We start from the raw sequence: 55001 nt of genomic DNA, 5'->3' as shown, positions 1-55001 counted from the left end.
CGCCGCTGGCCCTCGACTGGTTCGACTTCACCGACCGCGAGGCGGCGGTCCGGCTGCTGCGGACCGCGCCGCTGCGGGCCGAGTACTCGCTCTCGCTGCCACCCGGCTGGCGGGACGACCCGGCCGTCCGCGCGCAGGCCGAGGCCCGGATCGACGCCGCGACGGCAGCCGGCATGTCCGTGCTCGTCGAGCGGTACCGCTACCGCTGGAGGCCGGAGTGCGGCCTGCCCGCCCGCCCCGGGCGGCTGGAGTTCCGGCCGGAGCCGGACGACGCCGTGATCCTCGACGTGCTGCGCCGGGTGGGCGAGGAGAGCCTCGACGCACACACCCGGCACACCGCCGCCAAGCACGGGCCGGACGCGGCGGCGCAGGAGGAACTCGACCTGTTGCGCTGGCTGCCGAGCCCGCGCGACTGGTGGCGGCTGGCCTGGACGCCCGAGGGCGAACTGGTCGGCGTCACCGTGCCGGCCCGCAACCACACCGACCCGATCGTCGGTTTCATCGGCGTGGTGCCCGAGCAGCGCGGGCACGGGTACGCGTACGACCTGCTGGTCGAGGCCACCCACCTGCTGGTCGAGACGGGGGCGGAAGAGATCGTGGCGGCCACCGACCAGACGAACCACCCGATGGCCGCCAACTTCGCCCGCGCGGGCTACCCGATCGAGCGGGAACGCATCGACCTGGTGTGACCGCCCGACTCCCGGCGTCGGTGTCCGGCGCCGGGAGTCACCGGGTCAGTCCGTCAGCCGTACGCGGACCCGGCGGTTGGCGCGGCCCTTGCTCTGCCGATCTGGGCGGTGGAGGCCACGTGCGTGCCGCCGGCCTGGCCGTCCAGGGAGGTGTGTGACGCCCAGGTCAGGGCACGTTACTCGTTGAGGAAGGCGGATATCCGGCTGCGCAGGTCGGCGCGTTCGGTCCAGAGGACGCCGGGCCGGTCGTACACGTGCAAAGTGGCCCGGGGCAGCGCGGCCGCGAGCTGCTCGGCGACCTCGGCCGGGTGCAGGTCGTCGCCGGCACACCCGATCACCAGGGCGGGCGCGGTGACCGCTGCCAACGACCCGGCGTCGCGCAGCGGCGCCTGTTCGGGAAGGCTGGCGAGCCCCGGGGCGAGCCCGTCGCGGAGGAGCTGGTCGAGCCGCTGGCGCAGGTAGGCCCAGCCGGCGGGGGTGTTGCGTACCGCCGGCGGCAGCTCGGCCTGGACCACGTCGGCGACGGCGGAGGCGTCCCCGCTCTCCACGGCGTCGAACAGGGCGGTCAGCCGGTCCCGGGCGGCCTCGCCGCGCGGCCGGTCCAGCGCCGCGGGCAGGAAGAAGACCAGCCGCTCGAAGCGCTCGGGGCTCTCGGCGAGCAGCCGGCAGAGCGCGCCCGCGCCGAGGCTGGCGCCGAAGGCCCGGGTGGCGCCGCCGAGGTCGGCGACCGCGCGCAGGTCGCGGGCCAGGTCCAGGTAGCTCCACGGGCCGGGCGGCGTGTCGGAGCGGCCGTGCCCGCGGAACTGGAAGAAGAGCTTGCGGCCGGTCACCCCGCTGCCGAACGGCCGGGTGGTGGCGATGCCGTTGCCCAGCCCGTGCGCGAACACGGTGGTCGGCTCACCCGCCCCGGTGACGAGCTGCTCCAGGTGTACGCCGTGCGGCGTGGCGACCAGCTCGGTCTCCGGCTCGGGCAGGGCCGGCCTGCCGGTGCGCGGGGCGCCGGGGCCGGGCCCCCAGGTGCGGGGCCCGCCGTCCGGCGGGGGCGGCCAGCGGAAACCTCTCACCAGGACCCTCTGCCGTCGCTCAGGTCGCGTAGGCCGACCCGGACGTCGAGCAGGTAGATGAGGCCGGCCGCGATGCCGATCAGGCCGAAGATGCTGATCGGGCCGAAGCGGAGCAGGGTCATCAGCACCAGGCAGACGGCCAGGATGGCGATCCAGGCGCCCTTGGGCAGGGTGCCGATGGCGGTGAAGGCGTCGGAGCGCTGGGTGATGGCGTGCACCAGGGCGACGCCCTGCACGATCAACGCGAACACGAGCAGGATCAGCTCGATCACGTAGCGGACGTCGAAGGCGAAGAGCGGCGCGGCGTGGGCCATGACGGCAAGCTTATGCCGGCGACCCCGGAAACGTCCGACAGGACGCCTCCGGGGTCACCGGCGCAGGGGGTCTACTCGGCGGCCGGGCGGGTCCGCTTGGTGGCCCGGGGCAGCTTCGCCGACGGCGTGTCGGCCGGCTTGGCGGCGGCCTTGGTGGCCCGGGGCGCCCGGGTCGCCTTCTTGGCGGCGGCCGGCTTGGCCTCCACGACCTCGGCCACGTCGGCCGGCGTCGGCACCTCGGCGGTGGCCGGGGCCGGGGCCTCGGCGGTCGGCTGGGCCGGCACCGTCGCGGCGGCCCTGGCCGGCTCGGCCTCGGCCTCGGTGGCCTCGATGTCGGCGTTCACGGTCTCGGCGGCCCCCAGCACGCCGGCGCCGACGACCCGCTCGCCCCGGGCGACCAGCGCGACGTACGCGGCCTGCGCCCGCTCCTGCGCGGCCTGCGCGCCGGCGACCACCACGGCGGCGTTACGGGTCGCCACCTCGCGCAGCTTGTCCAGGTCGGCGACCTCGCGCAGCTTGTTGAGGTCGGCGACCTCGCGCAGCTTCTCCAGGTCCGCGACCTCGCGCAGCTTGTTCAGGTCGGCCGCCTCGCGGAGGCGCTTCAGGTCGAGGTCGGCCGAGACGGCCTTCTCCCGCAGACCGCTGGCGGTCAGGTTCGCCGTACGCAGCGTGTCGTTGGCCTTCTGCCGCAGCTCGAAGCCGGTGACGACGGCCTTGCCGCCCAGGTCGGCGACGACCCTGGTGCCGAGGTCGGTCACCACGGCGGGCAGCTTGCGGAGCTGCTGGAGGGCCAACTCGCCCGCGCCGGCGGCGGCGTAGATCGGGGCCGGGATTCGGTGGGTCTTCGGCTGGGTGGTCATCACTTCTCCTCTTCGGCCGCGTCGGCGGCCTTCCGGACCGCCCTGCGGGCGGCCTTCTTCGCGGGCGTGTCGGTCGGAGCGGGGGCGGGGCCGGCCTCGGTGACGGCGACCGACTCGAGGACGGCCTCGGTCGGCGTACCCTCCGGTGTGGTGGGTCCGGTGGCGGCGAGGTTGGCCAGGTCCGGCGCCTCGGGCGCGCCCGGGGCGACGCCGGGCTCGGTGCCGCCCGGCGTGGCGCCGGTGGCCGCCGCGGTCGCCTCGGCGAGCCGGGCGTTCTCCCGCCGGAACGTCTCGTAGATCTGGGTGAGCGACTGCTTCTGCGCCATCGTCAGGTCGGGGTCGACCGCGATGGCCGCGAGGACGCCCTGGCCCTCCTTGTCGTCGAGCAGCCCGGCACGCAGGTACATCGCCGGGGTGGAGACCCGCAGCGCGCTGGCGAGCTGCTGGAGCACCTCCGCGCTCGGCTTGCGCAGGCCGCGCTCGATCTGACTGAGGTACGGGTTGCTGACCCCCGCCTGCTCGGCGAGCTGCCGGAGCGAGATCTTCGCGTTGCGACGCAGGTCGCGAATGAACCCGCCGACGTCGGGAAGGTCTTTACCAGTGGCCATACCCCGACGTTAGCCCGCCCTGCTAACTCCTGCAAGCAAAACGCTAACCAGAGTTAGCGAGGTCTCATTGGCAGCTTGCGTGCCCGATCGTCACCTGCGTACCTTCCTGCGATGACCAAGATCGAAGTGAACGGGGCGCTGCTCGCGTACGACGACACCGGCAGCGGCACCCCCGTCGTCCTGCTGCACGCCGGTATCGCGGACCGCCGGATGTGGCGGGAACAGGTCGGCCCACTGGCCGAGCGGCACCGGGTGATCGCCCTGGACCTGCGCGGCTACGGCGACTCGGAGCTGCCGCCGGCCCCGTTCGCCCACCACGACGACGTGGCGGGGCTGCTCGACGCGCTCGACCTCCCCCGGGCCGCCCTGGTCGGCTGCTCGTTCGGCGGCGCGGTCGCGATCGACACCGCGCTGGCCCACCCGGACCGGGTGACCGCGCTCGCCCTGCTCGGCACCGCCGTCTCCGGGCACGAGTGGTCCGAGGAGGCGAACGACCTCTGGGAGACGCTGGTGGGCGAGGTCGACCCGGAGGACTTCGCCGCCAGCGCCGCCGGTGAGGTGCGGTTCTGGGTGGTCGGTCCCGGACGCCGCCCGGAGGACGTCGACCCTGGGCTGGTCGCGTTCGCCGTCGAGATGGACCAGCGGGCGCTCGCCGCCGAGCTGGCCCTCAGCGCGGTGGACGTCGTCGAACTCGACCCGCCCGCGATCGGACGCCTCGGCGAGCTGCGGATGCCGGTCCTGGTCACCGCCGGAGCCGCGGACGTGCCCGACATCAGCCGGCTCGCCGACCGGATCGCGGCCGAGGCGCCGGGCGCGACCCGCCTGCCCGACGTGCCGGACGGGGCCCACCTGCTGCCGCTGGAGCGTCCCGCCCCGGTCAACGCCGCCCTGCTCGACTTTCTCCCCTGACGCCCGACCCGGCCCGGCGCCCCACCGTCGCCGGGCCGGCCGGCGCGGCGTGGCGGGCTACCAGACGGGGCGTACGGCGCCGACCGGGAGGCCGCCGCCGAAGAGCGGCACCTCGGCGTACTCGGCCAGTACCGGGGCGTCCAGGCCGAGGCGGCGCAGGGCGGAGACCAGCACCGGCATCCGGGCCCGACCCGCACCGTCGTCGATCTTGAGGGCCACCGCGCCGATCCCGGGCACCGCGGCGGCGATGACGCCCTCGGCACCCACCTTGGCGAGCAGCCCGGGGACGCCGCGCATCAGCCGGGTGTCGTCCGCCTGCGTGCCGCCGACGATCTCCGGGTGGGCGCGCATCGCGTCGGCCACCGTCCGGGGCACGGAGCCGGGCTCCGCCGAGACCAGCCGGAGGTACGCGCCGGCCAGGCCGGTCAGCGACACCGCGAGCACCGGAGCGCCGCAGCCGTCCACCCCGACCGCCGCCGCCCGCTCGCCGGCGAACTCCTCAACGGCGTCACGGAGCCGCTGCTGCAACGGGTGCTCCGGGCGCCAGTACCCGTCAAGCGGCCAGCCGGCCGCCAGGCAGGTCAGCAGCATCCCGCTGTGCTTGCCGGAGCAGTTCATCTGCGTACGGGTGGGACCGCCGCCGGCGCGCAGCACGGCGGCCCGCGCGTCCTCGCCCACCGGCAGGTCCGGCGGGCAGTGCAGGGCCGACTCGTCCAGCCCCGCGCCGGCCAGCAGCGCGCCCACCCGGGCCAGGTGGAAGTCCTCCCCGGCGTGGCTGGCCGCGACCAGCGCCACGTCCGCCGGGTCGGTCAGCGACAGCCCGGCGCGGAGCATCCCGACCGCCTGCATCGGCTTGTTGGACGAGCGCGGGAAGACCGGGGAGGTCACGTCCCCGGCACCGGCCACCGGCGCGCCGTCGGCGTCGAGGACCACCACCGAACCCCGGTGCACGCCCTCGACGAACCCGGACCGGACCACCTCGGCGAGCGGCACGCCGCCCTCGTACGTCTTTCCCACGGTGTGGACGGTACCGACCACCCGGCCGCCCCGGACGGGCGGGTGACCAGGCAGTCGACGCCCGGGCGTACAGGAGTGCCGGCGGGGCCGCCGCTTACCGCGCGGCGGCCGGTACGCCGAGCAGCCCACGCGCCTCGGCGGTGGTCAGCGGCGGCCGCTGGGCGAGCTGGGCGAAGCCGACCGCCCGGGCGACGAGCTGCATGTTGGACTCCACCGGGCGGCCCTTGGCGTAGGTCACCGTGTCCTCCATGCCGACGCGCAGGTGCCCGCCGGCCGAGAGCGACGCCAGCATGACCGGGATGGTGCTGCGGCCGATGCCGGTGGCCGAGAAGGTCGTGCCCTCGGGCAGGTCGCGCAGCGCCTGGTGGGCGGCGACCAGCGCCGAGGTGGTGCCCGGCATGCCGCCCGGCACACCCATCACGAAGTCGACGTGCACGTGCCCGCCGGCCGGCAGGCCGTACTTGCCGAGCAGGCGCTGGAGGGCCGTCAGGTGGCCGAGGTCGAAGATCTCGTACTCCGGCACGATGCCGCGCTCCTGCATCCGGGTGTGCAGGTCGACGATGAACTCCCAGCGGTTGAGGAAGACGTCGTCGCCAAAGTTGAGCGTGCCCATCGTGCAGGAGGCCATGTCGGGCCCCGCGTCGAGCACGGCGAGCCGGTCGGCCTCCGGGTCGGTCACCGCGCCGCCGGAGGAGAGCTGCACGATCAGGTCGGTGCTCTCCCGCAGCGCCGCCACGGTCTCCCGCAGCCGCCCCTGGTCCAGGGTCGGCTTCGCCTCGTCGTCGCGGATGTGGACGTGGATCACGGCGGCGCCGAGCGCCTCGCACTCCTTGGCGGTGAGCAGCAGCTCGTCGAGCGTCACCGGCAGCGCCGGCACCTCCGCCTTGGCCGACTCCGCGCCGGTGGGGGCAACCGTGATCAACGTCCCTGTCGTCATGCCCGGATCCTAGACCGAGGCCGGGGAACCAGTCGACCGTAACTTTTCCGGCCTCAGCGCCGCGAAGGAGAGATTCTTTCGCCGTCCGACGACTAGGCCGGATCGATCGCGGCAGCGGTCTCGCCGACGAGCAGGCGGGCGTCGTCGGCGACGTTGCGCTTGACCACGGCCAGGGCGACCTGGCCCAGCTCGTGGTGGTGCACGGCGGTGCCGACGAAACCGACCGCCCGGCCGTCGAGGGTCACCGGCGTGCCGGCGGTCGGCGGCTGGTCGGTGGTGACCCCGTCCAGGTGCAGCAGGACGAGCCGACGTGGTGGCCGGCCCATGTTGTGCACCCGGGCCACGGTCTCCTGACCCCGGTAGCAGCCCTTGTCGAGATGCACGGCGGGGGCGACCAGGTCCACCTCGGCCGGGATCGTCCGGTGGTCGGTGTCCACCCCGACGCGGGCCCGCCGGGCGGCCACCCGCACCGCCTCGTACGCCCACAGCCCGGCCACCGGCACCCCGTCGCCGCGCAGCTGGGTGACCACCTGTTCCATCGCGGCCCGGGGCACCAGCAGGTCCACGCCCAGCGGGCCGCGTCGCGCCCACCCGCCGACCGGGAGCGGCTTGACGTCGTACAGCGCGGTCGGCCGGGGCGGCACCTCGCCGGCGCGGAACTTCGGGCCGGGCACCGCGACCACGTCGGGTACGGCCAGCCCGGTCACGCCGAGCGTCTCGGCCGCGGCCGGGGCCTCCGGCCCGACCAGCGAGAGCAACGCGTGCTCGCCGGTCGCGTCGCGCGGCTCGACCCTGCTGAAGAACCGCATCTTCTCCAGGTAGGACAGCAGGTCCGTGGTGGCGCCCGGCTCGGTGTCGAGCCAGGTGGTGACGCCGTCCTCGGCCACCATGGCGTGCTGCTCGACGTGCCCGTGCGGCGAGAGCACCAGCAGCTCGGTGCCCTGACCGGGGGCGAGCTGCGCCAGGTGCTGGGTGGTGAGGGTGTGCAGCCAGCCGATCCGCTCCTCGCCGGGCACCGCGACGACGCCCCGGTGCGAGCGGTCGACCAGGCCGACCGTGGTCTCGAGGGTGCGCTGCTCGCGCATCGGGTCGCCGTAGTGCGCGGCCACCCCCCGGACGCCGGCCGCCACGTGCGCCGGCTCGGGCTGGTCCCGGCTGGCCTCGTCGATGCTCTCGACGCTCACCGCGCCCGCGATGTCGATCATTTATCGTCCCCGTTCTCGCAGCGGTCGCAGACGCCGAAGAGGGAGACGTGGCCGATGTCCACCCGGAACCCGCGCTGCTGTGCCAACCGGTCGGCCAGCGGGCTCAGCAGCTCCGGATCGATCTCGTCGATCGCGCCGCACTCCCGGCAGACGAGGTGGACGTGCTGGTCCTCGCCGGCCGCGTGGTAGGTCGGCGAGCCGTGCGAGAGGTGGGTGTGGGTGACCAGGCCGAGCCGTTCCAGCAGCTCCAGCGTCCGGTAGATGGTGGTGATGTTGACCCCCGCGGCCACCTCCCGGACGGCCGTGTGCACCTGCTCCGGGGTGGCGTGCCCCAGGTCGAGCACGGCCTGGAGGACCAGCTGCCGCTGCGCCGTCAGCCGCAGCCCACGGGCGCGGAGCATTTCCGCGAGGGAGGATTCGGACACCGTCCGATCATAGTTCGCCCGACCGCCCCGGCCGCCGGGTCGAACGGCCCGACGAGTTTCCCGCGCCACCCGACGGCGCCGGGCGGGCGGTGACCTGCCCGCACCGGGCGGCAGCGGTGCGCACGCCCGCCGCTACGCTCGGCGGTCATGGTGGCGTCGAGGATCGCCGTGCTGGGGCGCGGGCTGGTGCCGCCCGGGGAGCCGGTGCTGCGCGGCGACGACCGGGGTGTGCTGCACGGCGACGGGCTCTTCGAGACCATGCACCTGCGGGGTGGGCGGCCGTGGCTGCGCGACGCCCACCTGGCCCGGCTGGCCCGGGCGGCGACGGCCCTCGAACTCCCCCTGCCCCCCACCGACGTGCTGGTCGACCTGCTGGAGACCGTGAGCGCCGGCTGGCCGGCCGAGGTCGAGGGCGCGCTGCGGCTGGTCTGCACCCGGGGCCCGGAGGGCGGCGGCCCGCCGAGCGTCCACGCCACGCTGGGCGAGGTGCCGGCGGCGACCCGGGCGGCCCGCCGGGACGGGATCACCGTCGCCACCCTGCCGCTCGGCGTCGCGGCGCGGGCCCGCGCCGCACTCGACTGGCTGCCCGCCGGCGTCAAGTCCACCTCGTACGCGGTGAACACCGCCGCCCGTCGCTGGGCGGCCCGCAGCGGGGTGGACGACGCGCTCTGGGTCTCCTCGGACGGGTACGCCCTGGAGGGCCCGACGGCGAACCTGGTCTGGCTGGCCGGCGACACCCTCCACACCGTGCCCGCCGCCGAGACGGGCGTCCTGCCGGGCGTGACCGCCGCCTGGCTCCTCGCCCACGCCCACGAACTGGGCCTGCGCGCCGACGAGCGCCTCGTGACGCCGGCCGGCCTACGCGCCGCCGACGGCGTCTGGCTCACCTCGTCCGTACGTGGCCTGGCGGAGGTCCGCACCCTGGACGCCGTCCCGCTGCGCCGCTCCCCGCACACGCCCGCCCTCCAGGCCCTGCTGGGCTTCCCCCTCCCCTGACCGGGGAGGGGGAGAGATGGCGGGAAGCGGAAGGGACGGTCGGACGGGTCAGCCGCCCACGCGGACGAGGCGGGCGGAGAGGTGCGGCGAGAGGCCGTGGCCGACGGCGGCCATCTCCTGGGCGTAGAGCAGCGCGCCCTCGACGATGCCGAAGAGGCGGTGACCGGCGGTGACCTCCTTGGCGGTCGCCGTACGGACCACCGCGTCGGTCACGAACTCGAGCTGGGTGCCCTTGCGCTTGCCGATGTGCAGCTCCATGACCCCGGTCGGGGTCGTCATCAGCGCTTCCAGCTCGTCGGTGACCCGCTCGCCGTCCATCACCGGTCGCCACCAGCCGACCTCGCGGCCCGCCGGGCGGACCGGCCTGCTCTGCTCGTCCAGGATCCAGGCGCGCGACTCGTAGAACAGGAACGGCCGGCCGTCGTGGCTGATCCGGATCTCCTGGGCGTAGTCGAAGTCCTCGATCGTGGGGTAGCCGCCCCGGCCACGGCCGCGCCACACACCGACGTACGGCAGCAGGCCGTCCAGCGACGGGTGCAGCTTCGGGCCCACCCGCAGGTCGTGACTCTCCTCGTAGGGATACGGGTCGACCGGCGGCGCGTTCAGCCACGGCGGCGGCTGCAGGGGGTTCTCGTCGCTCACCGGTTCACTCCGCCTCTCCTCGTCCGCGACCGCGAGACGAACACTCGCGCTCACCAACGTCCTCTCGATATGCGTACGGCAAGGTAGACCAGGCCACCGGCGAGCGCGCCCAGGCCGGCGACCAGCAGGCTGACGAACCCGATCTCGGTAACCATCGCGACCATCCTATGCTGGGCCCCATGGCCCGCACTCTCGTCGTCAAGGCCACCGCCGGCGCGGACGCCCCCGAGCGGTGCGCCCAGGCCTTCACCGTCGCCGCCACCGCGGCCGCCGCCGGGGTGGACGTGTCGCTCTGGCTGACCGGGGAGTCGACCTGGTTCGCGCTGCCGGGCCGGGCGCAGGAGTTCGAGCTGCCGCACTCGGCCCCGCTGGCCGAGCTGCTGCACGTGATCCTGACGACCGGCACGGTGACCGCCTGCACCCAGTGCGCCGCCCGACGGGACATCGGCCCGGACGACGTGCTGCCGGGCGTCCGCATCGCCGGCGCGGCGGTCTTCGTCGAGGAGGCGATGGCCGAGGGGGCGCAGGCCCTGGTCTACTGACCCTCGCCCCCTCGATACCGGCCCGGCAGGTCGGGCCAGTCCCTACGCTTCGAGATGTGACCGAGGCGACGGAGCGGTTCTTCGAATCACTGCCGGCGCGCGCCCCGCAGGTGTTGCGCAGTCCGGTCAGCGGGACGATGCAGATCGACCTCGCCCGGGGCAACCAGACGACGCACTGGTTGGTCCGGCTCCAGCCGGGCGCGATCGACGTCAGCCGCAACCGAGGGCCGGCCGACGCGATCTGGTACACGAGCGAGGACCTGTTCGAGCGGCTCGTCACCGGCCGGGCCCAGGCCATCTCGAGCGTGCTGCGCAACGAGAGCAGCTTCAGCGGCGAGGTCGTGCTCTTCCTGATGTTCCGCCGGTTCTTTCCCGACCCGCCGGGCACCCGGGACCCGAGGCAGGTCGCCCGCGAGCAGGCCGGACGGCTGCGGTGAGGCAGTCGGTCAGCATCCTGGACGGCAACACCTTCCTGGTCAGCGACCGGCACGGCGACATCGAGCCGTCCCTCGACTTCCCGACGGGGCTCTTCTCCTTCGACACCCGGTTCCTCTCCACCTGGGTGCTCAGCCTCGACGGCGAGCGGCTGCACGCGCTCTCCGTCGACGACGCCGAGTCCTTCCGCACCCGCTTCTTCCTCGTTCCCGGCGAGCCGACCCACTACCTGGACGCGAAGGTGTCGATGATCCGGCGCCGGTCCATCGGCGGCAGCTTCGAGGAGGAGCTCACGGTGCTCAACCACGCCGGGAGGGAGACGGAGTTCACCGTCCGGTTGGACATGGGCGCCGACTTCGCGGACCTGTTCGAGATCAAGCACGTCCGGCAGAAGCACGGCCACACCACCGCCACCGTCGGCGACGGCGAGCTGCGCCTCACCTACCGCCGGGAGAACTTCCGCCGCGAGACGGTGATCAGCTCCAGCGCGCCCGCGGACGTCGAGGTCTCCGGCATGACCTTCCGGATCCGCCTCGCCCCGCACGGCGAGTGGCGCACCCGGCTGCACGTGACCACCATCGTCTACGGGGCGCGCGGCGAGGACGTCCGCGCCAACCTGCCGCTGTACGGGGGCAGCCGCACCCCGGCCGCGATCCGTGCCGAGCAGGACGAGCTGATCGCCGACGCGCCGAAGCTCGGCTGCGACTGCCAGCCGCTGGCCGGGGCGTACCGGCAGAGCCTGGTGGACCTGTCGGCGCTGCGCTACGAGTCGATCGCCCTCGGCGTACGGCTGATGGCCGCCGGGCTCCCGTGGTTCATGACCCTGTTCGGTCGGGACAGCATCATCACCTCGCTCCAGGTGGTGCCCTTCCTGCCGGAGCTGATCCCGGCGACCATCGTGATGCTGGCCGGCCTCCAGGGGTGCCGGCTCGACGACTTCCGGGACGAGGAGCCGGGCAAGATCCTGCACGAGCTGCGCTACGGCGAGACGGCGGGCTTCGAGGAGCAGCCCCACTCGCCGTACTACGGGTCGGCGGACTCCACGCCGCTGTTCGTCATCCTGCTCGACGAGTACGAGCGGTGGACCGGCGACGCCGGGCTGGTACGGCAGTTGGAGGCCCAGACCCGCGCCGCGCTCGCCTGGATCGACACGTACGGCGACCTGCTCGGGACCGGATACCTGTGGTACCAGACGCGCAACCCGCAGACGGGCTTGCAGAACCAGTGCTGGAAGGACTCCTGGGACTCGATCTCCTACCACGACGGCCGGCTGCCCGGCTTCCCCCGCGCCACCTGCGAACTCCAGGGGTACGCGTACGACGCGAAGATCCGCGGCGCGCGACTGGCCCGGACGTTCTGGGGCGACCCCGCGTACGCCGACCGACTGGAGCGGGAGGCGGCCGAGCTGAAGATGCGGTTCAACCGGGACTTCTGGATCCCGGAGCGGGAGTTCTACGCGCTCGCCCTCGACGCCGACGGCCGGCACGTGGACGCGCTCAGCTCCAACATGGGGCACCTGCTGTGGAGCGGCATCGTGGACGAGTCGCGGGCCGGCCGGGTCGCCGAGCACCTGCTGGGCCCGCGGCTCTTCTCGGGCTGGGGCGTGCGGACCCTCGCCGACGACCAGGGGCGGTACAACCCCGTCGGCTACCACGTGGGGACGGTGTGGCCGTTCGACAACTCGATCATCGCCTGGGGCCTGTGGCGGTACGGGTTCCGCCGGGAGGCCAGCCAGATCTGCGACGCGATGGTGGCCGCGTCCCGGTTCTTCGGGGGGCGGCTGCCGGAGGCCTTCGCCGGCTACGAGCGGAGGCTCACCGAGTACCCGGTGGAGTACCCGACCGCGTGCAGCCCGCAGGCCTGGTCGGCGGGGACCCCGCTGCTGCTGCTACGGGTGATCCTCGGGCTGGAGCCGCAGGGCGAGCACCTGATCATCGACCCCGCCGTGCCCGAGGGGATGGGACGGGTCGAGCTGCTCGACATTCCCGGCCGCTGGGGTCACGTCGACGCCCTCGGGCGCAGCCGCGCCCCGCACGACCCCGCCCACGACCAGGGCCGCTGACCGTCGGCCTCAGGCCGGGCAGCCGGTGGTGGCGGAGAGGACGACCCGGTCGTCCGGGAGGTCGGCGACGACGGTGACGGCGCCGTGCCGGTAGGCGTACGCCTGGGGGGTGTCCAGCAGCGGGACGCGGGCGACGGGGGCCAGCGCGGCGGCCGGGGACGGCGGGGCCGGGACGGCTGCGGCCCGCGCGGTGCGGGCGGCGCCGCCGGCGGGGCAGGGCGCGACGACCACCTCGGGGGCCGCCGCGGCCGGGCCGCCGAGGGCCCGCAGCGCGGCCGCCAGGGCCTCGGTCTCCGCGCCGGTGGCGTCGGCCGTCGGCGCGGCGTAGTCGTCGCCGACCGGCCGGCAGCCCGTGTCGGCGACCAGCCGGACCCGGCCGTCCCCGACGACGGTGCCCTCGACGGTGACGAACTCGCCCGCGTCGGCGCGCAGCAGGGGCCCGTCCGAGGTCACCCGGACCCCGGCCCGCCAGTGCCCCGGGAGCCGGTCCGCGACCTGTTCCAGCAGCGCCCGCTCCTCGCCCGCGGGCACGAACGCCTCGACGGCGCGGACCAGGGTGGCGCCGTCGGCGAACGGGGTGACCCGGCAGCCCCGCTCGACCTCGGGCGGGGTCAGCACGGCGGTGTCGCCGGCCGCCGCGGCCAGCTCGCCGGCCGCGCGGTCGACGACCGGGCCGGCCTCGGCCAGGCTGCGCTGTTCCCGGACGGTCGGCGGGTCGTCCCGCACCGACGTCCAGGTGAGCACCGTCAGCAGCACCGCCCAGGCCACGGTGGCGGCGAGCAGCCAGGGCAGCCACCGCCGGGACGCCGGCCGGTCGGGACCGGTCGGCGGGGCCTGCCCCGCCTCTACGACACCGTTCACGAGGTCATCGTGTCACGCCGGTGGAACGCGCCCGGAAACGGTCGTGGCCCGCCACCCTCGGCGAGGAGGGGCGGGCCACGGGCCGATCAGAGCGTGGGTCAGGAGGCGACGGTGACGGCGACCTCGTTGATGCCCCGGCCGGCGGTCACGGCGGTGTCGCCGTTGCCGTGCCGGGAGAGCGCCCGCAGGGTCCAGGTGCCCGGCGCGGCGAAGAACCGGAACTGGCCGGCCGGAGAGGTCACCACCTCGGCGGTGAACTCACCGGTCGAGTCGAGCAGCCGGACGTACGCGCCCGGCACGGCCTCGCCCGCGTCGGACCGGACGACGCCGGTGATCACGGTCTCCTTCTCCAGGTCCAGGCTCGCGGGCAGCGGGGCGGCCTGGTCGGGTGCGGCGCAGCCGGCGGCGGTGGGTGCGGTCATGGCTCAGGCCTCCCCGGGCTCGTCGCCGAGCGCCACCGGCACGCCGACCAGCGAGCCGTACTCGGTCCAGGATCCGTCGTAGTTCTTCACGTTGCGGTGCCCGAGCAGCTCCTGGAGCACGAACCAGGTGTGCGAGGAGCGCTCGCCGATCCGGCAGTAGGCGATGGTCTCCTTGCTGTCGTCCAGCCCGGCGTCGGCGTAGATCTTGCGCAGCTCGTCGTCGGACTTGAAGGTGCCGTCCTCGTTGGCCGCCTTCGACCACGGCACGCTGATCGCGGTGGGGATGTGCCCGGCCCGCTGCGCCTGCTCCTGCGGCAGGTGGGCGGGGGCGAGCAGCCGGCCCGCGAACTCGTCGGGGCTGCGCACGTCGACCAGGTTCTTGGTGCCGATCGCGGCCACGACCTCGTCGCGGAAGGCCCGGATGGAGGTGTCCGGCTCCTGCGCCACGTACTGGGTCGCCGGGCGGGTCACCACGTCGGTCACCAGCGGGCGGGCGTCCAGCTCCCACTTCTTGCGGCCGCCGTCGAGCAGCTTCACGTCGCGGTGGCCGTAGAGCTTGAAGTACCAGTACGCGTACGCGGCGAACCAGTTGTTGTTGCCGCCGTAGAGGATGACGGTGTCGTCGTTGCCGATGCCGCGCGCGGAGAGCAGCGCCTCGAACTGGCTCTTGTTGACGAAGTCCCGGCGCACCGGGTCCTGCAGGTCGGTCTTCCAGTCCAGCTTGATCGCGCCGGCGATGTGGCCGGTGTCGTAGGCCGAGGTGTCCTCGTCGACCTCGACGAAGACGACGCCCGGGGCGTCGATGTTCTTCTCGGCCCACTCGGCCGAGACGAGTGCGGTGTCGCGACTCATCAGATCACTCCCTGGTGAGGATGGACGGTGAGCCAGCGCGCGGAAATCGATAAATATGACTGTCGCACCACGCGCGGGACCCATAGCTAGGAAACGGATCACGGGTTCGTGCGACGGCGCCGCTGCCGGGCGTTCGGTGGGAGAGCACCGGGGGTACGCGGACCCTGAGTGCCACTGGCTGCGTCAGGCAGCCGAGGACAGCCCCGCCGTCAGATGACGGGGCGACACAGGCAGGTGGCCACGCGGCACAGGTCGACCGCGCGCCGTTTGGTGAGGAGCGTCCCCATGAGCAGGGAGCCTACCAGCCACGCCCGGAGAGGCCATCGGACCGACCAGCATCCGGGACGCGCCGCCGGGCCACGAGGGCTCAGCCGGTGGCGGAGTTGATCGGCACGTTCCGCGCGTCCGCGGTAACCGCCAGTCCCTCGGGCAGCGGCCGGACCTCCCGGACGGTGAGCTGGAACGGCAGGTCAGGCAGGGGCACGTCGATCGAGATGCTCTTGGCGTAGTTGTTGAGCATCGTCCGGGCCAGCGGCACGTTCGGCAGCCCTGCGGCGTTCAGGTCGTTGAAGCGCAGCGCCACCTGCCCCTCCTCGCCGACGGTGATGTCGGCGGTGCCGGTCACGGTGAGCCGCTGGCCGAGGATGTCGACCGGGGCGGTGACGGCGAGCCGGCCGCCCTGCTCCGCGAGCTTCAGCCCCGGCCGGTCGAGCAGCGCGGCGAGGCTGTCGTAGCTGATCGTGCCGGTGCCGTCGACCGTCTCGGCGACCACGTCGCCCTGGCCGGAACGGATCGTGTCCAGCGACGCGCGGACGTTGCGGGCGTCCACGTCGAGCTTCGGCAGCGCGACCACGTCGCCCTGCACGGAGCCCCGCACGTCGCGCATCCCGATGGAGATGCGCTCGTACCGGCCGTCGAGCACCTGGGTCAGGAACGGGAACCCGCCGACCTCGACCTCCGGCGCCGAGGACTGCGCCCCCTGGTTGGCGACCTCCTGCCGGATCTGGTCGGCGATGGCGCGCTCGGCCACCCCGGCCGCGACCCGGTCGGCCACGACGATCAGGCCACCGAGGAGCAGGAGCAGGACGACGAGGGTGACGAGCACCTTGCGCCCGCGTCGCCGGGGTCGCTCCTCGTACGTGTGATCCTGCGCCACGCCGCCTCCTGTCGTGAGTGCCCTGGGTGCCGCGTCGCGGCCCCTCCGTGGTACCCGAACGGGGAAATCCTCAACCGCGCCTCAGAGGACGAGCTTGCACATGGCGTACGCGGCCGGCGCGGCGAGGGCGAAGCCGCCCAGCGGCCCCTGCATGTGCCGGGCGACCCACATGGTCGGCGGCTCCCCCGCCATCAGCCGGCCCGCCTCCGCGTACCCCACGGCGAGGTCGGCCAGCACGGCGGCGACCGCCGCGACCAGCCCGATGATCGCGGCCTTGGTCGGGGTGAAGGGCGTCACCAGGTAGCTGCCGAGGACGGCGCTGACCAGCGTGCCGACCATGGCGCCGCCGACCACGCCGGCCGCGCCCCGGGGCACCTGCGGCGCCAGCCGCGGCCAGGGCGCCACCGCGTCGGTGAGCCGGGCGACGGTGAGCGCGACCCCGCTGGCGGTGAGGCAGACGGTGATGGCCTGGGTGCCGGCCGGGATCCGGCTGAGCGTGATCAGGGTGGCGAAGGCGACGACGCCCACCACGATCAGCAGGGTGCCGCCCAGGGAGTCGGTCACCCGCACCCGGTCGACCCGCCGGACGAGTTGACCGAGCACCCCGAGCAGGAAGGCGCCCACCGCGACGTAGCCCAGCGGCGCCAGGCCGGCGACGTCCGTCTGCACGGCGGCGGCGTCGGCCGCGACCGCGGCCACCACGCTGACCAGGGCGACCAGCAGCAGCGCCGGCGGCCGCATGGCCATCGTCCAGGCCAGCACGAAGAGCAGTTGTACGCCGAAGACGATGCCCGCGAACGGCAGCCGGTGGCCCGGGCCGGAGGTCTGCGCCCCGAGCACCAGGCCGATGCCCAGCAGGAGCGCGAACCCGGCGACGGCCAGCGCGAGCGGGCGGTGCACCTCGACCGGCTCCACCGCCTCCTCGTCGGGCTCGGCGTCCGCCTCGTCGTCGGGCCGGCGCGGCGGCTCGCCATCGCGGCGGGCGCGACGCGGCCCGCCGCGCTCGCGGCGGTCGCCGTCGTCGTCAGGGGCCGGCCCGGTGCGCGGCGCCGGCGGCTGGCCACGGGACGGGCCCGAGGGCCCCGGGCGGGGCCCGTCGGACCACGGGTCGCGGCCGGTCTCGGGCGAGCTGGAGGGAAACACGCCACGATCGTGCCAGACCGGCCGGCCGGCGCGGAGGTCACGGTTTCGGCAACGTTAAAACCTGAGGCGCGATCATGGGCAAGCCGGGCAAACAGGAAAGGACGCGGAGGTGACGCCGAGGCCATCGGTTACGCTCAAGCCGCTACCCGCCCGTCAGCGACGCCGGGACCCACGCAAGTTCATCAGCGCCACACCCTGGGGAAAGGCGCTGGTCGCGCGCGGCCGACGGCCGCCGGGACGGAGGTGATCGTGGAGATCCTGCTGCTGGTGACCGCACGCGCAGGCGAACCATCCGCTGTGCTGCCGGCGCTCGACCTGCTGCCGCACTCGGTCCGCACCGCGCCGCGCGACGTCCGCACCCTGGTGGCCGGCCCCAGCCCGGACGCGGTGCTGGTCGACGCCCGGTCCGAGCTGAGCGAGGCCCGGGCCACCTGCCGGATGCTGCACGCCACCGGGCTCGGCGTGCCGCTCGTCGCGGTGGTCACCGAGGCCGGGCTGATCGCGCTCAACGCCGACTGGGGCGTCGACGACGTCATCCTCGCCTCGGCGGGCCCGGCCGAGGTGGAGGCCCGGCTGCGGCTGGTGGTCGGCCGGCTGAGCAGCGCGACGTCCGGCGCCGGCGGCTCGATCCGCGCCGGCGAACTCACCATCGACCCGGACACCTACGCCGCGAAGCTGAAGGGCCGGCCGCTCGACCTGACCTACAAGGAGTTCGAGCTGCTGAAGTTCCTGGCGCAGCACCCCGGCCGGGTGTTCACCCGGGACCAGCTCCTGCGGGAGGTCTGGGGCTACGACTACTTCGGCGGCACCCGCACGGTCGACGTGCACGTCCGGCGGCTGCGGGCGAAGCTCGGCTCCGAGTACGAGTCGATGATCGGCACGGTGCGGCAGGTGGGCTACAAGTTCGTCGTGCCGCCGTCCCGATCGCTGCCGGAGTCGGAGCACGCCCCGCTGCCCGTCTGACTCTCTTCCCCTTTCGGGGACGTGTTCGTATATGCCCTTTTTGCGCAACTCGCCGGCTCTATTCTGACTGCCGGGTTTGCTGGCAAAGGGGGCGGCGGCGTGCGCATCGACCACGGGGAAGACGGTTCGGCACGGACGGGCAGGACGGCCTGGGATCCCTCCGCCGCGCGCGCCGTCGGCATCGTCGCGCTGGTCGTGACCGCCCTGCTCGGCACGGCGTACGCGCTCGGCCGCAGCCTGATCCCCGACCGGCCCACCGCCGGCGTGACAGCCGGCCAGCACTACGCCGACCAGCCGCCGACGAATGACTCCACGCCCGGCGACGACCCGAGCACCGGGCCCTCGACCGCCGCGCAGGACGGCGACACCGACCCGACCCGCGCACCGACCGGGGCCGACGGGCCGTTCGGCACACAGACCACCAGCGGCACCTCGCTGGTCGCCCTGACGTTCGACGACGGGCCGGACCCGCTCTACACCCCGCAGGTACTCGCCGTGCTGCGCGAGCACCGCGTCCGGGCCACCTTCTGTGTGGTGGGCGAGAACGCGCAGAGCCACCCCGACCTGATCCGGGCGATCGTGGCCGACGGGCACACCCTGTGCAACCACAGCTGGAACCACGACGTCACCCTCGGCGAGCAGTCGCCGAAGTCCATCCGGGCGGACCTGCTGCGCACCAGCGAGGCGATCCGGGCGGCGGTGCCGGGGGCCCCGATCGCGTACTACCGCCAACCCGGCGGCGCCTGGACCACCTCGGTGGTGTCCGTCGCCCGGGAACTGGGGATGACCCCGCTGCACTGGACGGTCGACACGGTCGACTGGAAGGTGCCGGGAGCCGGTCGGATCGCCGCGAGCGTCCGCACGCAGGTCGAACCCGGCTCGGTCGTGCTGCTGCACGACGCCGGCGGCGACCGGCAGGGCACGGTGGACGCGCTGTACGAGATCCTGCCGGACCTGACCAGCCGGTTCCGGGTGGAGGCGCTGCCCAACGGCGCGACGTGAGACGCGGCGACCCGCCCAGCGCGGCCACCCACCCGACCGGACTCGGCGCGCCTGCCCGCCCGACCGCCGGCGTGACGCCCGCTACACGGCCCGGCGGGGCGGGTCGAGGTCGGCGGGATCGGCGGCCGGCGGGACTACCGTGACGGCATGAGCAGCGCCGCACCGACCAACCAGCAGGTGACCCGGACCGACCGCCTCAGCCCCACGGAGATCACCGAGGTACTGGCCCTCGCGGGGGCAGCCGGCGACGCCGACGGGGCGGACCCGTTCGACGAGCACGTGCTGCTCCGGCTGCGGGACCCGGACGCGGCCGCGGTGCACCTGACCGCCCGGGCCGCCGACGGGGCGCTGGCCGGGTACGCCCACCTGGACACCACCGACGGCGAGGCCGGGACCGGCGTGGAGTTGGCGGTGCATCCGGCGTACCGGCGGCGCGGGACGGGACGCGCGCTGGCCCGGGGCGTGCTGGCGGCGGCCGGTGGCCCGGTGCGGATCTGGGCACACGGCGACCACCCGTCCGCCGCCGCGCTCGGCGTCGACCTGGGCCTGCGCCGGGCACGGGTGCTCTGGCAACTGCGCCGGCCGCTGACCGCGCCGATCCCCGACCCCCGGCTGCCGGACGGGGTGACGCTGCGCGCGTTCCGGCCGGGCGACGACGACGACGCCTGGCTCGCGCTCAACGCGCGGGCCTTCGCCGACCACCCCGAGCAGGGCCGCTGGTCCGCCGCCGACCTGCGGGTACGCCTCGCCGAGCCGTGGTTCGACCCGGAGGGCTTCCTGCTCGCCGTCGAGGAGGCCACCGGCCGGCTGGTGGGCTTCCACTGGACGAAGGTCCACGAGCGCCCCGGCTCGGCCCGGATCGGCGAGGTCTACGTCCTCGGGGTGGACCCGGCGACACACCGGGGCGGGCTGGGCCGGGCGTTGACCGCGGCCGGCCTGGCGTACCTGCGGGACCGGCGGGACCTGGACCGGGTCATGCTCTACGTCGACGAGTCGAACACCGCCGCAGTGGCCCTCTACGAGCGGCTCGGCTTCGCCCGCTGGTCCGCGCACGTGAACTACCAGTCGGCCTGACCCCGACACCGGCTCCGGGCCGCCACCCCCGCGCGGCGGCTCCGGACCGGCGGCCCCGCGCGGCGGCTCCGGACCGGCGGTGCTGGCGCGGGCTCGCGGGCCCGGGCGCGTCGGTCACCGGCGGATAACGGCGGCGCGTCGGCGAGATAACGCCGTACCAGAAAAATGCCCATACTTCCGACAGTGGCATCCGAGTTCACTTAACGGACAACTCACCCTCAGCGAGCGGTCACCTGCGCTGCCGCACCTGTTCACCTCGCGTTCATGTGCGACCGGCGAACCGGCTACCTGGCACTCCTAACTTTTGGACCAGCCGGTCAGCGCCGGCGCCCCGGGCCCCCAATCCGGGTGCGAAGTCAGACGTTAAGGGAAACCCCTCAGGTGAAGCTCCAGCGGCACGGCACTCTCGCCTGCCTCGCTCTTACCGCGACGCTCGCTCTCAGCGCATGCGGCTCGGACAACAACGAGCCCGCGAGCAGCGCCTCCGCCTCCGGGTCGGCCGCCGCCGCCGACTGCGCCACCGGCACGCTGAACGCCCAGGGCTCGTCGGCGCAGAAGAACGCCATGGACGAGTGGATCAAGGCGTACCAGCAGAAGTGCTCCGGCGCGAAGATCAACTACGAGCCGTCCGGCTCGGGCGCCGGCATCCAGGCCCTCCTCGCGGGCACCGCCGACTTCGCCGGCTCGGACTCCGCCCTCAAGGAGGAGGAGCAGCCGAAGGCCGACGCCAAGTGCGCCACCGGCCCGGCCGTCCACCTGCCGATGGTGATCGGCCCGGTGGCCATCGCCTACAACGTGAACGGCGTGGACAACCTCCAGCTCAAGCCGGCCACCCTGGCGAAGATCTTCGCTGGCAAGGTCACCAAGTGGGACGACCCGGCCATCAAGGCCGACAACCCGGGCGCCACGCTGCCGTCGACCGCCATCAACGCGGTGCACCGCTCGGACTCCTCCGGCACCACCGACAACTTCACCGACTTCCTCTCCAAGACCGCCGCGTCCGACTGGACCTTCGGCAAGGCCAAGGAGTGGAAGGCCCCGGGCGGCACCGGCGCGGCGAAGTCCGACGGCGTCGCGAGCGCCATCAAGGGCCAGGACGGCACCATCGGCTACGTCGAGTGGTCGTACGCCGAGAACGGCGGCCTGAAGACCGCCAAGATCGGCAACGGTGCGGGCGAGTTCGCCGAGCTGACCGCCGAGTCGGCCGGTAAGACCATCGCCGGCGCCACGGTCGAGGGCCAGGGCGACGACCTCAAGATGAAGATCGACTACAACACCAAGGAGGCCGGGGCCTACCCGATCGTCCTGGTGACCTACGAGATCGTCTGCTCGAAGGGCATCCCGGCCGACAAGCTGCCGCTGGTCAAGGGCTTCCTCGGCCACGCCACCAGCACCGCGGGCCAGGCCGACCTCACCGAGCTGGGCTACGCCCCGCTGCCCGAGTCGGTCCGCACCAAGGTCGAGGCCGCGGTCAAGAACCTCGCCTGACCCGCCCTCACCGACACCACCACCACCTCAACTCGAAGCGAGCGAGCAGATGGGTGAAACCCCTCAGCGCTCGGCCGACGCCGGCACCGGCGGGACCCGCGTGACCCAAGGTCACGAGCGGCCCGCCGGTGCCTCGGCGCGTCTGGCCGAGCCACCAGTCAGCACCCGTACCCCGGGCGGAGCCGGGCTGGGCGGCGGTGGCGCGCTGCCCCGGGCCCGGGCGTTCGGCGCAGAGCGGGCCTTCCGGGGCCTCACCCTGGCCGCCGGCGTCGCCGTCCTGGTCATCATCGCCGCGATCGCGGTCTTCCTGATCGCCAAGGCCGTGCCGGCGCTGCGGGCCAACACCGAGGGCTTCTGGACGTTCGAAGGCTGGTTCCCGAACGACGCGGAGCCGAAGTTCGGCATCGGGGCGCTCGCCTTCGGCACCGTGCTCAGCTCCGCCCTGGCCCTGCTGATGGCGGTGCCGGTGGCCCTGGGGATCGCGCTCTACCTGTCCCACTACGCGCCGCGCCGGCTCGGCACCACGCTGGGCTTCCTGATCGACCTGCTGGCCGCAGTGCCGAGCGTGGTCTTCGGCCTCTGGGGCCGGGACGTCTTCATCAACCCGGTCCGGGACTTCTCCGCCTGGCTGAACACGTACTTCGGGTGGATCCCGATCTTCGGCGGCGACGGCCCGTTCGGGAAGTCCATCATGCTGGGCGCGCTGGTCCTGGCGATCATGGTGCTGCCGATCATCACGTCGCTGTCCCGCGAGGTGTTCCTGCAGACCCCGAACGCCAACGAGGAGGCCGCCCTCGCCCTCGGCGCGACCCGCTGGGAGATGATCCGCACCGCGGTGCTGCCCTACGGCCGCCCCGGCATCGTCGCCGCCGTCATGCTCGGCCTGGGCCGGGCGCTCGGCGAGACCATCGCCCTGGCGATGACCCTCGGCATCACCTTCAACATCTCGTTCAACCTCATCGAGAGCGGCGGCAACACCATCGCCGCCAACATCGCCAACACGTTCGGCGAGGCGAACGACACGGGTCGGGGCGCGCTGATCGCCTCCGGTCTGGTGCTCTTCGCCATCACGCTGATCGTCAACATCACGGCGCGGGCGATCATCCACCGTCGCCGGGAGTTCACGGAGTCGGCCGCATGACCACCACCGTCACGTCGCACCGCACCCGCCCGCCGGCCCAGCCGCCCACCCTGAAGGCCCGGCGGCTGCCGAAGTACGCCGCACCGGCCATCGCGGCGGCCGCCCTGCTGGCCGCCGCCGCGGTCGTGTACGGCGCCGGCATCGGCGGCCCGGTGCTGGTCGTGGTGCTCGGCGCGCTGCTCTACCTGGTCGGCCTCTTCGTCGCGGCGAACGCGGTCGAGGGGGGCCGGTCGGCACGCAACCGCACCTGGAGCGCGCTGATCCACTCCGCGTTCGTGCTGGCCGTCCTGCCGCTGGCCTCGGTGGTCTGGACGCTGGTCAGCAAGGGCGCCGAGCGGCTGGACGGCGACTTCTTCCTCACCTCGATGAACAACATCGGCGCCCGCGACCCGAACGGCGGGGCGTACCACGCGATCGTCGGCACGTTGCAGCAGGTGGGCATCGCCGCCCTGATCACCGTCCCGCTCGGCATCCTCTGCGCCATCTACGTCGTCGAGTACGGCCGGGGCCGGTTCGCCTTCGCGATCCGGTTCTTCGTGGACGTCATGACGGGCATCCCGTCCATCGTCGCCGGCCTGTTCGTGCTGGCGTTCTGGGTGCTGATCGTCTCGCCGTGGTTCAACGACGGCCGGCCGAGCTTCTCCGGCTTCGCCGCCGCGCTCGCGCTGGGCGTGCTGATGCTGCCCACCGTGGTCCGCTCCACCGAGGAGATGCTGCGTCTCGTCCCGGCGCCGCTGCGCGAGGGCGCGTACGCCCTCGGCGTGCCGAAGTGGAAGACCATCCTGCGGGTCGTGCTGCCCACCGCGCTGCCGGGCATCGTCACCGGCGTCATGCTCGCCATCGCCCGCGCGGCCGGCGAGACCGCCCCGGTGCTGCTCGTCGCCGGCGGTGGCGCGGCGATCAACTTCAACCCGTTCGAGAACAACCAGTCGTCGCTGGCCCTCTTCGTCTACCAGCAGGCCGGCGACGCGTCCCGGTACGCGCCGGCGCGGGCGTGGACCGCCGCACTCACCCTGGTCGCCCTCGTGCTGATCCTGACCGTCGCGGCGAAGCTGCTGGCCCGCCGCAACCGGCTCGGCCGATGAACCCCGGAGGTACCACCGCCATGGCCAAGCGCATCGAAGCCTCGAACGTCACCGCCTACTACGGCGCCTTCAAGGCGATCGAGAACATCAACCTGACGGTCGAGCCGAAGACGGTGACCGCCCTGATCGGCCCGTCCGGCTGCGGCAAGTCCACCTTCCTCCGGTCGATCAACCGGATGCACGAGGTGCTTCCCGGCGCCCGGGTCGAGGGCAGCCTCACCATCGACGACCAGGACATCTACGACCGGGACGTCGACGTCACCGCCGTCCGGCGCATGATCGGCATGGTCTTCCAGCGGCCGAACCCGTTCCCCACCATGAGCATCTTCGAGAACGTGGTGGCCGGCCTGCGGCTCAACGGGGTCCGCAAGAAGTCGATCCTGGACGAGGCGGCCGAGAAGGCGCTCCGCTCGGCCAACCTCTGGGACGAGGTGAAGGACCGGCTCGGCAAGCCCGGCGCCGGCCTCTCCGGCGGTCAGCAGCAGCGGCTCTGCATCGCCCGGACCATCGCGGTCGAGCCGCAGGTGGTGCTGATGGACGAGCCCTGCTCGGCGCTCGACCCGATCTCCACGCTGGCGATCGAGGACCTGATGTTCCAGCTCAAGGACAAGTTCACGATCATCATCGTCACGCACAACATGCAGCAGGCGGCCCGCGTCTCGGACCGGACCGCCTTCTTCTCCATCGAGAAGACCGGCGACCCGGGCCGCCTGATCGAGTACGACAACACGCAGAAGATCTTCAGCAACCCCGGTGTGAAGAAGACCGAGGACTACATCACCGGCCGCTTCGGCTGAGCCGACCCGCCCAGCGCCGGCGCCCCGCCCCGTCCCGGGCGGGGCGTCTGCGTCTGCGTCGGGGGCATCCCGGCCGCACCGCCGCCGGCCCGGCGGGGCCCGGAGCGCTCGGGATCAGGCCAGCACGAACCGGGCCTCGCCGTCGTCGGGCAGGTCGAGGCGGGGGGTGACCGGCGTGGCCGCGTCCCGGGTCGCCGCCGCCCCGGCGACGCCGGCCAGGTCGCCGCCGGCCGCCACCTGGGCCAGGTTCACCAGGGTCGGCGGCAGCATGGTCAGCTCGCCCGCCTCCGCCCGGGCCAGGGCGTCCGCCGGGCGGATCCACAGGGTGTGGTCGGCCTCGCCGGAAACGTCCCGGGTCCGCTGCCCCTCTGGCAGGAGGGCCACGAAGAAGTACGTGTCGAAGCGGCGCGGCTCGAACTCCGGCGTGATCCACCGGCTCCACGGCAGCAGCAGGTCCGACCGGAGGGTGAGCCCGCGCCGGGCGAGCAGGTCCGCGAAGCCGCCCCGGCGCTGCTCCAGCGCCACCCGGTCGGCCTCCCAGTCGTCGCCGCTCACGTCGCCCACCACGGTCCCGGCGTCGGGGCCGGCGAGCAGGACCCCGGCCTCCTCGAACACCTCCCGGGCCGCGGCGCAGACCACCGCCTGGGCGGCCGCCGGAGTCAGCCCCAGCCGCCCGGCCCAGCCGGCCGGCGTCGGGCCGGCCCAGTCCAGGTGCGCCTGCGAGTCCGAGGGGTCGACCCCGCCGCCGGGGAAGGCGTACATCCCGCCGAAGGCCATCGCGGCGACCCGGCGGATCAGGTAGACCTCGAAGTCGTCGCCGGCCGGGCGGAGCAGCAGCACGGTGGCCGCGACCCGGGGCGCCGCCGGGGTGCCGCCCTCGGCGCGGAACCGGCGGGCGTGCTCCACCAGCGCCGGGGGTGCGGGGAAGCCGTCGGCGCGGATCGTCATGCGCCGAGCCTAGTTCCCGACCGGTGGATCGCCCGCTCCGCCGCCCGGTGATCTTCGTTAGCGTCACGGCCATGACTCGTTGGGGCATCCTCGCCACCGGCCACATCGCCGCCCGCTTCGCCGAGGACCTCCGGCTGGTGCCGGGGGCGGAGCTGACGGCGGTCGGCTCGCGGACCGCCGAGAGCGCGGAGCGGTTCGCACGCCGCCACGGCGTGCCGCGGGCGTACGCCTCCTGGGCGGAACTCGCCGCGGACGACGACTTGGACGTCGTCTACGTCGCCACCCCGCACGCCGCGCACCACGAGGCGGCCCTGACCTGTCTCGCGGCCGGCCGGGCGGTGCTGCTGGAGAAGCCGTTCACGCTCGACCTGGCGACCAGCACCGAGCTGGTCGAGACCGCGCGGGCCGCCGGGGTCTTCCTGATGGAGGCCATGTGGATGCGGACCAACCCGCTCGTACGCCGCCTCTGCGAGCTGGTGGCGGACGGCGCGATCGGCACGGTGACCGGCGTGCGGGCCGACTTCGGGGTGGCCGGGCCGTTCCCGCCGGAGCACCGGATGCGCGCCCGCACCCTCGGCGGCGGCGCCCTGCTCGACCTCGGGGTCTACCCGGTCAGCCTGGCGCATCTGCTGCTCGGGGTGCCCGACCACGTCCGGGCCTGGGCGAAGCTGAGCCCCGAGGGGGTCGACGAGAACACCGGCATCGTCCTCGGCTACGACTCGGGGGCCGTCGCCACGCTGAGCTGCGGCATGGTCGGGGCGACCCCGCTGGTCGCCTCGGTCACCGGCAGCACCGGCCGGATCGACCTGCCGGAGCCGTTCTTCCGGCCGGGCTCGGTGACCCTGCACCGGGCCGGCGCGGAGCCGGAGACGATCACCGGCGAGCTGGCCGGCGGCGGCTACCAGTACGAGGCCGCGGAGGTCCAGCGCTGCCTGGCCGAGGGCCTGCCGGAGAGCCCCCTGGTCCCGCACGCCGCCACCCTGGAGGTGATGGCCCTGCTGGACGGGATCCGCGCCCGGATCGGCGTCGACTACTCCTGACGACCTCGGATGCGCGAAGGGTCCCCGCCGGTCGGCGGGGACCCTTCGCGTCGGCCGTCAGCTGAAGAGCGGGCGGGCCAGGAAGTACATCAGGGCGCCGATCGAGCCGGCGGCCGGGAACGTGAGGATCCACGCGCCGACGATGTTGCCGGCCACGCCCCACCGCACGGCGGAGAGCCGCTTGGTGGCGCCGACACCCATGATCGCCGAGGTGATCGTGTGGGTGGTCGAGATCGGGGCGCCGAGCACCAGCGCGTTGAAGTAGAGCACCGAGCTGGCGACGGTCTCGGCCGCGAAACCCTCCGGCGGCTTCAGGTCGATGATCTTCCGGCCCAGCGTCCGGATGATCCGCCACCCGCCGGCGTACGTGCCGGCGGCCAGCACGGCGGCCGAGGTCCAGAACGCCCACTCCGGGATGAAGCTCGGGTCGTTCTGGTAGCCGCCGACGTAGAGGGCGAGCACCACGATGCCGATGGTCTTGGCGGCGTCCTGCATGCCGTGCCCGACCGACATGGCGGCGGCCGACGCGGTCTGCGCCCAGCGGAAGCCCCGGTTGAGCTTGCCGGGGTGACCCTTCCGGAAGATCCACTGCACGGCGATCATGACGATGTAACCGAGCAGGAAGCCGACCATCGGCGAGAGGATCATCGGGATGATCACGCTCTCCCCGATGCCGGCCCACAGCACGGTGCCGGACGCGGCGACGGTCGAGCCGACCAGGCCGCCGATCAGCGCGTGCGACGAGGACGACGGCAGGCCGAAGTACCAGGTGATCAGATTCCACACGATCGCGCCGATCACGCCGGCGAAGACGATGCCGAGGCTGGCCTGCCCGGTGGGTAGTTTCACCAGGCCGCTACCGACGGTCTTGGCCACCTCGGCGCCGAAGTGGGCGCCGATGAAGTTGCCGACCGCCGCCATGGCCAGGGCCACCCGGGGTGTGAGCGCCCGGGTGGAGATGCTGGTCGCGATCGCGTTGGCGGCGTCGTGGAAGCCGTTGGTGTAGTCGAACGCCAACGCCACCGCGATCACCGCCAGCACGGCGATGAGTTCGGGGCTCACAGGATCAGGACTCCTTGACCGCGATGGTCTCGACGGTGTTCGCCACGTGCTCGAAGGCGTCGCAGGCGGCCTCCAGCTCGTCGGCGACCTCCTTCATCTTCAGCACGGTCAGTGCGTCGTACTCGCCGGAGAAGAGCCGCACCAGCAGCATCCGGTACGCCTGGTCGCCGTCGTTCTCGAGCCGGTTGCACTCGATCCAGTAGTCCTCGAGGTCCTTCATCGACCTCAGCCGCGGCATCGCCTCGGCGGTCAGCTTCGCCTGGGCGTCGAGGACGTTGATCAGCTCGTGCATCTCCCGGGGCAGCGACGGGATCTTGGTGAGCCCGTAGAGGTAGAGCAGGTTGCCGACCGCCTCGAGGTGGTCCATCACGTCGTCCAGCAGCGAGCCGAGCCGGTAGATGTCCTCCCGGTCGAACGGCGTGATGAAGGTGGAGTTGATCTTCTTGTAGAGCTCGTGGGTGATCTGGTCGCTGTCGTGCTCCACCTCGGTGAGCCGCTCGCTGACCGACTGCACCTCGACACCCGGCAGGGCCAGCTCGTTGAGCAGTTCGGTGCCCTTCACCAGGTTCTGCGCGGCCCTGGTGAAGAGCTCGTAGAAGGCGCCCTCGTTCGGGCGGAAGGAAAACTTCACAGCACGGACCTCGTCGTGTCGGTGGGAAGGGTGCGGCCGCCCGGAGGGATGCCCGACTGGGAATGCTAGGAAACGACGGAAGCGGGAATTCCGCGGCCTCCCCCTGGTCGGGCCACATTCATCGGCCGTTTACCTGTCGTTCACCTACGACGTTCTCCTCAGGTCCCAGCAGCCGCTCCCGTTCCCGCCGGACGTCGAAACCGGCAGGCGGATACCCCAGATTGAGGGTGTCGAACGTCTCCCTGAGCAGGTGCGCGACGGCCCAGTCGCGGTACCACTTGCCTGCGGTACGCGCCGGTCACCTCCGGCCCGGCAGCCCCGGCGTCGACCGGGGGTCCACGGCCCCGAGGTCCACCGTCCCGCCCGGTGCGACCCGCAGCAGGTCCCGCATGGTCCCGCCGGTCGGCCCGACAACGTCCGCTTCCTCAGCCGCTCCCATCCCCGGATCATCACCCACCTCCCGCCCCGCCCGCCCGTCGAGGCGGGGCGGAGGGGCGGGTCGGGGTGGCGGGAGAATGTGAGGGACGGCGGGTGCTGGGAGGTTCGGGTGCGGGATCTGGCGACGGAGTTCGAGGCCGAGCGGGGGCGATTGCTGGCCGTCGCGTACCGGATGCTCGGCAGCCGCGGCGAGGCCGAGGACGCCGTGCAGGAGACCTGGCTGCGGTACGCCGCCGCGCTCGCCGACCCGGCGGCCCGCGCCGAGATCCGGCACCTCGGCGCCTGGCTGACCACCGCCTGCGCCCGGATCTGCCTGGACGTGCTGCGCTCGGCGCGGGTGCGGCGGGAGGCGTACCCCGGCCAGTGGCTGCCGGAGCCCGTGGTGGCCCCGCTCGACCAGGGCCCGCGCACCGACGGCTTCGCGCCCGACCCGGCGGAGCGGGCGGTCCGCACCGACCAGGTCGGCACGGCGCTCATGGTGGTACTGGAACGGCTCACGCCGGAGCAGCGGGTCGCCTTCGTGCTGCACGACGTCTTCGCCGTGCCCTTCCCCCGGATCGCCGAGGCGCTCGGCACGACCGACGCCGCCGCCCGCCAGCTCGCCTCCCGGGCCCGCCGGGCGGTGCAGGCGCCCGACGCGCCCCGAGACAACGCCGACCCGGCCGAGCAGCGCCGGGTCCTCGCCGCGTTCGTCGCCGCCGTCGAGTCGGGCGACCTGGACGCGCTGGTGCGGGTGCTCGCCCCGGGCGTGGTGCTCATCGGCGACAGCGGCGGCCACTTCCCGGCGGCCCGCCGCCCGGTGCTCGGCGCCGACGCGGTGGCCCGGTTCGTCCTGGGCCTCTTCGGCCGGGCCGGCCGCTACGGCGCCACGGTGCGCGCCCGCCCGGTGCTGGTCGACGGCGTGCTGGGCATGCAGATGGAGACGGTGCACTCCGACGGCCGGCCGCTGCGGGTGGTCGCCGCCCTGGCGGTGGACGGCGGCCGGGTGACCGGCATCTTCCACCAGCTCAACCCGGAGAAGCTGCGCGACGTGGCGCCGCTGGGGGACGAGGACGTCTGGCCGCCACGCTGGTGACCCCGGGCGCCGGCTCAGACCACCAGGGCGAGCCACTTCCGGTACGACGTGGCGAACGGCTCGGTGCCGTCGCCGAGCGCGCCGAGGAGCCACCGGGCCGCCGCCTCGGCCTCGGCCACCACGTCGTCCGGGTAGCCGAAGCGGGCCCGGTGCTCGGCGAACTCGTCCTCGTCGCGCAGCTCGACCGCGCCGGTGGCCCGGCGGCGCACCACGTCCAGGTCCAGGTCGATCAGGTGGACGGTGTCGTCGTGCTCCCAGCGGGCCGGGCTGGCGATGTCGCAGTAGACCTCGCTGGTGCGCGGCGGCGGGTTGAACATGCCCGTCCACCAGCCCTGGTGCGGCACCAGGAGCACGAACGGGATCTGCTCGACCGACGGCCGGCCGTGGTAGACCGACTTCGTGCCCTCGGTCACGCCGAGCCAGACGCCCAGGTCGTCCTCGGCCAGGCGGCGGGCCGGGTAGTCGCGGTGGGCGCTGCCGTCGTACTTGCGGTAGATCACGCGGACCACGTCGCTCGGCATGAGTCGCACCCTAACCGATACCGCCCACCGGTCGCCGCACGGAAGTAACCGGACTCGGCCCGTCGGATTCCGTACCGTGACGACGCCACGCCCGGATCGGCGCGGCCGGTGTCGGCAGCGGCGGGTACCGTCGCACGGTGACTCCGCGCCTCGCCACCGGTTCCGCCACCCCCTCGCCCCGCACCGGAGGCCGCCGGCGGGGCGCCCGGCCGAGCGGGGCCGAGCTGCTCGCCGCCGCGGTCGGCGCGGTGCCCGGCGGCGCCGCACGGCCCGGCCAGCAGCAGATGGCCACCGCCATCGAGGAGTGCGTGCAGGCGCGCGAGCACCTGCTCGTGCAGGCCGGCACGGGCACCGGCAAGTCGCTGGCCTACCTCGCCCCGGCGCTGACCGTGGACGGCCCGGTGGTGGTCTCCACGGCCACCCTGGCGTTGCAGTCCCAACTGGTCGACCACGACCTGCCCCGGCTCGCCGACGCCGTGGAGCCGGTGCTCGGCCGCCGGCCCACCTTCGCCGTGCTCAAGGGGCGGCACCACTACCTCTGCCTGGCCCGGCTGGACAACTCCACCGAGGACGAGCCGGAGGACACGCTCTTCGACGCCCCGGCGGCGCGCCCCGGCGGCGGCACGAAGTGGCTCGGCGAGGCGGGGCGGCTCGGCAAGCAGATCCAGCGGCTGCGCGACTGGGCGGAGAAGACCGACACCGGCGACCGGGACGAGCTGGACCCGGGCGTCGACGACCAGGCGTGGCGGCTCGTCTCCATGCCGGCCCGGGAGTGCGTCGGCGCGGCCCGCTGCCCGTTCGGCGCGGAGTGCTTCGCCGAGGCGTCCCGCGCCCGGGCCCGCGAGGCCGACATCGTCGTCACCAACCACAGCCTGCTGGCCGTGGACATGCTCGCCGGCCGGCACATCGTGCCGCCGCACAAGCTGCTCATCGTGGACGAGGCGCACGAGCTGGCCGACCGCGTCTCCTCGGCCGCCCAGGCCGAGCTGGTGCCGGAGCTGATCGACCGCTCCGCGAAGCGGGCCCGCCCGCTGCTGCGCCCGGAGACTGCCGAGTCGCTCACCGCGGCCGGCGACGCCCTGGCGGTCGGGCTGGCGGAGGCGCCGGCCGGGCGGATCACGTCCGGGTTGCCGGCCGCGCTGCGCGAGGCGTGCACCCTGCTCGACGCGGCCACCCGGGCGGCGCTCGACGGCATCGGCGAGATCAAGGCCGACGACCCCGATCCGGTGCGCAAGCAGCAGGCCAAGGCGGTGCTCGACGAGCTCTCCACCACCGCCCAGCGGCTGCTGGAGGAGGCCGACCACGACGTGGCCTGGGTGGAGAAGAACGACAACACCGGCCGCCGGGCGTTGGTGGTCGCGCCGCTGTCGGTCGCCGGCACCCTCGCCACCCACCTGTACGACGAGCGCACGGTGGTCGCCGCCTCGGCGACCCTGACGCTCGGCGGCCGGTTCGACACGGTGGCCCGGGCGCTCGGTCTGGAGGCGGCCCCGGCCGACCCGCCGTCACCGGCCGCCGCGGCCCTGGCCGCACGCGCCGCCGGCCGCACCGACCCGGCGGGGCGCGCCGGGGCCACGTCGGCCGCCGGGGCCCCGGGCGGCGGTGGGGCGACCGGACGCGCCGGGTCGGCGGGGGGCGAGCCGCCTCGACCGGCGACCGGCACGCCGGGGCTGCCGGCGACGTCGGGCCCCGGGTGGCGCTCGCTCGACGTCGGCTCGCCGTTCGACTACGCACGGCAGGGCATCCTCTACGTCGCCGCGCACCTGCCGCGGCCCAGCGTCTCCGGGCTGCCCGACGCGGCCGGCGAGGAGCTGCTCGCGCTGGTCACCGCGCTCGGCGGGCGTACGCTCGGCCTCTTCTCCTCGCGGCGGGCCGCGCAGCAGGCGGCGGAGCTGCTGCGCGCGCGGACCGACCTGCCCGTCCTGCTCCAGGGCGAGGAGGCGCTGCCGCTGCTGGTGCGCCGGTTCCGGGAGGAGAAGGCGAGCTGCCTGTTCGGGGTGATGTCGCTGTGGCAGGGCGTCGACGTGCCCGGCGACTCCTGCCAACTGGTGGTCATCGACCGGCTGCCCTTCCCCCGGCCGGACGAGCCGCTCGCGGCGGCCCGGGCCGCCGCGGTCGACGCCAGCGGCGGGTCCGGTTTCGCCGCGGTCAGCGTGCCGATCGCCGCGGTCCGGCTGGCGCAGGGGGTGGGGCGGCTGATCCGGTCGACCGGCGACAAGGGCGTCGTCGCGGTGCTTGACTCGCGGCTGGAGACCGCGCGGGGCTACGGCGCCTTCCTGCGCCGGTCGCTGCCGCCGTTCTGGTACACCACCCGGCCGGAGGTCGCCCGCGGCGCCCTCGAACGCCTCGCCAAGGTCTGACCGCCCCGGATCCGCCGGGGCGGTCAGGGCGCTCCGGATCCGCCGGGGCGGGTCAGGGCGCCTGCGAGGCGACGACGACGGCGTCGGGCGGGGTGTCCGGAACGGTGCGGGCGGCGAGCCGGCGGACGGCCGTGTTCAGCACGGCGATCAGCGGCACCGAGACGAGCGCGCCGGTGATCCCGGCGAGGACCACGCCGGCCGCGATCCCGATGATCACCGCGAGCGGGTGGATGGCCACCGCGCGCCCCATGATCAGCGGCTGGAGCACGTGCCCCTCCACCTGCTGAACGCCGATCACCGCGCCGAGGATGATCAACGCGGTCACCAGGCCGCTGTCGACCAACGCGACCAGGACCGCGACGACGCCCGACAGGGTCGCCCCGACGATCGGGATGAACGCCCCGAGGAAGACCAGCGCGGCGAGCGGGAAGGCGAACGGGATGTCGAAGACGACCAGGAAGATGCCGATGCCGACCGCGTCGATGAAGGCGACCAGCACGGTCGCGCGTACGTAGGCGACCAGCGTCGCCCAGGACGCCCGGCCGGCGTCGTCCACCTTCCAGCGGGCGGCCACCGGCAGCAGCCGGACCAGGAAGCGCCAGATCCGGTTGCCGTCACGCAGGAAGAAGAAGGTGGCGAAGAGCACCAGCAGCGTGCCGGTCAGCACCTCGGCCAGCGTCGCGGCCGTGGAGAGGGCGCCGCTGGTGAGCTTCTCGGTGTTGTCGTCGACCCACTTCTGGCCCTCTTCGATGTAGCGGTCGAGCTGCCCGTCGGAGAGGTGCAGCGGGCCCGTCTTGAGCCAGTCCTGGATCTGCCGGACGCCCTCCGACGACTTCTTGCTCAGCTCCGGCACGCCCTGGATGAACTCGTTGACCACCAGGGTCAGCGTGCCGATCACCGCGGCGAGGCCGCCGACCAGCACCACCGCGGTCGCCAGCGAGCGGGGGAAGCGGGCCCGCAGCAGCCAGCCGACCGCCGGCGCGAGCAGCGCCGAGAGCAGCAGCGCGACGGCCAGCGGGATGACCACGATCTCGATCGTGCCGACGATCTTCATCAGCGCCCAGACGACGATGCCGATCGCGATCAGCCGCCAGGACCAGGCGGCGGCGATCCGCAGCCCGTGCGGCACGTCCGCGTCGTCCCGGCTGGAGGTGGAGGTGTGCATCGCCGCGGGCGGCTCCGCGCCGACCACGGTCGCCGACGGCGCCGCCGCCGGCCCGGGGGACGCCGGCGAGGCCACTCCGGCCGGCCCGGGGGCGTCGGTCGGGTCCGTACGACGGAGGCGCACCGACTCCCGGCCCGACTCGTACGCGCGACGGAGCCGTCCGCGTACCCGCTCGAAGCGGCTCAAGCGCACCTCCTGGCTGCAGAACCCGGCCGTGCCCGCCCGGTGGGCGGACAGGATACGTCCGACCACGCCACCGTAGGGCAGTTCCGCCACACAGTGCCCCCCGCCCCCGGCGCGTAACCGCTCACGGCCGCCCGACCGGGACACGGTAGCGTTTCCGGCGTGACCGCCGACAAGAATCTCGACTCCGGCCTGCCGATCCGCCTGCTGCACGACCGCGTGCTGGTGCGGATGGAGGGGAGCGAGGGTGAGCGCCGCTCCACCGCCGGCATCGTGATCCCGGCGACCGCCGCCGTGGGCAAGCGGCTCGCCTGGGCCACCGCCGTCGGGGTGGGGCCGAACGTCCGCGCCATCGTCTCGGGCGACCGCGTCCTGTTCGACCCGGACGACCGCTCGGAGGTCGAACTGCACGGCCGCGGGTACGTGCTGCTGCGCGAGCGCGACGTGCACGCCGTGGCGGCCGAGCGCGTGGAGAACGACTCCACCGGCCTCTACCTCTGACACCTCTGAGCCCGCCCCACCCGTCCCGCCCCGCGCGGCTGCGGGCGCCGGTGCCGTTTGCGGCGCTCCCGGCCGGGAAGCCAGCCGCACCACCGGCCCTGGGGAGGGACGATGCCGGAATTCGTGAAGAAGCTGCTGATCTGGGGAAGCGTCGCGTTCCTGATCTACTTCATCGCGTTCCGGCCGGAGGGCGCGGCCGAGATGTTCAAGGCGATCGGGGCGGGGCTGATGGCGATGTTCCAGGGCCTCGGCGACTTCCTCACCAGCCTGATGACCTGACGGCCCGGAGCACCACGGGGCCCCGGGACGCCGCTGCGGTGTTGACCGGGCGACCCGGGGACCAGGTCAGCGGTGACCGGGCGACCCGGAGACCGGGTCAGCGGTGACCGGGCGGCCAGGGGGCCGCGGGTCGCGGGCCGGGCCAGCCGGGCGCGCCGTAGCCGGCGGGGAAGGCCGGGGGCGGCGGCGGGGCGAGCACCACCGGGATCGGCACCACCGGCTCGTCCGGCGCCTCGACCGGCCGCTGCGAACCGTCCGGGAACCGCAGGTGGTAGCGGTGCCCGTCCCAGATCCCGGCCGGCGCCTGCGGATCCCTCCCCACGAAGAACGACCGGTACGCGGCGATCGCCTCCAGCAGCTCCCGCTCCTCCCGCGCGGTCCGTTCCCGGTCCACCGGCCTGCGGTCCAGGCCGCGCAGCGCGCCGTCGCGCAGCAGCGCCAGCCGGGTCGCCGCGAACTGGTAGCCGCGCATCGCCCGCACCCCGGCGTCCCCGGCCACCCGCTTGGCCCACACCCGGGCCGCGTGCCGTCGCCCCAGGCTGCTCAGCGCCGCCACCTCCGGCGGGGTCAGCCAGCCGGCCCGGACGTAGTCCGGCAGGGTGCGCTCGGTGAGCCGCCCCTCCCAGGCGCGCAGCCACACGGCCAGCCCGACCATGCCGAAGAAGATCGGCACCATCACGCCGATGAAGCCGTACAGCATGATCAGCGCCTCGCCGGTGGCCTGGGTGAGCGTGGGCAGCAGGTTCCACAGGCCGTGCAGCATCATCGCCAGCAGCAGGCCGGCGATCGGGGCGAGCACCCGGACGCGCCGGTCGGCGGTGCGGGCGGCGATGCCCAGCCCGACGCCGGTCATCGAGGTGAACAGCGGATGGGCGAAGCCGAAGAGCAGGATCCGGACGATGAAGATCGCGATGACCTGCTGCGTGCCGGTCGCCGGGCCGTACCGCTCGACGCCGGTGGCGTAGCCGTAGCCGCCTAGGTAGAGGATGTTCTCCACCATGGCGAACCCGACCGCGGAGAGCCCGCAGTAGACCAGGGCGTCGGTGATCCCGGAGATCTCCCGCCGGCGGAAGATCAGCAGCAGGATCGGCCCGAGCGCCTTGGTGAGCTCCTCGATGAACGGCGCGACCAGCACCGCCGTCAGCGCGGTCGGCAGCCCCCAGTCTTCGAACAGCCTGGACGAGAACGTGTTGACGGTCAGCGAGGCGGCGGTCGAGACGAACGCGCCCCACGCGAAGCAGAAGATCAGGTATTTCAGCGGTTCCGGTTCGTACCGGTCGAGCCAGAGGAAACAGCCCACCAGCACCGGAACCGGGAGGATCGCGGCGACCACGCCGATCAGCAGCGCCTCGACGCCGAGGCTCTCGCCGAGAGTGAAAACCATGAACACCGCGCAGGCGGCGATCAGCAGGACCACCCCGGCCAGCACCAGGCCCCGCCGCCAGCCCAGCCGGCGCAGCGGCATCCGGGGAGCGGCCGCGCCCGACGGCGGGACGGCGGGCGCGGTCGGCGACGGCGGCAGGGGCGCGCCGGGCGGGGTGTCGGCCATGCGGTCAGCGTAGTCACCCCCGCCCGCCTGGTCCGGGCGCATCCGCGCGCTATGCTGCCGGCAGGTCACGAGCGCCAGCGTCAAGCCCCGGCTTGCTGGCCGGCAACCCTCGTCGAGGTTCGCGGTGGGGTGCCCCGGGTGATGACCGGGCCCGGCCCGATCCGCGTGCCGGGCAAGCGCGGACCCCGCCCGTGTGTGCCCACCCGGGGTCCCCGGACCCTGGAGGTCGGCCCATGACCGTCACCCTCGTACCCCCGCCCGCCCCGCACCCGACGCGGACCGTGCCGCCGCCCGCGGCCGCCGGGCCGCTCGACGTGCTCGGCGTGCCGGGACAGGTCAACCTGGACTACGCGGCCACCGCGCCGTGCGCGCGGGCCGCCGCCGACGCGGTGGCGGAACTGCTCCCCTGGTACGCCAGCGTGCATCGCGGCGCGGGGGCGCTGTCGCGGCGCTGCACCCTCGCCTACGAGCGCGCCCGGCAGACCGTCGGCGACTTCTTCGGCGCCCGCGCCGGCGACCACGTGATCTTCACCCGCAACACCACCGACGCGCTGAACCTGCTGGCCCGGGTGCTGCCCGCCGGCACCACGGTGGTGACCTTCGGCGGGGAGCACCACGCCAACCTGCTGCCCTGGCCGCGCGGCTCGGTCCGCCTGCCGGTGCCGCGGGAGCCGGCCGAGGCGGTCCGGGCGCTGGACGCCGCCCTCACCGAGCTGCGCCGGCCGGGCGCGGGGGGCGGCCCCCGCGCCGACCGTCACCCGCCCGTGCTGGTCGCGGTCACCGGGGCCAGCAACGTGACCGGCGAGCGCTGGCCGGTGGCGGAGCTGGCCCGGGTGGCCCGGCGGCACGGGGCCCGGATCGCCGTGGACGCCGCGCAGCTCGCCCCGCACGCGCCGGTGGACGTCGCCGCCCTCGACGTCGACTACCTCGCGGTCTCCGGCCACAAGCTGTACGCGCCGTTCGGCGCGGGGGTGCTCGTCGGGCGGGCGGACTGGCTGGACGCCGCACCGCCGTACCTGGCCGGCGGTGGCGCCACCAGTCACGTCGGCGCGGCCACCCACGACGTGCGCTGGGCGACCGGGCCGGCCCGGCACGAGGCGGGCACGCCGAACCTGCTCGGCGCGGTCGCCCTCGCGGCGGTCTGCACCGCCCTGGCCGGGGCCGACCGGGCGGCCCTGCACGACGCCGAGCAGGCCCTGCTGTCCCGGCTGCGCGGCGGACTGGCGGCCCTGCCGCACGTGGTGGAGCTGCGCACCTTCGGGCCCGACGCGCCCCGGGTGGGCATCGTGTCGTTCGTGGTGGCCGGCCGGGACTCGGCGGACGTGGCGGCGGACCTGGCCGGCAACCACGACATCGGGGTGCGCGACGGCCTCTTCTGCGCCCACCCGCTGGCCCGGCGGCTGCTCGCCGAGGCGGCGGCGCGCAGCGGCCGGCGGGACCTGCCGCCGACCGCCCTGCGCGCCAGCGTCGGCCTGGGCAGCACGGCGGAACACGTGGACCGGCTGCTCGCCGCCCTCGCCGCGGCGGCCTGAGCGACCGTCGGTCGGCTGACCCGCCGGGCCGGGGGTCAGCCGACCGGCGGGCTGGTGGGCGGCTTCGGGGCGGCGGCCGACTCGGCCCGCTGGCCGCCCGGCCCCTCCTGTTCGCCGAAGGACTCCCGGACCAGGCGGTTCGCCTCCTCCTGCGTGATCCCGGAGGCCACCAGCAGGTCGCTGGCCGTGGTACGCACCTGCGCGATCACCACGCTGCCGGAGAAACCCACCCCCTCGGCGTACGCCCGGCCGGCCTCGCTGACCGCGCGCAGCGCCCGCTCCCGCGCCTTCTCCGGCTCCTCGCCGACGGCGAACTCGTGCTTGATCAGGCGTACCGACTCGGCGAGGTGGGCCGTCGCGTCCGGCATCGGCTCCGGGACGGGCTCCTCGTCCTCGATCAGGGTGACCGCGCGCCGGATCAGCGTGCCGGCGTTGCGCATCGCCCGATCGATCGGGTCGGCGGCCTCGGCGTAGTGGGTGAGCTCGTCCCGCCGGTGCCACCGGGCCGGCGAGAGGACGGCGGTCTCCTTCGCCCCCTCGATCGCCTCCGTGAAGGTCGACAGCTCCTCCTGGTTGTTGCGCAGCCGGTCCAGGGCCCGTTGGGCCTTGTCCCGGTCCCGTTCGCGCAGGGCGTCGGCGGCGCTGTCGAGCTGGGCGGCGAGCAGGTCCAGCGCCGGCCGGGCGGCCCGGTTGATCACCCGGAGCGGATTCAGCGGCAGCAGGACCGAGGTGACCAGCAACGCGATCCCGCCGCCGACGAACGCGTCGACGAACCGGGGGATCTCCAGGTTCGCGGTCTTCGGGCTCAGCGTGACGATCAGCACGGCCGTGGCCGCCGCCTGGATGACGATGGACACGCTGGCGCCGGCGAAGATGGTCAGCACGATCGACCCGGTCACCACGAGGCCGAGCTGCCACGCCCCGGTGCCGACCAGGTAGATGAGGAAGTCGCCCACGGCGACCCCGATCGCCACCCCCAGGATCAGCTCCACCGTGCGCCGGAGCCGCTGGCCGACCGAGGCGGCGAGGGTGCCGACCGCGGAGATCGGCGCGAACACCGGCTCCGGGTTGCCCAGCAGATTGTGCGCCGCCCACCAGGACAGGCCGGCGGCGAGGCCGGCCTGCACGGCCAGACCCCACGCCATCCGCACCCGGTGCAGCCGGTCGTGCAGGGTGGCCCTGCCATGGTGCCGCAGCTTCTCCATCGCGTCGGCGATCCGGGCCCCGTCGATGTCCGTCGCGCCTTCGCGGCGGATGGCGCGCCGCACCAGCGAGGGTCGACGGTCCCGGGCCACGGCCATGGCGGGGACTACCCGCACCGGGGCGGGTGAATCCTCCCTGTTGGCGGCGGTGCGGCAGACTCGGCCGCATGCTCGACCTTCTCGACCGGTGGCGGGCGGCGGCCCGGGGCGCCGGGGCGGCCGACGCGGCGGGGCGGGACCGTGCCGGGGCGGAGCTGCTGGCGCGCTGGCGGGAACCGCACCGGCACCACCACACGGTCGCCCACCTGACCGCCGTCCTCGACGTGGTCGACGCGCACGCGTCGTCCGCCGCGCGGCCGGACCTGGTGCGCCTCGCGGCCTGGTGCCACGACGCGGTCTACGACCCGCGCGCCGAGGGCGACGCCAACGAGCGGGACAGCGCGGCGCTCGCCGACGCCCTGCTCACCCGGTCGGGGCTGCCGGCCGACGCCGTGGCCGAGGTCCGCCGGCTGGTGCTGCTCACCGCCGGGCACGCCGTCGACCCGGGCGACGCCGACGGCGCGCTGCTCTGCGACGCCGACCTCGCCGTCCTGGCCGCGCCGCCCGAGGCGTACGACCACTACGCCGCCGCCATCCGCCGGAGTACGCGCACGTGCCCGACCCGGCGTTCCGGGCCGGCCGCGCCCGGGTGCTCGCCGGGTTGCTCGCCCTGCCGGCGCTGTTCCGGCTGCCGCCGCTGGCCCGGCGCTGGGAGGCGCCCGCCCGGGCCAACCTCACCCGCGAGCTGGCGACGCTCCGCTGACTCCGGGCCCCCGCCCTCGGCTTCCGCCGGCTCCCGGCCCCCGCCCTCGGCCTCCGCTGACTCCCGGCCCCGCCCTCGGCCTCCGCGATCTTGCACTTCGGCCTCGGCGAAAGCCGTGCGTCACAGCAGCGGGAGGGCCGGAACAGCAAGATCGCCGGAGCGGCGGGCAGCGGGGGTGCGAGGGCGGGTCAGGTGCTTCGGTCGGCGCAGGCCGGCCTGCCGGAGCAGGCGCACGATTTCCCGGCTCGGCACCACCCGGGCGCCCAGCCAGACCGCCGCGGCGAACCGCTCGGCGGGAATGTCGTAGTGGTCCCGGTCGAAGCCCCGGCGGGGCACCCCCAGCGCCTCGGCGAAGACGTGCAGCTCGGCGTGGGAGACGTCGCTGATCAGGTGGGACCAGAGCCGCCCCCGCCACGGCCAGGCGGGCCGGTCCAGGTAGAGCATGTCGGCCAAGCTACCCGGTGCGAGGGCCGGTTGTCGGCCGCGCGCGGCCGACCGTAGCCTCGGCGGCATGGCCGGATCCCCTCTCCTCGACGACCTGCGGGCGGCGCTCGGCGACGACGCCGTGCTGACCGACCCGGACCTGCTGCGGATGCACGAGCGGGACGAGGCGGACCTCTGCGCCGCCGGCACCCCCCTGGTGGTCGTCCGTCCCCGCAGCACCGCCCAGGTCTCCGCCGTGCTGCGGGCGGCCGCCCGGCACGGCGTGCCGGTGGTGCCACAGGGGGCGCGGACCGGGCTGGCCGGCGCGGCCAACGCGGTCGACGGCGCCGTGGTGCTCAGCACGGTCGCGATGGACGCCATCCTGGAGATCGACCCGGTGAGCCGGATCGCCGTGGTGCAGCCCGGCGTGGTCAACGCGACGCTCGCCGCCGCGGTGGCGAAGCAGGGGCTGTGGTACCCGCCCGACCCCGGCTCGTGGGAGTCCTCCACCATCGGCGGCAACGTCGCCACCAACGCGGGCGGCATGTGCTGCGTCAAGTACGGCGTCACCACCGAGTACGTCCTCGGCCTGGAGGTGGTGCTCGCCTCCGGCGAGGTGCTGCGCACCGGCCGGCGCACGGCCAAGGGCGTCGCCGGGTACGACCTCACCCGGCTCTTCGTCGGCTCCGAGGGCACCCTGGGCGTGATCACCGAGGTGACGGTCGCGCTGCGTCCCGCCCCGGCGGAGTCGCTGACCATGGTGGCGGTCTTCCCGTCCACCGCCGCGGCCGGCATGGCCGTCGCCGAGATCGCCGCCCGGGGCCTCTCCCCCAGCCTGCTGGAACTGCTGGACCAGACCCACCTGCGGGCGATCGAGACGTACCAGCCGATGGGCCTGCGCACGGACGCGCAGGCGCTGCTGCTGGCCGCCGCCGACACCGGCGTCCGGGCGGCCGACGACCTGGCCGGGCTGGCCGAGGTCTGCGAGGCGGCCGGCGCCGACGAGGTCTACGCGGCCACCGACGCCGTGGAGGCGGCCGCCCTGTTGCAGGCCCGCCGGCTCGCCCACCCGGCCATGGAGAAGTTCGCCGCGGACGCCTACCCCGGCGGGAACGGGGGCCTGGTCATCGACGACGTGGCGGTGCCCCGGGGCGCGCTGGCGGCGCTGCTGGACGGGGTGGCCCGGATCGCCGCGGAGTGCGACGTGCCGATCGGCGTCGTCGGTCACGCCGGCGACGGCAACATGCACCCGAACATCGTGGTGGACCGGGCCGACCCGGCGAGCCTGGAACGCGGCCGACGCGCCTTCGACGAGATCATGCGGCTCGGCCTGGAGCTGGGCGGCACCTGCACCGGCGAGCACGGCGTCGGCCTGCTCAAGCGGGACTGGCTGGCCCGCGAGATCGGCCCGGTGGGCGTCGGGGTGCACCAGGCGATCAAGGCCGCGCTCGACCCGGCCGGCCTGCTCAACCCCGGCAAGGTCCTTTGACCGGCACGGGCCGGGGGCGCCTGCGGGGCATGCTGAGTGGTCCGGCGTCGAGGGTGGGGGTCGGTCAGCGGGACGAGGACGGTAGTTCGACGGGATCGTCGTCCGAGCCACGGTCGGCCGCGAAGCCCCGGACGTCGGGCGCGCCGAGCCGGGCGGCGTCCGCGGTGGCGTCGTCGGGCATCAGTTGGGACTGGCGTTCCGCCTCCACCCTGGCCCGGTAGTGCTCCACCTCGCGGGCCCGGGTGGCCTCGTCCCAACCGAGCACCGCGCCCATCAGCTCGGCGGCGTGCCCGGCCGACTCCAGGCCCCGGTGCGGGGTCTCGATGGAGATCCGGGTCCGCCGGGTGAGCACGTCCTCCAGGTGCAGCGCCCCCTCGGACCGGGCCGCGTACGTCACCTCGGCCGCGAGGTATTCCGGGGCGCCGGCCAGCGGGGAGGCGAGCAGCGGGTCGGCGTCGACCAGGGCGAGCAGGTCCAGGGTGAGGGTGCCGTAGCGCTCCAGCAGGTGCTCGACCACCCCGACCGGCACCCCGTGCCGGCGGGCCAGGTCGGCCCGGTCCCGCCACATCGCCGCGTACCCGTCGGCGCCGAGCAGCGGCAGGTCGGCGGTGCGCGAGGGGCGTACGGCGCCGAGCCGGTGGGCGGCCCGGTCGACCACGTCCGAGGCCATCACCCGGTACGTCGTGTACTTGCCGCCGGCGACCAGCAGCAGCCCGAGCATCGGCTCGAAGACGGCGTGCTCGCGGGACAGCTTCGAGGTCGAGTCGGCCTCGCCGGCCAGCAGCGGCCGCAACCCGGCGTAGACGCCCTCGATGTCGGCCGTGGTGAGCGGCCGGTCCAGCACGGTGTTGACCTGCTCCAGCAGGTACTCGATGTCGCGGGCGGAGGCGGCCGGGTGGGCCCGGTCGAGCCGCCAGTCGGTGTCGGTGGTGCCGATGATCCAGTGCCCGCCCCACGGGATGACGAAGAGCACGCTGGTCGCCGTACGCAGGATCAGCCCGGCCTCGCCGGTGATCGCCGAGCGGGGCACCACCAGGTGCACACCCTTGGAGGCCCGGACCCGGATGCCGGGGCGCAGCCCGACGTCGTTCAGCATCCGGGACATGTCGTCGCTCCACACGCCGGTGGCGGCGATGACGGTGCGGGCGCGCACCTCGAACTCGGCGTCCGGGGAACCGGCCGGCGCCTCCAGGTCGCGGACCCGGACGCCGGTGACCTCGCGGGCCTGCCGGATCAGCCCGACCGCCCGGGCGCTGGTCACGACGGTCGCGCCGAGGCTGGCCGCGGTGCGGGCCAGGGTCACCACCAGCCGGGCGTCGTCGACCTGCCCGTCGTAGTAGCGGATCGCGCCGGCCAGCGCGTCGGCCCGCAGGCTGGGGAAGACGCGGCGGGCGCCCTCGCGGGTCAGGTGGCGGTGCAGCGGCATGCCCCGGCCGCCGCCGAGGATCCCGGCGAAGGCGTCGTACGCCGCCACGCCGGCGCCGTAGTAGGAGCGGCGGAACAGCCGGCCGGGCAGGTCGCGCGGGCCCCGCCCGCCGGGCAGCGGGACCAGGATGGGCACCGGCCGCACCAGGTGCGGGGCGAGGCGGGTGGCGAGCAGGCCGCGCTCCGTGAGCGCCTCGTGCACCAGGTGGAACTCCAACTGCTCCAGGTAGCGCAGGCCGCCGTGGATCAGCTTGCTGGAGCGGCTGGAGGTGCCGGCGGCGTAGTCGCGCGCCTCCACCAGGGCCACCTTCAGCCCCCGCGAGGCCGCGTCCAGGGCGGCCCCCGCCCCGGTCACCCCACCGCCGATGACCAGCACGTCGAAGCGTTCGGCCCGCAGGCGACGCAGGCCGGCGGCCCGGCGCTCCGGGGAGAGCTGGCTGGCCTCGATTCGGGACACGTTGGGGTCGCGCACCCGTCCACGGTAACCGTCACGGCCACACCGGCGGCACACACCGTCCGGGCCGTACTGTCTGTGGAATGGAGATCGGCCCCCCGTTCCCCGCTGGTCAGCCCGCCCCGCTCCCGCCGGCCGCGCCGGCCCGGCCGAGTCCGTGGCCGGTGGTGGCGGCGGTGGTCGCCGGCTGCTGGACGGTCGGGTTCGTGGTGGTCAGCCAGCTCGGCGGGTGGCTGGCCGACCAGATCATGCTGGCCGCCGGGCGGGACCGCGTGGTGTGGCTCTGGCCGGCGACGGTGCTGTTCACCGTGCTGCTGGTCGGCGCGCCCGCGCTGTCGCTCGCCCTGCTGCCCCGCTCGGCGGCGGTCCGCGCCACCGGCCGGGCCTGGCTGGCCGCGGCGCTCGTGCTCGGCGCACTGGGGCTGCTCCGGGCGCTCCCGCCGGTGCACCACGAGGCGTACCTCGCGGCGCTGGCCGCCACGGCCGCCCTGGCCACCCTCGTCCTGCGGGCGCTCGCCCGCCGCACCGCCGCGACGCCCCGGCCGTCCGCCCCGACCGCCACCCTGCTCGGGGTGGCCGGCGGGCTGGCGCTGCTGCTGCCGTGGGTCTGGCTGGGGGCGCTCGGCGGGCTGCTGGAGACGGTGCTCGCCGGGCTCGCCGCCGCCGCCCTGGGCGCGCTGGCCGGGGCGCTGCTGGACGACGCATTCTGGTCCCGCTTCGCCGTCGGCGAGCCGCCCCGGCCGGCCCGGCTGGTGCTGGTCGGCGGGCTGGTCGCCGGGGTCGCGCTGCTCGTCCTCGCCGCCGGGGTCGGGCAGTCCGGGGCCCATCTGCCCCTGCTGCTGACCCTGCCGCCGGCCGGCTTCGCGCTGGCCGCCCTGCACGCGGCGGCCCGCCGCCCGGCCGCCGCGACCCCGGGCGCGGCGTCGGCCGACCCGTCGGGCACCACGGGGGACGGGCCGGGCGGGCGCGAGCCGGGCGGGCGTGCCGGCGCGGCCGGGGTCCGCGCCGCCACCCGCTGGCTGGTCGGTCTCGCCGTGTTCGGCCCGCTGGCCTTCACCGATCCCGAGGAGATCACCCTCGTCCTGACCACCACCCGGGACGTGCCGTTCTGGGTGGCGGCCGCCGCCGGCGCCGGGCTCGCCGTCGCGGCCGTGCTCGCCGTGGCGTACGGCGTGCTGCTGGCCCGGGCCCGCAGCCGGCGGCCGAGCCGGCGGGTGGCCGGGGCGACCGCCGCGGCCCTGCTGGTCGCGGTCGGCGCGGTGGCCGTCGGCGCGGGCCAGCCCGGCCTGCACGGCGAGCGGCTGTTCGTGGTGCTGCGCGAGCAGGCCGACCTGAGCGGCGTGCTGGCGGCGGCCGGGCGGGCCGGCCGGGACGCGCGGGCCGGCGAGGTCTACCGGCGGCTGGTCGACACCGCCGAGCGGACCCAGGCCGACCTGCGCCGGGACCTGCGCCGGCTGCGGCTGGACCACACCTCCTACTACCTGGTCAACGCCATTGAGGTGGACGGCGGGCCGGCGGTGCGGGCCTGGCTGGCCCGCCGGCCGGAGGTGGCCCGGGTGCTGGTCAGCCAGCGGGTGCGGCCGCTGCCCGCGCCGGCCGGCCGCAGCCGGGGCACCGCGCCCGCGCCGGCCGGCCCGGAGTGGAACGTCCGGATGCTCGGCGCGGACCGCGTCTGGTCGCAGCTCGGGGTGGACGGCTCCGGGATCGTGGTGGGCAGCTCCGACTCCGGGGTGGACGGCGGGCACCCGGCGCTGGCCGCCGGCTTCCGGGGCGGCGACGACTCCTGGTACGACCCGTGGGACGGCACCCGGTCGCCGACCGACCAGGGCGGGCACGGCACGCACACGGCGGGCAGCGCGGTGGGCCGAGGGGGGATCGGGGTGGCCCCGGGCGCGCAGTGGGTGGGCTGCGTCAACCTGGACCGTAACCTGGGCAGCCCCGCGTACTACCTGGACTGCCTCCAGTTCATGCTGGCGCCCTTCCCGCCCGGCGGGAACCCGTTCACGGACGGGCGCCCGGCGCGCGCCCCGGACATCCTCACCAACTCGTGGGGCTGCCCGCCGATCGAGGGCTGCGACCCGGGGGCACTCCGGCCGGCCACCGCCGCCCTGGAGGCCGCCGGCATCCTGGTGGTCGCCGCCGCCGGCAACACCGGCCCTTACTGCGGCTCGATCGACGACCCGCCCGCGCCGTACGCGGACGTGCTGACCGTCGGCGCGGTGGACGCGCAGCGCCGGGTCACCAGCTTCTCGTCCCGCGGACCGGTGCCGGGGGCGGCGAAGCCGGACCTGGTCGCCCCCGGCCACGAGGTGCTGTCGGCGATGCCCGGCGGCGGGTACGCCACCCTGAGCGGCACCTCGATGGCGACCCCGCAGGTGGCCGGCGTGGTGGCACTGATGTGGTCGGCCAACCCGGCGCTGGTGGGCGACCTGCCCCGCACCCGGCAGATCCTGCGGGACACGGCGACCCCGGCGACGTACGCCCCCCGGACCCAGACCTGCGGCGGCGACGCGAACATCACCGGCGCCGGCCTGGTCGACGCGTACGCGGCGGTGCGGGCGGCCCGCGGGTAGCCGGCCCCTGCCCGTCCCCGTGCCCCGTGATCTAGGGTCGGCGACCATGGATGCGGAGATCGTCGAGCTGACCGCCGACCGGGCGCCCGCCGTGGCGGAGCTGTGCCGCCGGGCGCTGGACCTGCCCGAGGACGCCGCCGAGGCGCCGGCCCTCGTGGACGCGCTCTGGACCCGGGCGGCCGCCGACCGGCCGGTGGTCGCGCTGGGCGCGTACCGGGGGGCGGAGCTGGTCGGGGCGCTGGTCTGCTCCCTGTCGGGGCGGGACGCCGGGCTCGGGCACGTGGACCTCGTGGCGGTGCACCCCGACCACCGGCGCCGGGGCGTCGGGCGGGCGCTGCTGTCGTCCGCCGAGCGGACCCTGGCCGGGCTCGGCGCGGCCGAGGTGCTGCTGGCGGGGAACCCGCCGTACTACGGCTGGCCCGGGATCGACGTGCGCTACACCCCGGCGGTCTGCGCCGCGCTGGCGCTCGGCTACCGGCAGGACCGGACGGCGTGGAACATGACAGCCGACCTGTCGTACGACGACTCCCCCGCGCTGCGTTCGACGGAGGCGGCGGAGGCTCGGCTGGCCGGCCGGGGCGTCTCGGTCCGCCGCGCCGGGCCGGCCGACCTGCCGGCGCTGGCGGAGTTCGCCCGCGCCACGTTCGGCGGCGCGTGGGACGCGGAGCTGGCCGGTTCGGTGGGTCGGGAGGGGGCGGGCTGCCACCTGGCCGAGCGCGACGGCGAGGTGCTCGGCTTCGCCGCGTACGGGTCGTCCCGGCCGAGTTGGTTCGGCCCGATGGGCACCGCCCCGGCGGCGGAGGGCTCGGGGATCGGCGGCGTCCTGCTGCGCCGCTGCCTGCGCGACCAGCGGGCGGCGGGCGTGACGGCGGCGCAGATCGGCTGGGTGGGGCCGGTGCCGTTCTACTCGGGTAGCGCGGGCGCCCGGATCGAGCGGGTCTTCTTCCTGTACCGCAGGACGCTCGGAGAGTGACACGAGGGGGCGAATGGGATATAGACGCTGATAACCCCATTCGCCCCCGTCTCTGCTCGACGCCCCCTACCGTTTCGGTTAAGGAGGCAGCCATGACCACGGACGACGAACGCCCCGGCCCGTTGCCGTTCGACCGGCTCGACTACGGCGACGCCGAGCAGCGGGCGGAGATGACCGGCGCCGACGAGCCGACCGACGAGCCGGTGGCGCTGGTCGACGAGCCGGTCCAGATCCCGCAGCCGTACGGCCGGGCGCAGAAGAGACGCAACCAGAGGCCACTGCCGACCTGACGGCGGAAGGGGCGGACCGCTGACGCGGCCCGCCCCTTCCGGCGTACTGGAGCTGGACTCAGAAGTCCATGTCCCCGCCGCCCGGACCAGCCGGGGCGGCCGGGGCCTTCTCCGGCTTGTCCGCCACGACGGCCTCGGTGGTGAGGAAGAGCGCCGCGATCGACGAGGCGTTCTGCAGCGCCGAGCGGGTCACCTTGGCCGGGTCGATGATGCCCGCGGCCAGCAGGTCGACGTACTCGCCGTTGGCGGCGTTGAGGCCGTGACCCGGCTCGATGTTGCGGACGTGCTCGACGACGACGCCACCCTCGAGGCCGGCGTTGACGGCGATCTGCCGCAGCGGGGCGTCCAGCGCGATCTTGACGATCTGCGCGCCGGTCGCCTCGTCGCCGGTCAGGTCCAGCTTGTCGAAGGCGGTCTTGCCGGCCTGCACCAGCGCGACGCCACCACCCGGGACGATGCCCTCCTCGACGGCGGCCTTCGCGTTGCGGACGGCGTCCTCGATGCGGTGCTTGCGCTCCTTCAGCTCGACCTCGGTGGCCGCGCCGACCTTGATCACCGCAACACCGCCGGCCAGCTTGGCCAGGCGCTCCTGCAGCTTCTCGCGGTCGTAGTCGGAGTCGCTCTTCTCGATCTCGGCCCGGATCTGGTTGACCCGGCCCTGGATCTGCTCGGCGTCACCGGCACCGTCGACGATGGTGGTCTCGTCCTTGGTCACCACGACCTTGCGGGCGCGGCCCAGCATGTCGAGGCCGACGGCGTCCAGCTTGAGGCCGACCTCCTCGCTGATGACCTGGCCACCGGTGAGGATGGCGATGTCGGCCAGCATGGCCTTGCGGCGGTCACCGAAGCCCGGCGCCTTGACGGCGACCGACTTGAAGGTGCCCCGGACCTTGTTGACGACCAGGGTCGCCAGGGCCTCGCCCTCGATGTCCTCGGCGATGATCAGCAGCGGCTTGCCCGACTGCATGACCTTCTCCAGGATCGGGAGCAGGTCCTTCACCGACGAGATCTTGCTGTTGACGATCAGGAGGTAGGGGTCGTCGAAGACGGCCTCCATGCGCTCCGGGTCGGTCATGAAGTAGGCCGAGATGTAGCCCTTGTCGAAGCGCATACCCTCGGTGAGCTCGAGCTCCAGGCCGAAGGTGTTGCTCTCCTCGACGGTGATGACGCCTTCCTTGCCGACCTTGTCCATCGCCTCGGCGATGATCTCGCCGACGGTGCTGTCACCGGCGGAGATGGAGGCGGTGGAGGCGATCTGCTCCTTGGTCTCGACGTCCTTGGCGAGCTTCGACAGCTCCTCCGAGACGCTGGCCACGGCGGCCTCGATGCCCCGCTTCAGGGCCATCGGGTTGGCGCCGGCGGCCACGTTGCGCAGGCCCTCGCGGACGAGGGCCTGGGCCAGGACGGTCGCCGTCGTCGTGCCGTCACCGGCGACGTCGTCGGTCTTCTTGGCGACCTCCTTGACCAGCTCGGCGCCGATCTTCTCGTAGGGGTCCTCGAGCTCGATCTCCTTGGCGATGCTCACACCATCGTTGGTGATGGTGGGGGCACCCCACTTCTTCTCGAGCACGACGTTGCGGCCCTTGGGGCCGAGCGTCACCTTCACGGCGTCGGCGAGCTGGTTCATGCCCCGCTCGAGGCCGCGGCGCGCCTCTTCGTCGAACGCGATCATCTTGGCCATACGGCGTTGTCCTCCTGGACACTCACGGGCCACCCGGAGGTTGTGTCCCGGATGGGCCGCCTGGTGTACGCACCTTGGGGACGTCGCCACCTGGCGACGACGACGTCTCCTCGGCCGGGCCGGATAGCCCGCGACGACCGGCCATGTGCCGCACCGGCGTGTGGACGCCCGTGCGACCGTGGCCCTACCGCCCCGACCATTGGCACTCACGGTATGCGAGTGCCAATGACTTGTTTAGCACTCTCCCCTGCCGAGTGCAAGCACGCCCGCCTCGCTCAGCCGAGTTCACCGGCCAGCCGCGCGCTGTCCACCGGCCCCTCGTGGGCGCGCTGCTCGGCGTACGTGACGACCAGGCCGACCTGCTGGGCGAGGTGGGCGGGCAGGCCCAGCACGCCGCCGAGCGCCGCCACCGCGATCGCGCCCACCGCCGTGCCCGGCGACTCCAGCGGGGTGACGCCGAACGGCAGCGAACCGATGCCCTCCACCAGGCCGGCCGCCCCGCCCCCGACGATCACCGCCGCCGCGACGAGCGCCACCCGGCCGAGCAGCAGGCCGAGCCGGTCGTGGAACATCCGGAACGAGCGACCGATCGGGTGCTGCCGTTCGAAGAGGTAGACGGGGCCGGCCATGCTCAGCGCGAGAGCGAAGTAGATGCCGGGGATGACGCAGAAGCACACCCCGAGCCCGATGATCACGCTCATCAGCAGGGTCCAGCCCCAGAGGCCCGGCGCCCGGCGCAGGCCGTAGCCCAGGGCGGCGCCGACGGTCACCGGCTGGCCCGCCGCCTGCCGGGCGACCACCCAGGTGCCGGCGGCCCAGCCGAGGCTCTGCACGAGGCCGAAAACCAGGGCGCCCCCGATCAGCACGGCCATCATGGTGCCCACGTCGCCCAGGAAGGTGTCGGGCAGCGCGGCGGGGTCGTCGGCCATCGACTCCTCCCACTTGGCCGACGGGTCGACCACCAGCGCGAGCACCGACAGCACCACGGCCGGCAGCACCTGGGTGAGCAGCAGGATCGGCAGCAGTTGCCGCCAGCCCCGACGCACCGCGCCGACGCACCGGTTGAACCAGCCGCTCACGCCGCCGCCGGGCGGGGTGACCAGCGGGTCGGCCGGGTCGAGGCCGGGCGGGTACCACCCGTGGACCGGCTGCCCCGGGTACGCGACCGGCTGCCCCGGGTACACGACCGGCGCGCCCGGATACCACGGCTGCCCGCCGTACGGGCCGGAGCCGGCCGGGTAACCGCCGGCGGGCGGGTAGACCCACCCCTGCGGCTGCTGCGCGCCGGGGCCCGGCGGGGGCACGACGCCCGGCTCGCCGGCGGGCACGGGCGTGGCCGCCGACTCCCCGGCCGCGGGCGGGGGCGTGACCGCCGGCTCCCCGGAGGGTGCGGGCGGGTACGCGACAGCCGGGTCACCGGCGGGCGGGGGCGTGGTCGCGCCAGGCGGCGGCGCGGTCGGATCGCCGGCCGCGGCGGGGCCGGGGTCTCCCGGCGGCGTGGCCTGGGGCGGCTGGTCGGACATGAACCCTCCTCAGCGACGGCTGGAACGGCTCACGATCTTTCCTGCCGGGCACCCGTACCGCATCCCCACCCCGGTGTGGCGGGCGGCGGGGTCAGGCGATGACGCGTACGCGCTCGGCCTGCGGCCCCTTCTGGCCCTGGGCGATCTCGAACTCCACCCGCTGGCCGTCGTCCAGCGCCTTGTAGCCGTCCATCTCGATCGCGGAGAAGTGGACGAACACGTCCTGCCCGCCGTCCACGGCGATGAAGCCGTAGCCCTTTTCGGCGTTGAACCACTTCACGGTGCCCTGTGCCACGGTCCACTTCCTCACTCTGCACGGCGTTCCACAACCCCGGAGGCCGGCGGACCGGCACCGGAGGACCACCGAACCGGCGGTCGGGGGAGGCCGCTGAATCGGTGACCGAAATCGCACGCTACACGAGGCGTGACGGCGGCGCACGACCCCAAATCGGGCATATTCCGATCGAGGGGCATCGTCATCCGTCGTTGTGGTAGGCATGCGGCATGACGAGCACGCCGGACGGGCCGGGGCGGGGGCCGGCGGGCGCCCGGCACGCGGAGATCCGGCGGGTCCGGCCGCGGGACGCCGCCCGGATGCGGGCGCTGCGGCTGGAGATGCTCGCCGACGCGCCGCTGGCCTTCCTGGAGACCCTCGCCAACGCGGCGGCCCGGCCGCACGCCGACTACGCGGCCCGGATCGCCGACGTGTCGGCAGGCGCGGACACCGCGCAGTTCGTCGCGGACCCGGGCGGCCGGCTGGTCGGGCACGCCGGGGGCACGGTGGCCCCGGAGGAGCCCGGGCTGACCGTCGTGTACGCCGTCTACGTCACCCCGTCGTGGCGGGGCACCGGCCTGCTCGGCGAACTGGTCGAGGCGGTGGCCGCCTGGTCCCGGGAGTGCGGCCGGCCCGAGCTGATGCTGGAGGTGGTGGTCGGCAACGACCGGGCCTACCGCGCCTACCAGCGGCTGGGCTTCGTCGACACCGGCGTACGCGTGCCACACCCCACCGTGCCGACGCTCACCGAACTCCAGATGCGCCGCTCCGCCTGACCCCCTGCGGGTATCCGGGGCAGCCCGCCCCGGAACCCGACAGGAGGAACTCTCAGGCGTGCCGGCGCGACTGCACGATGCGGAACCGGTTGGCCACGTAGGCGCCGTCGGTCAGCGCGGAGTTGGCCGCCGCGTTCGCGCCACTGCCGTGGAAGTCGGAGAAGGCCGCCGACTGGTTCACGAAGACCCCGCCGGTCAGGTTGCAGGACAGGTGCACCCCGACCTCGATCGCCGCCGCCTCGGCCGCGTCGAGGACCGTCTCGTCGGTGGAGTAGACCGCCGCGGTGAGCGCACCCTTCTCGCCGACGGTGGACCGCAGGATCTCCAGGCTGTGCGCGGTCGAGTCGGTCGCGATGGCGAACGAGATGGGGCCGAACCACTCCTTGGAGTAGGTCGCCGTGTCGTCGGCCGCCAGCTTGACCAGCGTCGGGGTGCGGACCACCGCGCCGGGGAAGGCCGGGTGCTCGACCGTACGCGACTCCAGCACCGTCTCGCCGACCTTGGTGACCTCGTCGAGGCGCTCCAGCACCCCGTCGTTGACGATCGCGCCGGTGAACTCCACCCCGCGCGCCGGGTCGGCGGTGAGCTTGCCGATCGCGGCGGCGATCCCGCCGGCCACCTCGTCGAAGCTCTTGTGCCCCTGGTCGGTGGTGATCCCGCCGGCGGGGATGAGGATGTTCTGCGAGGTGGTGCACATCTGGCCGCTGTAGAGGGTCAGCGTGAAGCCGAGGTTGCGGCACATCCCGGCGAAGTCGTCGGTGGAGTCGACCACCACCGTGTTCAGGCCGGCCTTCTCGGTGTAGACCGCCGCCTGCCGGGCGTTGGCCTCCAGCCAGTCGCCGTACTCGGTGGAGCCGGTGAAGTCGACGATCTTCACGGCCGGGTGCAGGGCCAGCGTGGAGGCGAGCTTCTCGCCGGGGGCCTCGGGGGCGAGCAGCACCAGGTTCGGGTCGAAGCCGGCCTCGGCGAGCACCTCCCGGGCGTACCGGGCGGTGATGGCCAGCGGCAGCACGGCGCGGGGGTGCGGCTTGACGACCACCGGGTTGCCGGTGACCAGCGAGGCGAACAGCCCCGGGTACGAGTTCCAGGTCGGGAAGGTGTTGCAGCCGATCACCAGCGCCACGCCGCGGGGCACCACGTGGAAGGTCTTGGTCATCCGCAGCGGGTCGCCCTTGCCGGCCGCCTTCTCCCAGCCCGCCGTCCCCGGGTGCCGGGTCATCTCCGCGTACGCGTAGGCGACCGCCTCCAGCGCGCGGTCCAGCGCGTGCGCGCCGCCGGCCTGGAAGGCCATCACGAACGCCTGGCCGCTGGTGAACTGCACCGCGTTGGCCAGCTCGAAGATGTGCTTGTGCAGCCGGTCGAGGATCTCCAGGCAGACGCCGGCCCGGGTCTGCGGGCCGGCGTCGCGCCAGCTCGGCAGGGCGGCGGAGGCGGCGGCGACCAGTTCGTCGGCGCCGGCGTGCGGGTAGCGGACGCCCAGCTCGACGCCGAACGGGCTGGTCTCGGTGGCGACCCGGTCACCGGCGCCCGGCTGGTCGAGGGGGAAGTCGCCGCCGAGGTACGCCTCGAAGGCGGCCTTGCCGTCGGCGGCGGCGGTCTCGCCGTAGACCCGTGGGCTGGGCGACTCGGGGTAGGCGGACCAGTACCCGCGCTCCGTGATCGCGGTCAGCGCACGGGTGAGGGTGTCGGCGTGCCTGTCGTACAGGGGGTGCGGGGTCTCCGTCATGCCCGCCATCATGCAACAGGAAGCCCCAGGATCAGTAGGGCCGTGTCACAACTCAGATCGTCAGCTGCCAGTCGGTCCAGCCGTCGATCGGGCGGAAGCCGAGCCGCTCGTTGATGGCGATCATGTGGCTGTTGGCCGCCGCGTTGAAGGTGTCGACCGCGCGGACCGCCGGCTCGTGGGCGAGCAGGTGCCGCAGGTTCTCGATCTTGACGATCAGGCCGAGCCGGTGCCCCCGGTGGGCGGGGTCGACGATGGTGATCTGCTGGAACGCGTGCCAGTCCGCCGAGGCGCCGACGTCGAGCAGGGTCCAGGCGACCACCCGGCCGGACGCCTCGTGGCGCACCGCCGTGTGGTAACGCCGCCGCCCCCGCGCCTCCAGCGCCCGCTCGATGCCGCGGACCCGTTCGACGTCGATCCGCTCGGGCTCCCACTCCACGTCGCCGAGGGGCGCGTCGGCCATCAGCCGGCCGTCGAGGTAGGCGACGTCGGCGGCGTACTCGTCGGGGCTGCGCCCCTGCCAGCGGAGGACTCGGTAGCCGGCGGCCCGGGTCCGGGCCTCGGCCAGCGCGGTGTCCAGCCCGTCGTGGTCGAGCCGGGTGGTGTCGAGCCGGCTGCGGATCTCGGCCAGCGCCGGCTGCGCGCCGGTCGACGCGGCGAAGGCGGCGCCGGCCTCGGGCCGGGCCGGGCCGCCGGGCAGCGTGGCGACCGCCATCCCGAGCACCCGCTTGCGGCCCCGCTCGCGCAGCAGCCGTACGGCGTGCTCGTGCAGCGCCCGACCCACCCCACGACGCCGGTACGCCGGGTGCACGATCAGGTCGGCCGTGGCGTTCTCCGTGTTGTCGAGCTGCGGCAGGTCCAGCCCGAGATAGCCGGCCGGCACGCCGTCGAGCCGGGCCAGCGCCCAGAGCGGGGTGTTGCCGGGCATCGGGTGCCGGATCGCGGCCTCGAAGCGCCGCCGGCAGAAGGGCGGGAAGTCCGGCAGGTCGACGTCGTTGGCCGCCGCGCCGATCTCGTACGCCGCGTCGATCGCGGTCTGGTCGGCGGCGTCGATCGGCGCGATCGTGATGCTCATGCTCCGAGGGTGGCCCGGGAACGACGATCGGGCCAGCGATTAAACCGCTGGCCCGATCGGACGTTGGTCGGGAGGGACGCTCGCACAACGCCTCCGGCGTTGGGTCGCAAGAACTCAAAGTCTCCGGCGAAACGCCCTCCCGCACGAAGCATCTTGCGCCGTCCGGTTCCTGCCGTCAAGTCCTTGTCGGCGCGTTTTCCGCACTCACAGCGAAAAGCCAGTTACCCGGCGGATCGACCCGATCCCCCGTCCGGGCGAGCCGCCCCTCCCCCGTCCGCGCCGCGATCGTGCACGTTGTGCCATCGACCCGCCCGAACAGCAGCGGGCCGGCCGGGTGCGCCCGAG

Annotated in this window: 55 protein-coding genes, 2 pseudogenes and 1 riboswitch (1 of these 58 cut by a window edge); of the genes and pseudogenes, 26 read left to right on the top strand and 31 right to left on the bottom strand. The window is 74.5% G+C overall.

The annotated features are described in order from the left end of the window. A protein-coding gene (locus ACFY23_RS15085; RefSeq protein ID WP_350683900.1) for a GNAT family N-acetyltransferase crosses the window boundary here: on the top strand, positions 1–689 show its 3' portion. It extends 214 nt beyond the left edge of the window; the window shows 689 of its 903 coding nt (coding positions 215–903); its start codon lies off the left edge, out of view; the stop codon is at positions 687–689. A 176-nt stretch (positions 690–865) separates the two neighbouring features. Here the strand turns inward: ACFY23_RS15085 and ACFY23_RS15080 are convergent, their stop codons facing one another. From ACFY23_RS15080 to ACFY23_RS15065, 4 genes are all read right to left on the bottom strand, one after another. Next, entirely contained in the window at positions 866–1753 is an 888-nt protein-coding gene (locus tag ACFY23_RS15080; protein ID WP_350683902.1) for an alpha/beta hydrolase, read from the bottom strand. Continuing rightward, the gene (locus tag ACFY23_RS15075; RefSeq protein WP_350683904.1) at positions 1750–2067 is read right to left on the bottom strand and encodes a DUF2516 family protein; all 318 of its coding nucleotides are present in this window, start codon (positions 2065–2067) and stop codon (positions 1750–1752) included. The genes ACFY23_RS15080 and ACFY23_RS15075 overlap by 4 nt, the downstream gene beginning before the upstream one ends. A 71-nt stretch (positions 2068–2138) precedes the next feature. Next, positions 2139–2927 (bottom strand): hypothetical protein, encoded by a 789-nt coding sequence (locus ACFY23_RS15070; protein ID WP_350683906.1) that lies wholly within the window; start codon positions 2925–2927, stop codon positions 2139–2141. Next, positions 2927–3535, bottom strand: a complete 609-nt coding sequence (locus ACFY23_RS15065; protein ID WP_350683908.1) for a helix-turn-helix transcriptional regulator — start codon at positions 3533–3535, stop codon at positions 2927–2929. Before ACFY23_RS15065 ends, ACFY23_RS15070 begins: the two co-directional genes overlap by 1 nt. A gap of 111 nt (positions 3536–3646) precedes the next feature. Here ACFY23_RS15065 and ACFY23_RS15060 point away from each other — a divergent pair, with 111 nt between their 5' ends. Beyond that, positions 3647–4444: an alpha/beta hydrolase gene (locus ACFY23_RS15060; protein ID WP_350683910.1), complete on the top strand. Its 798-nt coding sequence runs from the start codon at positions 3647–3649 to the stop codon at positions 4442–4444. A 57-nt stretch (positions 4445–4501) separates the two neighbouring features. Here the strand turns inward: ACFY23_RS15060 and ACFY23_RS15055 are convergent, their stop codons facing one another. The 4 genes from ACFY23_RS15055 to ACFY23_RS15040 all read right to left on the bottom strand — a co-directional run bounded on the left by ACFY23_RS15055 (position 4502) and on the right by ACFY23_RS15040 (position 8028). Further along, the gene (locus ACFY23_RS15055; RefSeq protein ID WP_350683912.1) at positions 4502–5482 is read right to left on the bottom strand and encodes an asparaginase; all 981 of its coding nucleotides are present in this window, start codon (positions 5480–5482) and stop codon (positions 4502–4504) included. A 73-nt stretch (positions 5483–5555) separates the two neighbouring features. After that, entirely contained in the window at positions 5556–6398 is an 843-nt protein-coding gene (locus ACFY23_RS15050) for a 3-keto-5-aminohexanoate cleavage protein (protein ID WP_350683914.1), read from the bottom strand. 92 nt (positions 6399–6490) lie between these two features. After that, on the bottom strand, positions 6491–7603 hold the full coding sequence (locus ACFY23_RS15045; protein WP_350683916.1) for a folate-binding protein: 1113 nt from the start codon (positions 7601–7603) through the stop codon (positions 6491–6493). After that, the gene (locus ACFY23_RS15040; RefSeq protein ID WP_350683918.1) at positions 7600–8028 is read right to left on the bottom strand and encodes a Fur family transcriptional regulator; all 429 of its coding nucleotides are present in this window, start codon (positions 8026–8028) and stop codon (positions 7600–7602) included. The genes ACFY23_RS15045 and ACFY23_RS15040 overlap by 4 nt, the downstream gene beginning before the upstream one ends. Positions 8029–8175: 147 nt before the next feature. On the opposite strand from ACFY23_RS15040, the gene ACFY23_RS15035 reads away from it, so the two are divergent. Continuing rightward, positions 8176–9024, top strand: a complete 849-nt coding sequence (locus ACFY23_RS15035) for an aminotransferase class IV (RefSeq protein WP_350683920.1) — start codon at positions 8176–8178, stop codon at positions 9022–9024. Between the two features lie 48 nt (positions 9025–9072). Here ACFY23_RS15035 and ACFY23_RS15030 read toward each other — a convergent pair whose 3' ends face one another. Both ACFY23_RS15030 and mtfM read right to left on the bottom strand, forming a co-directional pair. Continuing rightward, positions 9073–9666 (bottom strand): FABP family protein, encoded by a 594-nt coding sequence (locus tag ACFY23_RS15030; RefSeq protein WP_350683922.1) that lies wholly within the window; start codon positions 9664–9666, stop codon positions 9073–9075. Between the two features lie 50 nt (positions 9667–9716). Further along, positions 9717–9821 (bottom strand): small membrane protein MtfM, encoded by a 105-nt coding sequence (mtfM, locus tag ACFY23_RS15025; RefSeq protein ID WP_267897534.1) that lies wholly within the window; start codon positions 9819–9821, stop codon positions 9717–9719. Positions 9822–9833: 12 nt separating this feature from the next. Between mtfM and ACFY23_RS15020 the strand changes: the two genes are divergently transcribed. From ACFY23_RS15020 to ACFY23_RS15010, 3 genes are read left to right on the top strand one after another with little or no spacing between them, the layout of a single operon-like run. After that, positions 9834–10208 carry a DsrE family protein gene (locus tag ACFY23_RS15020; RefSeq protein WP_350683924.1) on the top strand — a complete coding sequence of 125 codons (375 nt, stop codon included), beginning with the start codon at positions 9834–9836 and terminating at the stop codon, positions 10206–10208. A 56-nt stretch (positions 10209–10264) separates the two neighbouring features. Continuing rightward, positions 10265–10645, top strand: a complete 381-nt coding sequence (locus tag ACFY23_RS15015; protein WP_350683926.1) for an SCP2 sterol-binding domain-containing protein — start codon at positions 10265–10267, stop codon at positions 10643–10645. Further along, complete coding sequence (locus ACFY23_RS15010) at positions 10642–12705, top strand: glycogen debranching N-terminal domain-containing protein (RefSeq protein ID WP_350683928.1); 2064 nt, start codon at positions 10642–10644, stop codon at positions 12703–12705. Before ACFY23_RS15015 ends, ACFY23_RS15010 begins: the two co-directional genes overlap by 4 nt. A gap of 9 nt (positions 12706–12714) precedes the next feature. Here ACFY23_RS15010 and ACFY23_RS15005 read toward each other — a convergent pair whose 3' ends face one another. From ACFY23_RS15005 to ACFY23_RS14980, 6 genes are all read right to left on the bottom strand, one after another. Then, entirely contained in the window at positions 12715–13566 is an 852-nt protein-coding gene (locus ACFY23_RS15005; RefSeq protein WP_350818968.1) for a hypothetical protein, read from the bottom strand. Positions 13567–13664: 98 nt separating this feature from the next. Next, positions 13665–13988: a DUF1416 domain-containing protein gene (locus ACFY23_RS15000; protein ID WP_350684595.1), complete on the bottom strand. Its 324-nt coding sequence runs from the start codon at positions 13986–13988 to the stop codon at positions 13665–13667. Positions 13989–13991: 3 nt separating this feature from the next. After that, positions 13992–14840 carry a sulfurtransferase gene (locus ACFY23_RS14995; RefSeq protein WP_350684596.1) on the bottom strand — a complete coding sequence of 283 codons (849 nt, stop codon included), beginning with the start codon at positions 14838–14840 and terminating at the stop codon, positions 13992–13994. 209 nt (positions 14841–15049) lie between these two features. Continuing rightward, positions 15050–15127: an Ms5788A family Cys-rich leader peptide gene (locus ACFY23_RS14990; RefSeq protein WP_311202345.1), complete on the bottom strand. Its 78-nt coding sequence runs from the start codon at positions 15125–15127 to the stop codon at positions 15050–15052. 80 nt (positions 15128–15207) lie between these two features. Continuing rightward, the gene (locus ACFY23_RS14985) at positions 15208–15996 is read right to left on the bottom strand and encodes a DUF2993 domain-containing protein (protein WP_350684597.1); all 789 of its coding nucleotides are present in this window, start codon (positions 15994–15996) and stop codon (positions 15208–15210) included. 81 nt (positions 15997–16077) lie between these two features. Beyond that, positions 16078–17139: a hypothetical protein gene (locus ACFY23_RS14980; RefSeq protein ID WP_350684598.1), complete on the bottom strand. Its 1062-nt coding sequence runs from the start codon at positions 17137–17139 to the stop codon at positions 16078–16080. Between the two features lie 243 nt (positions 17140–17382). Here ACFY23_RS14980 and ACFY23_RS14975 point away from each other — a divergent pair, with 243 nt between their 5' ends. From ACFY23_RS14975 to pstB, 7 genes are all read left to right on the top strand, one after another. After that, on the top strand, positions 17383–18102 hold the full coding sequence (locus tag ACFY23_RS14975) for a response regulator transcription factor (RefSeq protein ID WP_350684599.1): 720 nt from the start codon (positions 17383–17385) through the stop codon (positions 18100–18102). Positions 18103–18207: 105 nt separating this feature from the next. Beyond that, positions 18208–19104 carry a polysaccharide deacetylase family protein gene (locus ACFY23_RS14970; RefSeq protein WP_350684611.1) on the top strand — a complete coding sequence of 299 codons (897 nt, stop codon included), beginning with the start codon at positions 18208–18210 and terminating at the stop codon, positions 19102–19104. A gap of 147 nt (positions 19105–19251) precedes the next feature. Next, positions 19252–20178 (top strand): mycothiol synthase, encoded by a 927-nt coding sequence (gene mshD, locus ACFY23_RS14965; protein ID WP_350684600.1) that lies wholly within the window; start codon positions 19252–19254, stop codon positions 20176–20178. Positions 20179–20559: 381 nt separating this feature from the next. Beyond that, a complete protein-coding gene (pstS, locus tag ACFY23_RS14960; protein WP_350684601.1) occupies positions 20560–21666 on the top strand; it encodes a phosphate ABC transporter substrate-binding protein PstS in 1107 nt (368 codons plus the stop codon). 49 nt (positions 21667–21715) lie between these two features. Continuing rightward, positions 21716–22807 (top strand): phosphate ABC transporter permease subunit PstC, encoded by a 1092-nt coding sequence (pstC, locus tag ACFY23_RS14955; protein ID WP_350684602.1) that lies wholly within the window; start codon positions 21716–21718, stop codon positions 22805–22807. Then, entirely contained in the window at positions 22804–23892 is a 1089-nt protein-coding gene (pstA, locus tag ACFY23_RS14950) for a phosphate ABC transporter permease PstA (protein WP_350684603.1), read from the top strand. The genes pstC and pstA overlap by 4 nt, the downstream gene beginning before the upstream one ends. Positions 23893–23912: 20 nt before the next feature. After that, on the top strand, positions 23913–24689 hold the full coding sequence (pstB, locus tag ACFY23_RS14945) for a phosphate ABC transporter ATP-binding protein PstB (protein ID WP_350684604.1): 777 nt from the start codon (positions 23913–23915) through the stop codon (positions 24687–24689). A gap of 114 nt (positions 24690–24803) precedes the next feature. Here pstB and ACFY23_RS14940 read toward each other — a convergent pair whose 3' ends face one another. Continuing rightward, positions 24804–25637 (bottom strand): NUDIX hydrolase, encoded by an 834-nt coding sequence (locus ACFY23_RS14940; protein WP_350684605.1) that lies wholly within the window; start codon positions 25635–25637, stop codon positions 24804–24806. A 71-nt stretch (positions 25638–25708) separates the two neighbouring features. Here ACFY23_RS14940 and ACFY23_RS14935 point away from each other — a divergent pair, with 71 nt between their 5' ends. Then, entirely contained in the window at positions 25709–26677 is a 969-nt protein-coding gene (locus ACFY23_RS14935) for a Gfo/Idh/MocA family oxidoreductase (protein ID WP_350684606.1), read from the top strand. Between the two features lie 57 nt (positions 26678–26734). On the opposite strand, the gene ACFY23_RS14930 is transcribed toward ACFY23_RS14935, so the two are convergent. Continuing rightward, positions 26735–27739, bottom strand: a complete 1005-nt coding sequence (locus ACFY23_RS14930; RefSeq protein ID WP_350684607.1) for an inorganic phosphate transporter — start codon at positions 27737–27739, stop codon at positions 26735–26737. Positions 27740–27743: 4 nt separating this feature from the next. Then, complete coding sequence (locus ACFY23_RS14925) at positions 27744–28370, bottom strand: DUF47 family protein (protein ID WP_350684608.1); 627 nt, start codon at positions 28368–28370, stop codon at positions 27744–27746. A 547-nt stretch (positions 28371–28917) separates the two neighbouring features. Between ACFY23_RS14925 and sigJ the strand changes: the two genes are divergently transcribed. Beyond that, positions 28918–29883, top strand: coding sequence for an RNA polymerase sigma factor SigJ (gene sigJ, locus ACFY23_RS14920; RefSeq protein WP_350684609.1), 966 nt, complete (start codon positions 28918–28920; stop codon positions 29881–29883). A 14-nt stretch (positions 29884–29897) separates the two neighbouring features. Here sigJ and ACFY23_RS14915 read toward each other — a convergent pair whose 3' ends face one another. Further along, the gene (locus tag ACFY23_RS14915; protein WP_350684610.1) at positions 29898–30404 is read right to left on the bottom strand and encodes a DUF402 domain-containing protein; all 507 of its coding nucleotides are present in this window, start codon (positions 30402–30404) and stop codon (positions 29898–29900) included. 66 nt (positions 30405–30470) lie between these two features. On the opposite strand from ACFY23_RS14915, the pseudogene ACFY23_RS14910 reads away from it, so the two are divergent. Further along, positions 30471–31924: pseudogene (locus ACFY23_RS14910) on the top strand (ATP-dependent DNA helicase); the annotation flags it as partial. A gap of 153 nt (positions 31925–32077) precedes the next feature. Continuing rightward, positions 32078–32764 (top strand): annotated as a pseudogene (locus ACFY23_RS14905) (ATP-dependent DNA helicase); the annotation flags it as partial. A 52-nt stretch (positions 32765–32816) separates the two neighbouring features. Here ACFY23_RS14905 and ACFY23_RS14900 read toward each other — a convergent pair. After that, a complete protein-coding gene (locus ACFY23_RS14900; RefSeq protein WP_350818967.1) occupies positions 32817–34181 on the bottom strand; it encodes an AI-2E family transporter in 1365 nt (454 codons plus the stop codon). Between the two features lie 93 nt (positions 34182–34274). On the opposite strand from ACFY23_RS14900, the gene ACFY23_RS14895 reads away from it, so the two are divergent. Then, on the top strand, positions 34275–34613 hold the full coding sequence (locus ACFY23_RS14895) for a co-chaperone GroES (protein WP_350686889.1): 339 nt from the start codon (positions 34275–34277) through the stop codon (positions 34611–34613). A gap of 111 nt (positions 34614–34724) precedes the next feature. Further along, entirely contained in the window at positions 34725–34892 is a 168-nt protein-coding gene (locus tag ACFY23_RS14890; protein WP_350686891.1) for a hypothetical protein, read from the top strand. 97 nt (positions 34893–34989) lie between these two features. Here ACFY23_RS14890 and ACFY23_RS14885 read toward each other — a convergent pair whose 3' ends face one another. Then, entirely contained in the window at positions 34990–36441 is a 1452-nt protein-coding gene (locus tag ACFY23_RS14885; RefSeq protein WP_350686893.1) for a PrsW family intramembrane metalloprotease, read from the bottom strand. A 63-nt stretch (positions 36442–36504) separates the two neighbouring features. Next, positions 36505–36626, top strand: a riboswitch (SAM riboswitch). 48 nt (positions 36627–36674) lie between these two features. On the opposite strand from ACFY23_RS14885, the gene ACFY23_RS14880 reads away from it, so the two are divergent. Continuing rightward, on the top strand, positions 36675–37973 hold the full coding sequence (locus ACFY23_RS14880; RefSeq protein ID WP_350818965.1) for an aminotransferase class V-fold PLP-dependent enzyme: 1299 nt from the start codon (positions 36675–36677) through the stop codon (positions 37971–37973). A gap of 35 nt (positions 37974–38008) precedes the next feature. On the opposite strand, the gene ACFY23_RS14875 is transcribed toward ACFY23_RS14880, so the two are convergent. Together ACFY23_RS14875 and ACFY23_RS14870 are read right to left on the bottom strand one after the other, a co-directional pair. Then, positions 38009–39178 (bottom strand): aromatic acid exporter family protein, encoded by a 1170-nt coding sequence (locus tag ACFY23_RS14875; protein WP_387036464.1) that lies wholly within the window; start codon positions 39176–39178, stop codon positions 38009–38011. A 104-nt stretch (positions 39179–39282) separates the two neighbouring features. Next, on the bottom strand, positions 39283–39795 hold the full coding sequence (locus ACFY23_RS14870; protein ID WP_350685107.1) for a hypothetical protein: 513 nt from the start codon (positions 39793–39795) through the stop codon (positions 39283–39285). A gap of 32 nt (positions 39796–39827) precedes the next feature. Here ACFY23_RS14870 and ACFY23_RS14865 point away from each other — a divergent pair, with 32 nt between their 5' ends. Beyond that, positions 39828–39977 carry a hypothetical protein gene (locus ACFY23_RS14865; RefSeq protein ID WP_350685108.1) on the top strand — a complete coding sequence of 50 codons (150 nt, stop codon included), beginning with the start codon at positions 39828–39830 and terminating at the stop codon, positions 39975–39977. A 120-nt stretch (positions 39978–40097) separates the two neighbouring features. On the opposite strand, the gene ACFY23_RS14860 is transcribed toward ACFY23_RS14865, so the two are convergent. Continuing rightward, positions 40098–40421 (bottom strand): DUF4031 domain-containing protein, encoded by a 324-nt coding sequence (locus ACFY23_RS14860; protein ID WP_350685109.1) that lies wholly within the window; start codon positions 40419–40421, stop codon positions 40098–40100. A gap of 67 nt (positions 40422–40488) precedes the next feature. On the opposite strand from ACFY23_RS14860, the gene ACFY23_RS14855 reads away from it, so the two are divergent. Then, entirely contained in the window at positions 40489–41889 is a 1401-nt protein-coding gene (locus tag ACFY23_RS14855) for an FAD-linked oxidase C-terminal domain-containing protein (RefSeq protein WP_350685110.1), read from the top strand. Positions 41890–41953: 64 nt separating this feature from the next. Here ACFY23_RS14855 and ACFY23_RS14850 read toward each other — a convergent pair whose 3' ends face one another. Then, positions 41954–43771: a glycerol-3-phosphate dehydrogenase/oxidase gene (locus tag ACFY23_RS14850; RefSeq protein WP_350685119.1), complete on the bottom strand. Its 1818-nt coding sequence runs from the start codon at positions 43769–43771 to the stop codon at positions 41954–41956. A gap of 80 nt (positions 43772–43851) precedes the next feature. Here ACFY23_RS14850 and ACFY23_RS14845 point away from each other — a divergent pair, with 80 nt between their 5' ends. The 3 genes from ACFY23_RS14845 to ACFY23_RS14835 all read left to right on the top strand — a co-directional run bounded on the left by ACFY23_RS14845 (position 43852) and on the right by ACFY23_RS14835 (position 47604). Further along, the gene (locus ACFY23_RS14845; protein WP_350685111.1) at positions 43852–46341 is read left to right on the top strand and encodes a S8 family serine peptidase; all 2490 of its coding nucleotides are present in this window, start codon (positions 43852–43854) and stop codon (positions 46339–46341) included. 46 nt (positions 46342–46387) lie between these two features. Next, positions 46388–47314, top strand: a complete 927-nt coding sequence (locus tag ACFY23_RS14840; RefSeq protein ID WP_350685112.1) for a GNAT family N-acetyltransferase — start codon at positions 46388–46390, stop codon at positions 47312–47314. 92 nt (positions 47315–47406) lie between these two features. Next, positions 47407–47604, top strand: a complete 198-nt coding sequence (locus tag ACFY23_RS14835; RefSeq protein WP_350685113.1) for a hypothetical protein — start codon at positions 47407–47409, stop codon at positions 47602–47604. 58 nt (positions 47605–47662) lie between these two features. Here ACFY23_RS14835 and groL read toward each other — a convergent pair whose 3' ends face one another. From groL to ACFY23_RS14820, 3 genes are all read right to left on the bottom strand, one after another. Then, on the bottom strand, positions 47663–49285 hold the full coding sequence (groL, locus tag ACFY23_RS14830) for a chaperonin GroEL (RefSeq protein WP_350685114.1): 1623 nt from the start codon (positions 49283–49285) through the stop codon (positions 47663–47665). 275 nt (positions 49286–49560) lie between these two features. Next, a complete protein-coding gene (locus ACFY23_RS14825) occupies positions 49561–50808 on the bottom strand; it encodes a hypothetical protein (protein WP_350685115.1) in 1248 nt (415 codons plus the stop codon). A 91-nt stretch (positions 50809–50899) separates the two neighbouring features. Then, a complete protein-coding gene (locus ACFY23_RS14820) occupies positions 50900–51103 on the bottom strand; it encodes a cold-shock protein (protein ID WP_013288855.1) in 204 nt (67 codons plus the stop codon). 209 nt (positions 51104–51312) lie between these two features. Here ACFY23_RS14820 and ACFY23_RS14815 point away from each other — a divergent pair, with 209 nt between their 5' ends. After that, the gene (locus ACFY23_RS14815; RefSeq protein WP_350685116.1) at positions 51313–51858 is read left to right on the top strand and encodes a GNAT family N-acetyltransferase; all 546 of its coding nucleotides are present in this window, start codon (positions 51313–51315) and stop codon (positions 51856–51858) included. A gap of 52 nt (positions 51859–51910) precedes the next feature. Here the strand turns inward: ACFY23_RS14815 and paaN are convergent, their stop codons facing one another. Together paaN and ACFY23_RS14805 are read right to left on the bottom strand one after the other, a co-directional pair. Continuing rightward, a complete protein-coding gene (gene paaN / locus ACFY23_RS14810; RefSeq protein ID WP_350818963.1) occupies positions 51911–53584 on the bottom strand; it encodes a phenylacetic acid degradation protein PaaN in 1674 nt (557 codons plus the stop codon). A 52-nt stretch (positions 53585–53636) separates the two neighbouring features. Beyond that, a complete protein-coding gene (locus ACFY23_RS14805; protein WP_350686175.1) occupies positions 53637–54656 on the bottom strand; it encodes a GNAT family N-acetyltransferase in 1020 nt (339 codons plus the stop codon). Between the last annotated feature and the right edge of the window lie 345 nt (positions 54657–55001).

The organism is Micromonospora sp. NPDC000121, from assembly GCF_042899165.1.
Classification (GTDB): domain Bacteria; phylum Actinomycetota; class Actinomycetes; order Mycobacteriales; family Micromonosporaceae; genus Micromonospora.
Note: the sequence above shows the minus strand (reverse complement) of the source record. Positions and strands in the feature narration are given on the sequence as shown.

Coding starts and splice junctions, on each gene's coding strand:
- ACFY23_RS14845 (WP_350685111.1), top strand. CDS start 43,852: ATGGAGATCGGCCCCCCGTTCCCCGCTGGTCAGCCCGCCCCGCTCCCG.
- ACFY23_RS15035 (WP_350683920.1), top strand. CDS start 8,176: ATGGTGGCGTCGAGGATCGCCGTGCTGGGGCGCGGGCTGGTGCCGCCC.
- ACFY23_RS14890 (WP_350686891.1), top strand. CDS start 34,725: ATGCCGGAATTCGTGAAGAAGCTGCTGATCTGGGGAAGCGTCGCGTTC.
- ACFY23_RS14875 (WP_387036464.1), bottom strand. CDS start 39,178: ATGGAGAAGCTGCGGCACCATGGCAGGGCCACCCTGCACGACCGGCTG.
- ACFY23_RS14995 (WP_350684596.1), bottom strand. CDS start 14,840: ATGAGTCGCGACACCGCACTCGTCTCGGCCGAGTGGGCCGAGAAGAAC.
- ACFY23_RS15000 (WP_350684595.1), bottom strand. CDS start 13,988: ATGACCGCACCCACCGCCGCCGGCTGCGCCGCACCCGACCAGGCCGCC.
- ACFY23_RS15045 (WP_350683916.1), bottom strand. CDS start 7,603: ATGATCGACATCGCGGGCGCGGTGAGCGTCGAGAGCATCGACGAGGCC.
- ACFY23_RS14840 (WP_350685112.1), top strand. CDS start 46,388: ATGGATGCGGAGATCGTCGAGCTGACCGCCGACCGGGCGCCCGCCGTG.
- pstA (WP_350684603.1), top strand. CDS start 22,804: ATGACCACCACCGTCACGTCGCACCGCACCCGCCCGCCGGCCCAGCCG.
- ACFY23_RS14860 (WP_350685109.1), bottom strand. CDS start 40,421: ATGCTCTACCTGGACCGGCCCGCCTGGCCGTGGCGGGGGCGGCTCTGG.
- pstC (WP_350684602.1), top strand. CDS start 21,716: ATGGGTGAAACCCCTCAGCGCTCGGCCGACGCCGGCACCGGCGGGACC.
- groL (WP_350685114.1), bottom strand. CDS start 49,285: ATGGCCAAGATGATCGCGTTCGACGAAGAGGCGCGCCGCGGCCTCGAG.
- ACFY23_RS15075 (WP_350683904.1), bottom strand. CDS start 2,067: ATGGCCCACGCCGCGCCGCTCTTCGCCTTCGACGTCCGCTACGTGATC.
- ACFY23_RS14915 (WP_350684610.1), bottom strand. CDS start 30,404: ATGCCGAGCGACGTGGTCCGCGTGATCTACCGCAAGTACGACGGCAGC.
- ACFY23_RS15020 (WP_350683924.1), top strand. CDS start 9,834: ATGCTGGGCCCCATGGCCCGCACTCTCGTCGTCAAGGCCACCGCCGGC.
- ACFY23_RS15070 (WP_350683906.1), bottom strand. CDS start 2,927: ATGACCACCCAGCCGAAGACCCACCGAATCCCGGCCCCGATCTACGCC.
- ACFY23_RS14805 (WP_350686175.1), bottom strand. CDS start 54,656: ATGAGCATCACGATCGCGCCGATCGACGCCGCCGACCAGACCGCGATC.
- ACFY23_RS14885 (WP_350686893.1), bottom strand. CDS start 36,441: ATGGCCGACACCCCGCCCGGCGCGCCCCTGCCGCCGTCGCCGACCGCG.
- ACFY23_RS15050 (WP_350683914.1), bottom strand. CDS start 6,398: ATGACGACAGGGACGTTGATCACGGTTGCCCCCACCGGCGCGGAGTCG.
- ACFY23_RS14835 (WP_350685113.1), top strand. CDS start 47,407: ATGACCACGGACGACGAACGCCCCGGCCCGTTGCCGTTCGACCGGCTC.
- ACFY23_RS14935 (WP_350684606.1), top strand. CDS start 25,709: ATGACTCGTTGGGGCATCCTCGCCACCGGCCACATCGCCGCCCGCTTC.
- ACFY23_RS14855 (WP_350685110.1), top strand. CDS start 40,489: ATGGCCGGATCCCCTCTCCTCGACGACCTGCGGGCGGCGCTCGGCGAC.
- mshD (WP_350684600.1), top strand. CDS start 19,252: ATGAGCAGCGCCGCACCGACCAACCAGCAGGTGACCCGGACCGACCGC.
- ACFY23_RS15065 (WP_350683908.1), bottom strand. CDS start 3,535: ATGGCCACTGGTAAAGACCTTCCCGACGTCGGCGGGTTCATTCGCGAC.
- ACFY23_RS14880 (WP_350818965.1), top strand. CDS start 36,675: ATGACCGTCACCCTCGTACCCCCGCCCGCCCCGCACCCGACGCGGACC.
- ACFY23_RS14825 (WP_350685115.1), bottom strand. CDS start 50,808: ATGTCCGACCAGCCGCCCCAGGCCACGCCGCCGGGAGACCCCGGCCCC.
- ACFY23_RS14990 (WP_311202345.1), bottom strand. CDS start 15,127: ATGGGGACGCTCCTCACCAAACGGCGCGCGGTCGACCTGTGCCGCGTG.
- mtfM (WP_267897534.1), bottom strand. CDS start 9,821: ATGGTTACCGAGATCGGGTTCGTCAGCCTGCTGGTCGCCGGCCTGGGC.
- ACFY23_RS15060 (WP_350683910.1), top strand. CDS start 3,647: ATGACCAAGATCGAAGTGAACGGGGCGCTGCTCGCGTACGACGACACC.
- pstB (WP_350684604.1), top strand. CDS start 23,913: ATGGCCAAGCGCATCGAAGCCTCGAACGTCACCGCCTACTACGGCGCC.
- ACFY23_RS14815 (WP_350685116.1), top strand. CDS start 51,313: ATGACGAGCACGCCGGACGGGCCGGGGCGGGGGCCGGCGGGCGCCCGG.
- ACFY23_RS14940 (WP_350684605.1), bottom strand. CDS start 25,637: ATGACGATCCGCGCCGACGGCTTCCCCGCACCCCCGGCGCTGGTGGAG.
- paaN (WP_350818963.1), bottom strand. CDS start 53,584: ATGACGGAGACCCCGCACCCCCTGTACGACAGGCACGCCGACACCCTC.